The sequence below is a fragment of the Lentzea sp. NPDC004789 genome (genome assembly GCF_053601075.1).
In genome coordinates, this window is record NZ_JBSGBE010000008.1 from 113115 (window position 1) to 170785 (window position 57671).

The window sequence follows — 57671 nt, forward strand, 5'->3', positions numbered from 1 at the left end:
CAGGCCTCGCGGTCGTACGCGCTCAGGAGTGGACGGGGACCTGCTCGTAGATCACCTTCCACTCGTAGGTGCCGGCGAACCCGTTGGCCCACAGGGAGTTCACCCGGGCCGCCTCGGTGGCGTTCGGCGAGGCGACGGTGCACGACGGGCCCGGACCGCCGCCCGACATCAGCTCCGAGCACGGGCCGCTGTAGTGGTCGGGCAGGCCGAGGGCGTGCCCGGTCTCGTGGGCGGTGATGCGGGTGACGTAGTACTGCCGCGCCTGCGTGTAGTCGATGAAGATGGTGCCGCTGCCGTGGCCGTTGGTGGAGGCGTACGAACCGCGCGGGTCGTTGCCCTCGCGGTAGCGCAGGGTGGCCGCACTGCGGTTCTCCACCAGTTTCACGTTGGACACCCGCGCGTTCCAGTTCGCCGCGCCCTGCCGGATGGCGCTCGCGAACGTGGGTGCGCTGCTGGTGTCGTAGTAGACGGTGACCGCCGCCGCGGTGGGCGGAGCTTCACTGGCCGACGCCTGGCCGGTCAGGGGTGTGACGACGGTCGTGGCCGCGGCGAGCGCGGCGGACAGGACGACTTTCCTGAACATCGGGGTTCTCCTCGCTTGCAGGGTGCGAAGAATGGAACGGCAGGGTTCCGCCATCCAACGTAAGGAAGGTCATCGCGCCCACTCACCCGCCATTGGCGTGAAGCGGTCCGGCGCTCTTCACGGTTGACGTTGCGCGCCATTTGGATGAATGAGACAAAGGGTGCGGAAAGGGGCGAATGGCCGTCACGGTGCGTCAGGGCCGCTCCCCCGCACCCCGTGCCGACACTGGCGCGCCGGGGACTCGAATGGCGGTACTTGCTCGACATTCCTTGAATCGCCTGATCACGAACGCTAGTACGGTGGTATGGCCGTGGAGTTCCAGGTTCTCGGCGACATCGAGGTGAGGGTCGACGGGAAAAGCCTCGCGATGGGGCATGCGCGCCAGCTCTGCGTTCTCGCGGCGTTGGTTCACGACATCGGCAACGCCGTCTCCGTCGACCAGATGCTGAGTCGCGTCTGGGGTGCGGGCCGGCCGAAGGACGGCCGCAAGGCGCTCTACAGCTATCTCGCCCGCCTGCGCCGAAAACTGGACGCAGCAGAAGGAATCACGATCGTTCGCGAGCACGGAAGCTACGTGCTCACCGGTGAGGAAGAGATGGTCGACCTTCATCGCTTCCGCCGGTTGCTCGCAGCTGCACGGGCGGCGGACGACGAGCGAGCGGCGGAGCTGTTCAGGCGCGCTTTTGCGTTGTGGCGGGGAAAACCGTTCGGTGCGCTGAGCACGGCGTGGATCGACGACCTGCGCGCACAGCTGGAAGCCGAGCGGTTCGCCGCGGCGCTGGACCGCAACGACGTGGAGCTGAGGCTCGGTCACCATCGCGAAGTGTTGCCGGAGATGCTGGCCGAGTCGGCCGTTCACGCGCTGGACGAGCGGCTGACCGGCCAGGTCATGGTCGCGCTGCACCGCTGTGGACGGTCCGCGGACGCCGATCGGCACTACCGGCGAATCCTGCGTCGTCTCGCGGTAGAACTCGGCGTCGACCCGAGTCCGCGGTTGCGGGAGCTGTACGAGCGCGGGCCGGACGAGGGAATCACCGCCCTGGATGCGGCGACCGTGCCGAGACAACTGCCCGCACACACGCTTCACTTCGTGGGGCGCGAACGTGAGCTGGCCGCGCTGGACAACGCACTGCGTTTCCAGCGTTCACGACCGGAACAGGCCGTTGTCGTGGCCATCAGCGGTCCTGCCGGAGTCGGGAAGACGACGCTCGCACTGCACTGGGCCCAACGCGTTCAGGACGCCTTTCCCGACGGCCAGCTGTACGTGAACCTCCGCGGCTTCGACCAGCTGGGAACCGCTGTGCCGTCGTCCGGCGCATTGAGGGGTTTCCTCTTCGCGCTGGGGGTGGCGCCCCATCGAATGTCCACCGACCTCGACACGCAGACCGCGATGTACCGCGATCTCCTCGGCGGCAGGCGAATGCTCATCGTGCTGGACAACGCGCGAGACGTCGGCCAAATCCAGCCCTTGTTGCCGGCGAACGGAAAATCCACGGTGCTCGTCACCAGCAGAACTCGGTTGTCCGGTCTGGTAGCGGGAGAAGGCGCGCATGTGGTGACCGTGCGGCCACTCCCCGGACACGACGCCCGCGAGCTCCTCAGTCGTCATCTCGGACGCGACCGCGTCGACGCCGAACCCGAAGTGGTCGACGAGCTCATCGCACGGTCAGGAGCGCTGCCGCTCGCGCTGGCTGTGCTCGCCGCACGGGCGGCGCTCAGCCCCGACTTCCCCTTGCGCGCCTTGGCCGATGAACTGACCGACGAGCACGTCGGGCTCGACGCGTTCGAAGGAACCGATCCGGAGACCAACGTCCGCGCGGCGATTTCGTGGTCGTACCAGCAGCTGCGACCGGCGGCGGCACGGATGTTCCGGCTGCTGAGCACTCATCCCGGTCCCGACTTCACCACACGTGCGGCCGCGAGCCTGTCCGGGGTGGATCCCGCCACCGCGGCCGGCGCACTCGACGAACTGGTCGGCGTACATCTCGTCGACGAACGGCTACCCGGGCGATTCGCCTTGCACGACCTCGTCCGGGCCTACGCCGCCGAGCAGTCGCACGCGGTGGACGACGAAAATGCCCGTACGGAGGCATTGCGCCGCCTTCTGGACCACTACCTGCACACCGCGTGGCGCGCCGCGTTGATCCTTCGGCCGATGCGGGACCCGATCACGCTGGAAAGGCGTGCGGCGGGGGCCACTCCCGAGGTGCTCGGAGGCTATGCCGAGGCGTGGCGCTGGTTCGAGGCCGAGAGCGCGGTGCTGATCGCGATGATGCAACGCGCGGTCGACGCGGGGTTCGACGAGCTGGTGTGGCGGCTGGCCTGGACCATGGCCGACTACCTCGATCGCAAGGGACGGTGGCACGACTGGACGGAGGTCGGGCACGTCGCGCTCGCGGCGGGACGCCGGCTGCGCGATGGGCGGGCACAGGCGAGTGCGCACCGCGGCCTCGGGCAGGCGCTGCTGCTGTTGCACTCCTTCGAGGAGTCGCGGTCTCACCTGAACGCGGCGCTCCAGCTGGAGACCGATCTCGTCGCACGGGCCGGCGTGCTCCGGGGTCTCGCGCTCCTCTCGGACACACGAGGAGACATCCGGGAGGCACTCGAGCACGGCGAGCAGGCGTTGGCGCTGTCCCGTTCGTGCGACGACCGAGCCGGTGAAGCCGCCGCGCTGAACCAGGTCGGCTGGTACCACTGCAAGCTCGGTCATCACCAACGCGCCCTGCGCTTCTGCGAGGTGGCGCTCGGGCTGCACCGCGAACTCGGCGACTGGACGGCGGAGGCCGTCACCTGGGACAGCCTGGGCTACGTGCACCACCACATGGGTCACCCGTCCCAGGCCGTCCAGTGCTACGTCCACGCTCTCGACCTGTACCGCAAGCTCGGGGACCTGTTCGAGGAAGCGGCCACCCTCGGCCGGTTGGCCGACGTCCACGAGGCGGAAGAGGACTCCGCGGCCGCGAGCAGCGCGCTGCGGCGGGCGGTGGGCATCCTCGAGGGACTGCACCACCCGGACGGCGCCGGCATGCGGGCGAGGCTCCGCGTCCTCGCCGACGCGGGACGGACGTCAGGCCCGTAGCCATCGAGGTTCCGGGCCTGACGACCAGCTCTTCCGGTTACGAGCAACGCTTCCAGGAGAAGATGTAGTCCGTCTTGGCGTGGCCGTCGAGCGAGTCCATCGCCATGAAGCTCGCCTTCTTCGCGTCCGACGTGCCCACGTTGACCCGCAGCTCGGTGTTGATGTTGAGGTTCCTGTTCACGCCGCAGGGCGGGTAGATGATCGGCGAGCCGACGTCCGTGGCCCGCCATTCGTCATCCACCGGCCCCTGCCAGCTGTGGCTGCGGGAGCCCGTGTCCGCCATGCCCTGGAAGTAGAAGCTGGACTTCAGCGAGCTGGTGGCACCGCGTTCGAGGTGGAGGTAGCCGGCGTAGTCGACCTCGGAGATGCCGTAGACGAAGCCGTCCGGCGCGTTCACCCTGATGCTCAGCTGGCAGTTCTTCCGGAAGTCCGTCGGCGCGGCACCGGGGCCGACCTTGGCCGCGTAGCTGCTGAAGACCACGTGGAAGGCGGAGTTGTCCGGTGACACCGTCACCGTGGTCGTGCCCTTGGGGCAGCCGCTTCCGTTGATCGTGTCGATGGTGACCGCGCCGGGCGGCGGGACGTCGGCCTGTGGGAGGACGACGGTGGACATCGCCATGGCCGCGGCGACAATCGCGTGGATCATTGGACACCTTCCGGCTCGTACGCTGGGGGCAGCGGCGGTGAAGAAGTACCCAACCCGATGACGGCGGCCTGATGGGTTTCCTGCCACCTTGCGATTACCTGACAATTCGCCGTCCAGCGTCCGGTTCACCCACACGAAGGGTCCGCGGGCGCTACAACCGCGGCGTTCCGTTGACGCAACACGAGCTGATGCGCTCGCTGCTCCGCACCAGACAGAAGAAGCAGGTCGAGGCGAACCTCGACCTGCTTCTCCCAAAGGTGGTTCACGAGCAGAAGAAGTCGTCCTCCTGAATCGTGAGGACCGCCTGCGAGTCGGCCAGCAGCGTGCCCGCGGACGGGTTGGAGAGCTTCAGCTTCACCGTCTCGTCGCCCTCGCAGAGCCGGTCGCCCTTGATGATCACGCTCTGCGTGGTCGTGGTCTTGCCCAACGGGAGCACGACGAGCTGGTTGGCGAACGCGACGTAGTCCGCCGCCCCGGCGGTGCCGTTGGACGCGCTGAAGTCCACGGTCGGCGGCGTGCCGTTCAGCTTCGGGTTGGACAGCGAGATCGTGACAGCGCACGCATGGGTGCCGCTGTCGCCCTCGAAGCAGGTGGCGTCGTCGATGTTCCACGTCGGTGTGCCGTCGTCGTCCAGGATCGTGCCGGCACCGGTGCTGTCGGTGATCTTGGTGTCTCCGGTGGCCTGCGACAGGACGACCGAGAACGTCTCGTTCGGCTCGTTCACCGCGTCGCGGTTGATCGGGACGGCGATCTTCTTCACGCTGGTGTCGCCGACTCCCCAGAACAAGGTGCCGGAACTCCCGGTGAAGTCGGTCCCGTCCGCCGTACCGGCGACGACGTCGTAGTGGACCGAGCCGGCGGGAGCGCAGTCGAAGTTCCCGCCCACGGTGAAGACGAACGAGGTGTTGCCGGGCCCGGTTCCCTCGTAGCCCCTGGCGTCCCCGATGCTCACGAGCCGCGGGAAGTCGCACATCTTCGTGGCGACGCCGGCGTTCGCCGGCAGGGCGCCGAGCGTGAGGGCCGTCATCGCGAACGCGCCGGCCAGAGCCGTGCGTCTGTGATACCCGTTCAAGGTCGTTTCTCCCCTTGGTCTTCCAGATCGCCTCGATCGGCGATCCCCCTTGACGACCGGCGTTCCAGCCGCTGGTCGAAGCATCGGGGAGCCCTGTTGCCCGAACGTGGAACGGCCGTACAGGCGACGTATAACGGCTGGTCGCGCCACTACCGTGAGCACGGAGGGAGGCGGTGGTGGAGTTCAACGTCCTGGGACCGGTGGAGGTCGTGGACCACGGCCTGCTCCTCCCGTTGCGGCCGGGCAAGCAGGTGGCGCTGCTGTCGATGCTGTTGTGCGCCGGGGGTGCGCCGGTGTCGGCGGACCGGCTGCTGAACGCGCTCTGGAGCGGGCGGCCGCCCAGGACGGCGGCGGAGAACCTGCGCGGGTACGTCCACCAGTTGCGCCGCGCGTTGGGTGACGCGGGGCGGATCGTGCGCCGGGCGGCGGGGTACGCCCTGGTCGTCCACCCGCTCGAACTCGACTCCGCCAGGTTCGAGGCCGCGGCGGAACGCGGCCGCGCCGCGATGTCCGGCAGCGACCCCGAATCAGCGGCGCGGCTCTGGCGGCAGGCGCTCGAACTGTGGCGGGGCGCGCCGTTCGAGGAGGTGGACGTCGACGTCGTGCGCGAGGAGGCCGCACGGCTGGAGGAGCGCCGGCAGGCGGTGCTGGACGCGCGGATCGAGGCGGACCTGGCACTCGGCCGCCACCACGACGTGATCGCCGAGCTCACCACGCTGGTCGCGCGCCACCCGTTGCGGGAACGGCTGCGGGAACACCTCGTCCTCGCCCTGTACCGGGCGGGCCGGCAGAGCGAGGCGCTGGCGGTGGGCCGGGACGGCCGCCGGCTGCTGGCCGAGGAGCTCGGCCTGGAGCCGGGGCCGGGACTGCGCAGGCTGGAGCAGGCCGTGCTCGCGGGCGACCCCGCGCTGGACGTGCCGGTGACCACGCCGGACGGAGTCGACGTCACGACAGGGGACATGGACCGCGCGGTACCGCGTCAACTGCCCGCGCACACCCCTCATTTCGTAGGCCGCACAACGGAGTTGGACCGTCTGACGGCTCTGCTCGACGTGCACGGGGACGCGGCGATCTCGACGATCAGCGGCACCGCGGGCATCGGCAAGACCTCGCTCGCGGTGCACTGGGCGCGGCGGGTCGCCCGCCGGTTTCCCGGCGGCCAGCTGTACGTCAACCTGCGCGGCTTCGACCCCGGCGGTCTGCCGGTGGATCCGGGCGAGGCGCTGGCGGGGTTCCTCGACGCGCTCGGGGTGCCGCCGGGGCAGCTGCCGCCCACGACCGAGGCGAGGTCCGCGCGGTACCGCAGCCTCGTCGCCGATCGGGAAGTGCTGGTGCTGCTGGACAACGCCCACGACGTCGAGCAGGTGCTGCCACTGCTGCCCGGCGGCGGCAGCAGCTTCACCGTGATCACCAGCCGCAACCGCCTCGCCGGCCTGACCACCCGGCACGGCGCCCGGCCGCTCACCTTGGACGTGCTCGGCCGCGGTGAGGCGGAGGCACTGCTCGCGAGCCATCTCGGCCGTGACCGCCTCGACGCGGAACCGGAGGCGGTGCGCGAGCTCATCGGCTACTGCGCACGGCTGCCGCTGGCGTTGTCGATCGTCGCGGCACGGGCGATGGCGCGTCCCGCCTTCTCCCTGGGAGTGCTGGTCGAGGAACTGCGCGACGAACGCAGGCGGCTCGACGCCCTCGACGCGGGTGATCCGACCACCGACATGCGGGCCGTGTTCTCGTGGTCCCACCGCCAGATCGGCGCGCAGGCGGCCGAGCTGTTCGTGTTGCTGGGACTGCATCCGGGCGCGGACATCGGGGTGCCCGCCGTCGCCGCCCTCGCCGGTGTCCCGCGCGGGCGCGCGTCCGCGCTGCTGGCGGAGCTGACCAGGGCACACCTGCTGGACGAGCACACTCCCGGCCGATTCACCTTCCACGACCTGCTGCGGGCGTACGCGGCGGATCGGGCCGAGGAGCTGCCGGAGGACCAGCGCCGGCACGCGATGCGACGGCTGTTCGACCACTACGTGCACACCGCCGACCGCGTGTACCACGTGCTCGCGTCCATCCACGCGCCGATCGCGCTGGTAGAGCCCGATCCCGTGGTGCGGCCCGAGCAGCCTGCCGACCAGACCGCCGCGTGGTCCTGGTACGAGACCGAACACCCGGTGCTGCTCGCCGTCATCGACCGCGCGGCCGAAACGGGGTTCGAGCACCACGCCTGGCAGCTGTACCACCTCCTGTGGACGTGCTTCGAACGCCGCGGCCGGTGGCAGGAGTGGGAGGAGGCCGGGCGCGCGGCCCTGCGCGCCGCGTCGGAGGCGGGCGACCGGGACGGTCAGGGGCGCGTGCACCACGCCCGCGGCTGGGCGTGCGCGCTGCTCGCCCGCTACGACGACGCGCACTCGCACCTGCACCGGGCGCTGGACGTGTACGAGCAGCTCGGCGACCCGCTGGAGCAGGCCTGGGTGCGGTACACGATCGCGCGGACCCTGGAACACCAGGACCGCGTTCCCGAGGCCCTGCACCACGCCGAGCAGGCGCTGGAGGTCTTCCGCCGCCACGACCACGGGCCGGGTCTGGTGAGATCGCTGAACCTGGTCGGGTGGCTGTCGGTGAAGAGCGGCGACCACGAACGAGCCCTGGATCTCTGCGGCCGCGCGCTGGAGGGCTACCTCGGTCTGGGCGACCAGCGCGGCGCCGCGCACACCTGGGACAGCCTCGCGTTCGCCTACCACCACCTGGGCCGCTACCGCGAGGCGATCGACTGCTACGGCAAGGCCATCGGCCTGTACCGGGACCTGCGCGACGAGTTCTACTCGGCCAGCACGCTCGCCCGCCTGGCCGACACCCACCACGCCGCGGGAGAGCTGGAAACGGCCCAGAGGCTGTGGCGGCAGGCGCTGGCGATGTTCGACGACCTGCGCCACCCGGAGGCCGAGCAGGTGCGGGCGAATCTCACCGGGGAAACCTCCACCCGCTCGGCCACGACCGTCACTTCGCGAACTCCGCGATGAGCTCCCGCAAGGTGTCCGGAGCCTCCAGCTGCGGGAGGTGACCGGCGTTGTCGATCAGCACGAACGAGGCGTCGGGCAGCGCGTCGGCGTACGCGACGCCGTGTTCGGGCGGCACGATCCCGTCGGCTTTGCCCCAGACCACCAGGGCGGGTGTCGTCGCCGACGGCAGGCGGCCCAGCAGCGTGGGGTCCGCCATCGTGGTGCCTCCGTAGAGGCGCAGGGTCTCCCGGTTGGCCGCCATCATCGCCTGCCGTTGCGGTGGGAGGCTCGCGACGTCGATCCGGAACGCGTCCGGGTCGGCGTAGCTCAGGTCGGCCACCTGGTCCATGGTGAGGCTGAAGAAGTCGGCGATCGGGGCCTGCGGGAGATCGAGGCCCACCGCGTCGACCAGCACGACGCGGGCGACCCGCGGGCTCGCGAGCAGTGCGATCTCCGCCGCGATCCAGCCGCCGATCGAGTTGCCGACCACGGTGACGTCAGTCAGGCCGAGCTCGTCGAGCAGGGCGGTGTAGACGCGGGCGAGTCCGCCGATCGTCGTCAGGCCGTCCGGTCTCGGGGTGCCCTCGAAGCCGGGGTGGACCGGCACGAGGACCTGCGTGTCGCCGCCGGTCGCGAGTCGCTCGGCGAAGCCGAGCACCGACTGCGGGCCGGCGCCGCCGTGCAGGAGCAACATCGGCCTGCCGGAGCCGTGGGCGGTCAGGTCGACCGAGCCGTGCTCGCCGAGGTCGACGCGTTGTGCGGTGGACGTCATGGTGCGCTCCAAGTGGGGATCAGGCGTGGTCGGCGACGGGCTCGGTGGCGTAGGCGCGCATCGCCTCGGCGATCGCCGCCGGTGTCATCGGGCGGCCCGCGGCGATCATGTCGCGCAGGTCGCGGAAGTACCGCACGTACCGGTCCGGGGTGAAGGTGTTCACCATGACGGCGGGTTCGTCGGCCTGGTTGGCGAAGGTGTGCGGCGCGCCGGGCGGCACCATGACCAGCGTCCCGGCGGGGGCCTCGTGCGTCTGCTCCCCCACGGTGAACGTCACCCGCCCCGACACCACGTAGAACCCCTCGTCGTGCTGGGCGTGCCGGTGCTGCGGCGGGCCTTCGGTGTGCGGCGCGATCGTGATCTCCACGATCCCGATCCGGTGCTCGGTGGCGCTGCCGTCCTCGAGGATCCGCACCCGTGTCGTCCCGATGACCACTGTCTCGCCGTTGTCCGGTCCCACGACCGAAACGTCTGCCATGTGCGACTCCCTCTCTGCGGTGGCCGAACGTACTCGCGAGAGTTCACTCGCGCAAGTACACTCTCACGAGTACGAGACCCGGCCTGGTGGGAGAATCCGGCCACGGCAGACGAATCGGAGGACGATGCGCACGACAGAACGGCGCGAGCGGGTGAGCCGCACCGAGCAGAAGCTCCGGACCCGCACGGCGATCGTCGACGCGTGCCGGGAGCTGATCACCTCAGGCCGCCCGGTGACGATGCCCGAGGTCGCGGAGAGGGCCGGCGTCTCGGAAGCGACCGCGTACCGCCACTTCTCCGAGATCGTGGAGCTCGTCACCGTCGCGCTCGGCGACCTGTGGCCGACACCGGCCGAGGCGCTCGCGCCGGTCGCCGACAGCGACGACCCGCTGGCGCGGCTGGAGTTCGCGACCGAGTTCCTGCTCCGGCGGGTCGCCGCCTACGAGGGCGCCGTTCGTGCCGTCATCGCCGCGACCGTGACGAACCCCGCCGACGCGCGCCGCCGGCCGGGCTTCCGCTTCGGCCTGATCGACGAGGCGTTCGACCCGGTGCTCACCGCGACCACCCCCGCCGCGAAAGCCCGGCTGGCACAGCTGAAGCAGGACCTCGCCGCCGTCGTCAGCGCCGACGCCCTGTTCTCGCTCACCGACCTGTGCGGCCTCGACACCGACAGCGCCATCGCGAGCCTCCAGCGCACCGCCCGCACCATCGCGCGGGCGGCGCTGCCCGGCCTCACGGCCTGAGATCACCGATGCTCAGGACTGCGGCTGGAGTTGCCATTGCTGGTTGGCGCCACCGGTGGCGGTCCACTGCACGACCTGCGCACCGTCGCTTGTGGACTGTCCGTACACGTCTGCGGCCAGACCGTTGCCGACGTTGACGATGGTGAAGTACCCGTCGGCCGCGGGCCGCAGGGACCACTGCTGGTTGGTGCCGCCGTTCGCGCTCCACTGCTGCAGCTGCAGGCCGACGGTGGAGGACGAACCGTTGACGTCGAGCACCTTGCCGGTCGCGTCGTAGCGCAGGGTGAAGGCCCCGTTCTGGCCGGCGCTGAGGGTCCAGGTCGCGTTTCCGGTCTGCTGCACGGCTTTGGCACCGTCGGCGGTGGAGTTGCCGGCGATGGCCAGCGGCTTGCCGCTGTTGCGGTTGACGACGCGGTACTTGCCCGGCGCGGGGCCCTGACCGCCGCCGCCCAGGGTGAAGTACTCGGCCGTGTCGGTGAACGTGGTGGTGCCGGACTTGGCGGTGGACAGGACGAGGTACACCCGTGAGCCGCCCTCGGCGGGAGTCGTGAAGGACACGGGCTGGCTCACACGCGAACCCAGCGGGACGGTGAGGGTCGTGCTGCCGGAGGCGATCACCGCACCGGCCGGGCCGTCCAGCCGGGCGCTCCAGGCGAAGTCCACGGCGGTGCCGGTGAAGTCGTCGTTGAAGACCGTGACGGTGCGGTCGACCCTGGTGTTGCGGGCGAAGCTCGGAACAGCCGACGGCAGCGGGAAGCTGCCGCTCGCGTCGGACGCACCGGACGCCGACCAGTAGGGCAGGTCGATCGCCGCGACCGGGTTGAACCCGGCCTGGACGCGCTGGATCTGGGCGTTGCTCCACGGGTCCGGCAGGTTGTCCGCGCCGTAGACGGGACGGCCGCCCTCCTCCGGCGTGAAGTCCGTGGTGCGCACACCGGGGATGACGCTCGCCCAGGCGGACAACAGCGTGTAGGGCCGCAGATCGCTGGTGTCCTTGCCGCGCTTGGCCGCGGTCGCGGTGGCGAACCACGTGAAGCCCTGCTTGCTGCTGCACGCCGGCCAGATGTACTCGCCCTCGCCGTCCGGCCGACCGGCCACGGACCAGGTCTGCTCGCCGTAGCGGCCGGTGCCGTCGAGGTAGTGCGGGAGGAGGTTGAAGTTGGCCTGCGTCATGCCGGGATACCGGTTCGGCGACGCGCCGGGAGCCACCTCCAGGGTGACCGGCCTGGTGCCGTCGGTGCCGTTCACCGCCGCGTACAGGTCCTTCTGGAACTGCTCGGAGTCGGTGTCGGCGAGGTTCGGCTCGTTCATCTGGCTCCAGCGGATGACCGCCGGGTGGTTGCGGTCGCGCAATGTCAGCGCACGGGCGTGAGCCACCATGTTGGCGCGACCGGCGTTGAAGTCCTGCGCGTTGCCGGCGCCGCGGATGGCGGTCTCGTCGATGATCATCAGACCCAGCTCGTCCGCCGTGTCGAGCATGTACGGACTGGCCGGCTCCTGGTGGATCCGGACGGCGTTGAAGTTGAGCCGCAGGTAGTTGTCGACCGCCTGCGGCCAGCCGCCGTTGCCGGTCGACGGCGGGAGGAAGCCGGGCAACGTGTCGTAGGCGTCGCCCTTGCCGCCGTTGTCGACGCGGTCGTAGTCGGCGCCCTGCAGGTTGTCGCCGCGGACGTTCAGCCGCACCCCGTTGAGGCGGTAGTACTCGCCGTTCTGGGTGCTCTCCCGGAACCCGAACCGGTAGGTGGCGTCGCTGGTGCGGCCGTCGTCGGTGGACGCGTGCACCGACAGCCGGTGCAGCTGCGCGCGATACCCCTGGCGGTACGGCACGTTCGGCCACCAGTACGAGGCGGCGCCGAGAGACCACGCGATCGGGCCGACCGTGACCGTCGCGGTGGACCGGGCCGCGACGGTGACCGTGCGGCTGGGCAGGGCGGGATAGCTGAAACTCGTGCCGTTGTCCGACGCGAGCGTGCCGCCGAGGGTGACGACGCGGGCACTGCCGGAGGTGTTGGTGACCGACACGTCGTAGGTGAGGCTCTGGTCGGTCACCGACGTGCGGACGAACGCGTCGCTGACGTACACGGCCGGGTACACGCGCAGGAACGCCGAACGGAAGATCCCCTGCGGCACCGCCTCGGACCAGTTGGCGGCGTCGGGCACCAGGTACTTGCCCGCCGATGTCTTCAACGCGTTGCGGCCCTTCACGTTCACGCTGATCGTGTGCGTGGTGCCGGGCGCCGCGACGGCGGTGATGTCGAAGTTCGACGGGGTGTACGCGGTCGTCTGGGTCGCGACCACCCGCCCGTCGACCGACAGGGTCGCCTGGTGGTTCACCGCGCCGAACTCGATCCACGCCGACTGCGGCTGCCCCGAGTCCGGCACCGTGACGGTGCGCGAGTACGTCGCCTCGGACACGTCGGTGAAGCCCTGCTTGTACCAGCCGCCACCGGGCACGGTGATCGTCGTGGCCGCCCGGCCCGCGGGCGTGAAGTTCCACCTGCCGGCCAGATCGACCGACGCGATCGCGGCGTTGCCCGCGGCCACGCCGTTGACGTCCGGAACCGCGGTGGTGGAACCGGCCGCCGGGACCGGGGTCGTGACCCCGGCCGCGGCGAGGACGGCCGCTACCACGGCCGACACCCACGCTCGTGCCATGCTGGATCTCCTTGTCCTGGCAAGAGTTCTCATGGCGGCGGCGGGCCGACGAACAGTCCACAACGGACGCATATGGCGCTGGGCGACGTCTCCGGAACGTAGAACTCGGCGTCTGCGCTGGTCAACAGCTGCGGCACATTGGCAGGTACACGTCAGCCCAGGTGGCTCGGCAAGGCGGGCCACGGGGTGTGCGAGCGGCGCAGCCGATCACCCCGTCCTCGTCGACGGAGAAGAACCGCACGGTCATCAGCCACGCGGCGCCGGGCGGTCCCCGAGGAACTCCGCCGGCCGGAACTCGACGAACGCGGCCGGGCCGAGCCCGAGCGAGTCGGCGCGCGCCTGCAACCGCCGTGGCTCGGCCAGCCCGGCCCAGCGCCCGGTCTCGATGCGCTTCTCCATCGTGAGCACTGCCGCGACCAGCTCGGCGGTCGTGAACGCGCAGTGCCCCGCGTGCTTGGTGTACGCCTGCCTCAGCAACGCCGCGGCGCCGCCGTCGCGGACGTCTTCCGCGTACTCCTCCTCGTGCTGCACCGGGACGAGGCCGTCGTCGGTGGTGTGCAGCGTGAGGATCGGCATGGCCGGTCGTCCGGTCAGCGTGGACGTCCTGAGCATCCAGGCGTGCGCCGCGGGGTCGGCCGTCACATTCGCCGTGCGCGTCAACAGGTCCAGGTCCGCGCGCAGGTCCGCGCCGGCGAGCCCGTACAGGCGCGCCACCTGGCCGAGACGTCCCGACTCGGCCAGCTGCCGCCAGTAGTTCACGCCCTTGTTCCACGTCGGGTTGCCGCCCGCGCTCCGCTCCATGTCGTAGCGGCCGAGCACGATGAACGGCAGGATCGCGCGCAGGTTCTGGTACTGACCCGCGACCTGGGCGTCGACGTCGCCAGGAGCCGGCTTCGGCTGCCCGGGCACCCACGCCGGTTCCTGGTACAGGGCCGTGATCAGCGCGAGCCGCGCGCGGCCGGCCGGGCTGGTGCTCGCCTGGTCCACCGCGGCGATCATCCGGTTCGACGTGGCCGCGGCCTCGGCGGCATCGGTGAACCGGACGAGCTTGACCTGCTCGCCCGCCAGGAGCAGCTGGGCGATCGCGTGCGACCCGTCCAGCTGGTAGTTGTGCAGGTCGATCCCGCCGCCCATGAGGCCGCAGGTCGCGACGGCGCCGTCGAGCCACCGGCCGCCGCGTTCGGCGAGCTGGCCGGTGATCATGCCGCCGAACGACGTGCCGAGCGCGATGGCACGGCGCGGCTTGCCGATGATCCCGGTGACGGCCCGGAGCGTGTCGAGACCGTCCTGGGCCGCGGTGTCGGCCACCCAGCCCGGCCGGGAGTACGACGAGCCGGCCAGCGCGTAACCGCGTGCCAGCAGGGCGTCCGCAGTGGCCTGGTCGGGACTGTCGACCGGCGGGTTGACCGGTGTGGGGTTGTAACCGTGGCTGTAGAGCAGCAGCGTGCCGTTCCAGTTCCCCGGCACGTCGGCGATCCAGGTCGCGCCGTCCGGCAGCACCCCGTCGTACCGGGTCGCCGGTGCGGCCTGGGCCGCCGCGGGCGCGAGGTTCATCGCGGTCAACGAGGTGATCACTGCGACGAGCAGTCGTCGAACAGCCTTCACAGTCGTCCGTCCCTTGCGTCGAGGGGATGGCGCGCGGCCTGCTCGACGTTAGGCATATCCGTGACGACCGTCAATAGAACGGCAACCTTGCCAGGTGGCGGTCGCGTCCATGTTCACGTTCACAAGAATGGCTGAAGAATCGGAGATCGATTGGCCTAGTCAGACCGATCCAGATTGTTAGCGTTAACAGCCAACATTGACCATGGGTATCGCCGGCAGTAGCTTGGCCGAAATTCAACCGGGAGACGCCTCCTCCCCTTCGACCAGGAGCCTCGTTGACGCACCCTGCTGACAACACGCTCTCCCGGCGCAAGTTCGGTCTGCTGGCGGCGACCGGCATCGCGGCGTCGGCCCTGCCGGGCCCGGTCGCCGCAGCCCCGCCACGTGACCGCTACACCCCCACCTGGCCGTCGGTCGACCGCCACCCGGCCGCACCGGAGTGGTTCCAGGACGCCAAGTTCGGCGTCTACTGGCACTGGGGCGCGTTCACGACGCCGGAGTACGGCAGCGAGTGGTACGGCCGGGACATGTACCGGTCGGACAGCCGCGAGAACAACCACCACAAGGAGCTCTACGGCGACCCCGCCGAGTGGGGCTACGAGCGTTTCATCGACGGAGGCGTCGACCGCGCGGGCAACCACGTCCAGTTCGCGCCCCGGCTCGTGTCGCACGGCGGCAGGTTCGACCCGGACGAATGGGCGAGGATCGTCAAGGAGTCCGGCGCGAAGTTCGCGGGCCCGGTCGCGGAGCACCACGACGGGTTCTCGATGTGGCACAGCGAGGTCAACGAGTGGAACTCCGCGGAGAGGGGACCGCGGCTCGATCTGCTGAACCTGTTCGCCGAGGCGGTTCGCGCCCAGGGCCTCAAACTGCTGGTGTCGATGCACCACGCGTTCAACTACAACGGCTTCTACGACTACGCCCCGCGCCAGACGGACCCGAGCCTGCGCAAGCTCTACGGGCAGCTGCCCCGTGCCGAGGAGGACGCGCTGTGGCTGGCCAAGCTGAAGGAGGTCGTCGACCGGGCCGAGCCCGACATCCTGTGGCAGGACTTCTCCCTGAACTCGCCGGGCTACTGCCTGAACGACGGTCCCTGCGCGGTCGGCGAACAGCAACGGCTGGAGTTCCTGGCCTACTACTACAACCGGGCCGAGAAGTGGGGCAAGGACGTCGTAGCCACCTACAAGCACTTCGACAAGGGGTTCACCAACTCCGGTCAGGTCGAGGACTACGAACGCGGCGGACCGGCGGACATCGTCACGCCGTACTGGCTCACCGACGACGCGATCAGCAGCTCCAGCTGGAGCTACACCAAGGGCATCGGCTACTACTCCAGCACCCAGATGATCCACTCGCTGATCGACCGGGTCAGCAAGGGCGGCAACATGCTGCTCAACATCTCCCCCACCCTCGAAGGCACCATTCCCGACCAACAGCGCGCGGTCCTCGCCGACATCGGCACGTACCTGCGGCGCTTCGGCGAGTCGATCTACGCCACCCGCGCGTGGAACGTCTGCGGCGAGGGGCCGACCAAGATGGGCGGCGGCTCCTTCGTGGCCCCCAAGGTCGGCACCGCCAAGGACATCCGGTTCACCAGGGACAAGGCCGGGCGGGTCCTCTACGCCACGGTGCTGGCGTGGCCAGGCGCGACGCTGAACATCACGACGCTGTCGAGCGGGCGGGCCGACCTCTCCGGCCTGCGGCGCGTGCAGCTGCTCGGTGACGCCGCGTCGCTCACCTACCGCCAGGACGACACGGGGTTGCACGTCGTGCTGCCGGAGACGAAACCGTTCGACTCGCACGCCTACGTTGTGAAGCTCGCCTTCGCCGGCCGGATCCCCGTGGTGGCACCGGAATCGGGGGCCGCCGTGTTCACGGACCGCGACTACCGCGGCGCCACCGCCAACCTCTCCGTGGGCACCTACACCGCGGCGCAACTCCAGCAGAGGGGTCTCGCACCGCGCAGCATCTCCTCGGTCCTGCCCGCGGCGGGCTGCGAACTGCTCGGCCACCCGGCCGACAACCTGACCGGTGCCCCGGTGAGCGTCACGGACCCGACCCCGGACCTCTGCAGCCGCAAGGCCGACAACGCGATCGTCTCCGTGCGCGTGCGGCTCGACCCCGCCCGGTGGTTCCACATCGTCAACGTGACCAACGGACTGGCCGTCGACGGCGGCGGCGCGGTCGCCCCCGGCAGCCCGCTGAAGATCTGGACGCCGGACGGCAGCACGAACCTCCAGTTCCGGATCGAGGACGCGGACAGCGGATTCGTCAAGCTCACCAACAACACCAACGGCCTCGTCGTCGACGGCACGGGAGCCACGCAGCAGGGCGGCAACCCGGTGCAGTCCGTCTACACCGGAGCGCCGGGGCAGCAGTGGTCGATCACCAGCACCGGCGGCAACACCTTCGTGATCGCCAACCGGGTCACGCGCCTGGTCCTCGACAGCGGCGGCAACGTCGGCTCGGGATCCCCGCTCAAGGTCTGGACCGACGACGGCAGCCCGAACCTGCGCTGGCAGTTCTTCCTCGCCTGATCACCCCCGTGCCGGTGCCGCACCCTCGGTCGCGGCACCGGCGCCGGGCGGTCAGAGCGGTGGCACGGTGCCCTGCCGCCCCAGCCACTCCAGCGCTTCCCGCACGGCCTCCAGGGAGCTGTACCGCGGCCGGTAGCCGAGCAGCCGGTCGGCCTTCGCGGTGCTGCTGTTCGGGCTGTGCGCGATGTGGTCCCAGGTCAGCCGCTCGGCCTCGGCCGGCACCGTGGACCGCCAACGCTCCCAGGGCAGGTAGGTCAGGTTCGCCTCCCTGCCGTACCAGCCGGCCACCGCCTCGGCGTAGCCACGCAGGGTCAGCGCGGCCGGTGACACGACGTGGAAGCTCTCCCCCACCGCCGCCGACCGGTGTGCCATCGCCGCGGTGAACGACTGCGCGACGTCGTCGGCGTGCACGTGGTGCAGGGTCTCCATACCCAGGTTCGGCAACGCGACCTCCTCGCCCTCCGCGAGTCGCCGGAACACGTCGACGTCGAGGTTGCCGGCGGGGTTGATCGGCACCCAGCCGGGGCCGCTGATGTGGCCGGGGTGCAACACCGTGGCCGGGAAGCCGTGGCGCTGCGCCTGATCGAGCAACCACGCCTCGATGGCCGCCTTCTTGACGCCGTAGTCGCCGAACGGCCGGCGTGGTGCGTCCTCCGTGGTCGGCACCACGGCGCTCGGGCCGTGCACCCAGACCGTGCCGCAGTGCAGGAAGTGCCGCACCCGCCCGGCCAGTGCCTCCACGAGCTGCCTGGCGCTGCCGAGCTCGAAGCAGATCAGGTCGATCACGACGTCCGGCTCGAGGTCCCGGACGCGGCCGGCGAACGTGCCGTCGCGTTCCTCCTCGACCCTGTCCGCGATCACCGTCGTCACCGCCGACCACGCCCCGTCCGTCCGGTACGGCGCCGACTTCCCTCTGGTCAGGACCGTGACCTCGTGCCCGGAGGCGACCAGCCGGGGGACCAGGTAACCGCCGATGTGCCCGGTGCCGCCCAGCACCACCACATGAGTCATGAGCCGATGATGCTCATCCGGCGTCGGCTCGTCCACCCCTTCCGGTCCACATCGGACGGTGTACTGGAGCGCCGGGATTCCGCAGCTCCGTCAGCAGTGCTGGAAGACGTGGTTCGAGTTGTCCGGCCCGACCAGTTTCCGGTCGCGCAACGTCGTCGTCCTCGGTGTCGCCGGGTCCGCGCAGACCTCGGCGAACGTGCCGTGCAGGTTGTCGGTGTACTCGATGGCCAGCACGTGCACGCCGTAGACGCCGGTGTACGTCGCGCACTCCGAGAAGGCGTGGCACTCCTCCGTCACGGCGAAGTCGAAGCCGACCTCGTCGTGGGCGCGCCGGCTGACCTCCGCCGAGTTCTTCTGGCCGATCGCCAGGCCGCGGTCGTGCGCCCGTGCGCTGAGCAACGCCGCGTAGGCCAGGTTGTTCTCGACGGTCAGCCGGGCGCCGGAGCGCGAGTAGGAGTCGAGGTTGTCGATCTCGACGGAGCCGAAACCGCGGTCGGCGCAGCGAGTGATCGACTCGCCGGTGACGCGGGCCAGTTCGTCCCGGTTGGACAGTGTCGAGGTGTCCAGCAGGAGCTCGTCCGGCCAGTCCCGGTCGACCACCGGCTCGCCGCCGGAGTCCTTCAGCACCAGGTGCTCGCGCTGCGTCAGCCACAGCTCGCGGTCCTGCGGCTGGGTCTGGAAACCGTTGACGTAGCAGACGTTGTGGACGCCGGGGGCAGGCGAGGCCGTGCTGTCGCGGGCGACCAGGGTGACTCCCGCGGGCGGCGGGTAGGCGGTGCCGAGCTGGTAGTCCAGCACCGCTGGCGAGGGCGGCAGCGTCACCGCGGCGCGTTCCACCGTCCGCTTCGCGGGAGCGGCCTCGTCGTCCGCTCCTCCTGAGCACGCGGCGAGCAGGAACAGCGCTGCCAGCGGCAGGGCGCGCACACTCATGGGACTCCTCGATCGCGGAACGGCGGCAGCGAAACCTACCGTCCGGCGCCCACCCAGCTGTACTCGTGCTCCGGCCGACCGGTGGCGCCGTACCGCAACCTCATCATCGCTCCGCCGTCGCGCACCAGCGAGGTGAGGTACCGCTGCGCCGTGGCCCGCGCGATGCCGAGCTCGGTGGCGAGCTCCGCCGCGGACGCCGGCGAGCCGTACGCGCGCAACCCGTCGGCGACCAGCTGAGCCGTGGCCGCGGACATGCCCTTCGGGGTGTTGCGGCGGTCGCGTTCGTGCAGCAGGCGCACCGCGCGGTCGATGTCGGCCTGGCTCGCGGTGCGGCCGGCCGGGGAGAGCTGGGCGTGGTAGCGCGCGTAGGCGGTGAGGCGGTCGGCCAGGTCGTCCCCGTCGAACGGTTTGACCAGGTAGTTCAGTGCTCCGGCGGCGAACGCCGCGCGGACCGTGGCGGCGTCGGACACGGCGGTGAGCATGATCGTGTCCGTGGCGATCTCCCGCAGCAGCAACAGACCCGACTCGCCGGGCAGGTAGTTGTCCAGCAGCACGAGGTCCACCGGCGTGTCGGCGAGCCGGGCGCGGGCCTCGGCGGCGTTGTGCGCGAGGCCCGCCACGGCGAAGCCGGGGACGCGCCGGACGAAGTCGGCGTGCAGGTTCGCCACTCTGATGTCGTCCTCCACGATGAGGACGCGGATCGTCACGTCAGTTCCTCCTCGACCAGTACCTCCGCGCGGTCCGCGGGTTCGAGCACCTGCGGCAGGTGAGCCAGGAACAGCGCTCCCCCGCCGCTGCTGTGCGCCAGCTCGACGTCACCGCCGAGACTGCGGGCCGCCTGGCGGGTGAGCGCGAGGCCGAGACCGCGCCCCTCACCCTCCTTCGTGGACACGCCTTCGGTGAAGATGCTGTCCCGCAGGTGTTCCGGCACTCCCTCGCCGGAGTCGGTCACCGCCACGTGCAGGGTCGTGTCCTCGGCGAGCAGGTCCACCTCGACCGTCGCCGGGCGGCGCGTGCCGTGGCTCGCGGCGTGCAGCGCGTTGTCCACCAGGTTGCCCACCACCGTGGTCACCTCGACGGGTGCGACCACTTTGGACGGAACCCAGCTCGACGGTCCCAGCACCAGCCGCACGCCCTGCTCGGCCGCCGCCGACGTCTTGGCGGACAGGAACGCCTGCAGGTACGGGTCGTTGATCTCCTCGCTGGACCCGAGCATGGTGATCGGCCCGGACGACATCGCCGTCACGTACTCGAGCGCCTCGTCGTAGTGCCGCGTCTGCAGGAGTCCGGACAGCGTGTGCATGCGGTTCGCGAACTCGTGGCGCTGCGCCCGCAACGCGTCGGTCAGGCCGCGCGTGGCACCCAGCTCGCTGGTCAGCGCCTCCAGGTCCGTCCGGTCGCGCAACGTCAGCACGCCGCCCAGGTCGTAGCCGTCCTTGCGCACCTCGCGGTAGTTCGCCACGAGGACGTGGTCACCGGCGACGGTGATCAGGTTGTCGACGCGCTCCCGCGACTCCAGCGCCTCGCGCAACCGCGCCGGCAGGTCCAGTTCGGCGACGGGCGTGCCGACCGGGGCGGTGAGCCGCAGCAGTCGCCTCGCCTCGGTGTTGCACACGGACACGCGCCCGTTCGCGTCCACCGCGAGCACGCCCTCGCCGATGCCGTGCAACACCGCCTGGTGCTCCTGCATCAGCTCGGCGAGCTCGTGCGGTTCGACGCCGAGCGTCTGGCGCTTCAGCCTGCGCGCGAGCAGAACGGCACCCGCGACACCGAGCAGGAGCGCGCCGCCCGCGAACAACGCCGTGGTGCCGAGCTGGCGCCACCGCGCGTTGTCGATCTCGGACGCGTTGATGCCGACGCTGACCTCGCCGACGATCGTGCCGGTGTGGTCGCGCAACGGCACCTTGCCGCGGGCCGAGAGGCCGAGCGTGCCGCGCTCGATGTTGGAGATCTTGTTGCCCGCCAGCGCCTCGCTGGGGTCGGTGCTCACGTGCTCGCCGATCAGGTCGGGGTTCGGGTGGGCGAGCCGGATGCCGTGCTCGTCGGTCACGACGACGAACAGGGCCTCGGTCGCCTTCCGGGCGCGCTCCGCCTGGTCCTGCACCAGCGGCTGCTGGTCGCCCGCCACGGCGTCGCCGAGGCCGGGATCCGACGCCACCGCCTCCGCCACGGCGAGCGCCCGGTCCTGGTACTGACGGGACAGCTCGAGGCTCTCGGTCCACACGCCGAGCAGGGCGCCCACGACGAGCACCAGCGCCAGCAGGCCGATCTGCAGGATCAGCAGCTGTCGGACGAGCGGCATCTTCGCCCTGGTCATGCGCCAGACGGTAACTCCGCGCGGGCCCAGAGCAAAAAGCGCAAAACGCGAATTACGTTCGTTGCGCGTACTGCGCGACAAAGCATCGAGGAGTGACGCAGCCCACCTACCGTTCACCGCCAAGCAACACCGGCGAAACCCCAGGGAGCTGGCACGCATGGCGGAACTGATCGAGCTGCGCGGGGCGACGAAACGCTTCCCCACCGGATCGGGTGGGGTGCACACGGCGGTTCGCGACCTCACGATGACCGTGGACCGCGGCGAGTTCGTCGCCGTCGTCGGCCCGACCGGGTGCGGCAAGTCCACGACACTGTCGCTCGTCTCCGGACTCGAACCTCCGTCGGAGGGCGAGGTCCTGGTCGGCGGGCAGCACGTCACCGGCATCCCGGAGGGTGTCGGGTACATGTTCCAGAACGACGCCGTGCTGCCGTGGCGGTCGGTGCTGGACAACGTCGCGGCCGGGCCCCGCTACCGCGGTGAGCCGAAGGCGGCCGCCCGCGCGAAGGCACGTGACTGGGTGCAGCGGGTCGGCCTCGGCGGGTTCGAGGACTACTACCCGCACCAGCTCTCCGGCGGCATGCGCAAGCGCGTCGCGATGGCGCAGACGCTCGTCAACGAGCCGTCGATCCTGCTGATGGACGAGCCGTTCAGCGCGCTGGACGTGCAGACGCGGGCGTTGATGCAGGACGAGCTGCTGCGGCTGTGGTCGGGCACCGGCGCGGGCGTCGTGTTCGTGACGCACGACCTGGAGGAGGCCATCGCGCTCGCCGACAAGGTCGTCGTGATGACCAGCAGCCCGGCGACGGTCAAGGCGACCTTCACCGTGCCGCTCGACCGGCCGCGCACGGTCGAGGAGGTCCGGCTGACGTCGCAGTTCCTGGAGATCTACCGGGAGATCTGGGACTCGCTGCGCGAAGAGGTCGAGAAGGCGCGCGAGCAGGGAGCCACCCGTGTCGCATGAAACCACGCAGGTACTGGAGGAACCGGCCGTGACGTCCACTGTGAACCCCGTGGCGAAGTCCACTCCGGACAGCACGTCCCCGGTGGACGCGCGCACCGCGCACCGCAGGCGCAAGGCCAAGGTCTGGTCGATCAGGCTCCTGCTCGTCGTCGCGTGGCTGGTCAGCTGGGAGCTCACCGCGACCTACCTGATCGACCCGTTCTTCTACTCCAAGCCCTCCGCGGTCGCGGCGAAGCTGGCCGACTGGTTCACCGTCGGCACCAGCCAGGGCAGCATCTGGGAGCAGATCGTCGTCACGCTGCAGGAAGCGGTCGCGGGCTTCGTGCTCGGCGCGCTCGCCGGTGTCGTGCTCGGCATCCTGCTCGGCCGCAGCCGCCTGCTGGCCGACATCTGCGCGCCGTTCATCAAGGCGGCCAACGCCGTGCCGCGCATCGTGCTCGCGTCGCTGTTCGTGATCTGGTTCGGGCTCGGCATGTCGTCGAAGATCGCCACGGCGTTCGTGCTGGTGTTCTTCGCGGTGTTCTTCAACGCCTTCCAGGGCGCGCGAGAGGTCGACCGCAACCTCATCAACAACGCCCGCATCCTCGGGGCGAGCCGGGTGCAGGTGCTCGGCACGATCGTCGTGCCGTCCGCCACGTCGTGGATCCTCGCCTCGCTGCACTCGGCGTTCGGCTTCGCCCTCATCGGCGCGGTCGTCGGTGAGTTCACCGGAGCCGACCGCGGTCTGGGCCTGCTGATCAACCACGCCCAGGGCACGTTCGACGCGGCGGGCATCTACGCGGGCATGATCGTGATCACGGTGATCGCCCTGCTCGCCGAGTGGCTGCTGACCCTCGCCGAGAACCGGCTGCTCAAGTGGCGCCCGCCGGCGGCCAGCGCGGAAGTCCAGCTCTGACCCTCCCGATCCCCTCTCCCCCGGAGTGAACGTCATGAAGATCCGCGCCACCCTCGCCGTGCTCGCCATCGGCGCACTGAGCCTCACCGCGTGCCGCACCCAGGCCTCGTCCGGCGTCAGCACCGACAACCCCGAGTTCAAGATCATGGTCGGCGGCATCGAGAAGGTCATCTACCTGCCCGCGAAGCTGACCGAGCAGCTCGGCTACTTCACCGAGGCCGGGGTGAAGGTCCAGCTGCTCACCGAGCCCGCCGGTGCCACGGCCGAGAACTCCCTCGTCTCCGGCGACGTCCACGGCGTGGTCGGTTTCTACGACCACACGATCGACCTGCAGGCCAAGGGCAAGTGCATCACCAGCGTCGTGCAGTTCGCGGACGTGCCCGGTGAGGTGGAGGTCGTCGCGACCGCCAAGGCCGACGCCGTCAAGAGCCCCGCCGACTTCAAGGGCCGCAAGCTGGGCTTCACCAGCCCCGGTTCGTCGACCGACTTCCTCACCCAGTACCTGGCGACCAAGAACGGTGTGTCCACTTCGGACTACACCGGTGTGAAGGCGGGAGCGGGCCAGACGTTCGTCGCCGCCGTCGACAACGGCGCGATCGACGCGGGCATGACCACCGACCCGACCGTGGCCACGCTCGTCAGCACGGGCAAGGCCAAGGTGCTGCTGGACATGCGGACCGTGGAGGGCACGAAGGCCGCGCTCGGCGGCCTGTACCCGGCCAGCTCGCTGTACATGGACTGCAACTTCGTGCAGCAGCACAAGGAGGCCGTCCGCAAGCTCGCCGGCGCGTTCGTGAAGACCCTGGCGTTCATCAACTCCCACAGCGCCGCGGAGATCGCCGAGAAGATGCCCGCCGACTTCGCGGGCGGCAACAAGGACCTCTACGTCAAGTCGATCAACGACTCGAAGGGCATGTTCAACTCCGACGGCAAGATGAAGGCCGACGGCGCCAAGAACGTGCTGGAGGTGCTCAGCCAGTTCTCCCCGGCGGTGAAGCCCAAGAAGGACCAGATCGACCTGGGCAAGACCTACACCACCGAGTTCGTCACCAATCCCTGACGACCTCCGACGACGCCGTGGCACCTTGAGTGCCACGGCGTGGTCAGCGAGGACGACCGGACCGGCGCTGCTCCAGACCTCCCAGGATGAGGGCGAGCCCCGCCTCGAACGCGGACTCGTGATCGATCGCCGGGAGCTCGGCGGGCGACTCGGCGCCGAGGTCCGCCTGCTCCTCCAGGACGCTGCCGACCGTGAAGCGCCCGGCGGCCAGCATCGCCATGCCCGCGTCGTGCTCCGGCACACCGGAGGCCACGAGGAAGTCCAGCTTGTGGCGGATCCGGTCGAGGTCGGCGACGGGAGCCGTGCCCGCGTGCAGGCGCGCACCGTCCCTGCGCGCCAGCAGTGTGCGCCGGAAGCTGCGCGTGTTCTCCGCGAACCACTCCCGCCAGTCGTCACCGGCCTCCGGCAGCGCCTGCGCGGCGTGAGGCCTCATCGCCGCCTCCGCCATCGCGGCCAGCAGGTCGTTCTTGGTGCGGAAGTGCCAGTAGAGCGACGGCTGCTCGACACCCAGCCGCTTCGCCAGCCGTCTCGTGCTCACGGCGTCGAGCCCGACCTCGTCGAGCAGGTCCAGCGCCTCGGCGATGACGGTCTCGCGGTTCATCTTGGTCACCTTGACAACCTATCGGTGATAGAGAAATCTGAACAGGAACCATTCACCGATAGATTTTGGAGCCGGGATGACCACCGGATCGTCGGCGCGGCCGCTGCGCGTTCTCATCGCGGGAGGCGGGATCGCGGGACAGGCACTGGCCTTCTGGCTCACCAGAGGCGGGCACGAGGTGACCGTCGCCGAGCGCTTCCCCGTCCTGCGGGCCACCGGCGCCCAGGTCGACCTGCGCGGGCAGGGCATCGAGGCCGTGCGGCGGATGGGACTGCTCGACGCCGTCCGGGACGCGCTCGTGGACGAGGCCGGCGTCGCCTTCGTCGACGCGCACGGCAGGGCCAAAGCGACGATCATGGCCAACACCTCGGGCAAGGGCCGCCAGACCCTGACGTCGGAATACGAGATCATGCGCGGTGACCTGGTGCGCATCCTCCACGACGCGACGAAGGACGGCGCCGAGCACGTCTTCGGCAAGGGCGTGGACGGGTTCGACCAGGACCACCACCGGGTCGTCGCACACTTCTCCGACGGCTCGTCGGGCGAGTTCGACCTGCTGATCGGCGCGGACGGCCAGGGATCGCGCATCAGGAAGTCGCTGCTGCCACGGGGTTTCGACCCGTACCGGCGCCTCGGCATCCACCTGGCCTACTGGTTCGTCCCGCGCATCGCGTCGGACAGCAACATCCGGGACACCTTCATGGTGCCGGGCGGCCGCCAGATCATGCGCCGCAGCCACAACCCGGACGAGACCCAGGTGTACTTCGTGCTGCGGGAGCGGTCCGCCGAAGCCTCCGCGATCCACCGCGCTCCCGTCGAGCAGCAGCAGAGGTTCTGGGCCGAGCGGTTCCGCGACGCCGGCTGGCAGACCGAGCGCTTCGTCGAAGGCATGAGGGACAGCCCGTTCTTCCACTCCCAGGAGGTCGTCCAGGTGCACACGGACACCTGGTCGAAGGGCCGCGTGGTGCTGGCCGGAGACGCCGCGCACTGCGCTTCGCCCTACAGCGGCATGGGCGTCTCCGGCGGTCTCGTCGGTGCCTACGTGCTGGCGGGCGAGATCAACCGCCACCCCGGCGACCTGCCGGCCGCGTTCGCGGGCTACGACAGGACGTTGCGGCCGTTCGTCGACGAGATCCAGGGCGAGGTCAACCCCAGCCTGCTGCGCCTGGGCCTGCCGACGTCCCGGCTCGCGATCAACGCGTTCCAGGCGGCGACCGCGCTCGCCTGTTCTCTGCACGTGCCGGACCTCGCCGCACGCTTCGCGAAGGACGACCGCGGTGGCGGCTGGCGGTTGCCGGAGGCACCGGACCAGGCCCGGTGCCCCCTCTGAGCGCTCACCGCCGGACGGAACGGCGCCCGAGCGCGGCCTCGACCCCGGCCGCCTTCTGCGCGGTGTTCCGGGCCATCACTCCCCCTGGTGGCGGACCGGCGAGGACAGGCGCACGCGTACTGCGGACTCGGCATCACCCACTACCGGCAGAACCACCTCGACCAGGCGATCAACTGCTTCCGCCACGCGCTCAAGCACTACCGGCCGAGCCGGTGTCGTCGTCAGCGCCGCGCCGGCCGCCAGACGACAACACCGGCCCTGTGCACGACATCGCCGCAGTCACATCCCGGGACCCCGGAACCTGTACCCCCAGTGTTGACCGGCAACAGGTTCCGGTTCACCCTGTTCGAGCCGCGCTCAGTGCGGCAGGACGAGCCGGTCGGCGATGTCGTACAGATCGGCCTGCGGTACCCGGCCGGCGATGACGACCGGGCCTCCGCCGACCGCGTCGAGGACCCACAGCCGTCGGTAGCCGTTCTCGTCGGTGTAGCGCGTCGCGTGGCCCTGCACGGGATGTCCCGGTGCGCCGGACGGCTGCCCGACGACAGCGCTGTTGACGAGGATCGGCGGCTGAACGGTGCACGTGCCCAGCTGGTAGCTCGTGCTGGTCTCCGGCCCCACCGGGGACCGGTCCAGGGCCGGTTGGACGTTGAAGGCGCAGATGCGCATCCCGTTGGGCAGGTCGCGCAGGGCGAACGCCGGGGTGACGGTCGTCGTGCCCGGGAAGTGGATGTTCTCCGCGATCCGGCGGCCGGCGTCGACGAGTTGCTGCGCGGGCGCCTGGCTGCCGGGCGCGGCGGACACGTTCACGTACATCGAACCGCCCTCGGGGTGCGCCACGTACAGCTCGTAACCGCCCGGCCCGGTGGACACCGAGCTCTCGACCCCGTGCTGCCCGTTGATCGTCACGGACTGGCCAGGACCCGACTTGAACGTCGCCTGGTCCACCGGCACCATCCGGAACTGCTGGACGTCGACCTCCAGGACCTGGCCGCCGGCCGTGACGGTCAGCATGTACTCACCGCCGTACAGGGGCGCGTCCGGGTTGGCCGCGCTGGACCCCACGTTGACCCGTTGCGCCCGGTAGGCGACCTCGCCCGGCGGGAGCCAGCCGAGGGAGTAGGGCATCCGAAGGCCCGCCGCGGCCTGTTCCGCGGTCGTCTGGGGCTGGCCCTGAGCCCCGTTGGCGGTGTCGGTGAGCTGGGACTGCTCCGCGGGGCCCGGCCGGTTCAGCACCACGGCGGTGACCGCGCCGAGGGTCAGCACGGTCGCCCCGGCGGCGACCGCGAACGGCCGGCTGAGCCCGCGCCTGCGGTCGATGCGCCGGCGCGCCGCGGCGAGCACCGCTTCGCTGTCGGGCGCGTCGTCCTCGCGCGCCGTGAAGGTGTCCTTGATCAGGTTCTCGATGTTCATCACGTCTCCCTGGCCTGGACCATCTGCTCGATGGCCAGGCCGTTTCGCAGTGCCGCCAACGCCTTGTGGGCGTGCGCCCGGACGGTGGCCTGGGCGCAGCCGAGCAGCTCCGCGATCTCCGGATCGGGCAGCTGCTCGTAGTACCGCAGCACCATCACCGCCCGCTGGCGCTTGGGCAGCCGCGCCAGGCGCTGCCACATGTCGTCGCGCGCGGCGTGGTCCGAGGCGAAGTCGTCCGCCCGTGCCTCGTCGGGGACGTCCCCCGACGCGATCACACGCGCAGACCAGCTATGTCGCCAGGACAGGTAGCCGTTGGTCACCATCCGCAGCACATATCGGTCGGGATGATCCGCGCCGCTGATCCGGGACCAGTGCCGGTACACCTTGACCAGCACGTCCTGCACCAGATCAGCCGCCTGCTCCCGCTCGCCGGTGAGCATCGTCGCGTACCGCAGCAACCGCGGCAGTTGCGCTCGGGCGAAGTCGTCGTAGTCAGCCATCACCCTTGAAGACTCGCCTCGGCGGCGCTCCGTTTACCGGCTTCGCGAATAAACAGGTTGATCCGCTCAACGAGTCATAGAGGTACTGGGGGCATACCAGCCGACCTCACGAGGGGCGATCTGTGCACAAACGTCGTTTCATCCACGCGGCGGTCTTCGCCGTGATGGCCGCCGGTGTGGCCGTCTCACCGGCAGCCGCGCAACCACCCGCACCCGCGCCGGCCGAGGCGCCCAGCACGGTCACGCTCATCACCGGCGACAAGGTGACCGTGACCAGGAAGGACGGTTCCTGGGACGCGAAGATCCAGCCGGCCGCCCGGCTCGGGCCGGTTCGGTTCATCAAGTCGGTCAGCGCCAAGGGCGTCACGGTGATCCCGTCGGTCGCCGAGCCGCTGATCCGGGCGGGCAGACTGGATCGCAGGCTGTTCGACGTGACCGGCCTGATCGACCTCGGCTACGACGACGCCCACACGGCCGAGATCCCGCTGCTGGTCGAGTCCAAGGGCGCCAGGACGCTCGGCAAGATCACCCGTGAACTGCCGTCGGTGCGGCTCTCCGCCGTGGCCACGCCGAAGGACAAGGCCGCGGAGCTGTTCGACAGGACCGACGCGGGCAAGATCTGGCTCAACGGCAAGGTTCAGCCGTCGCTGGACGTGAGCGTGCCGCAGGTCGGCGCGCCGGCCGCCTGGCAGGCCGGGTACACCGGCGCGGGCGCGACCGTCGCGGTCCTCGACACCGGTTACGACCCGAAACACCCCGACCTGGCCGGGATCGTGAAGGGCGAGAAGGACTTCACCGGCGAAGGCATCGTCGACAAGGTCGGGCACGGCACGCACGTGGCCTCGACCGTCGCCGGCCGGGACGCCAGGTACACCGGCGTCGCCAAGGGCGCGGACCTGCTGATCGGCAAGGTCTGCAAGACCGGCGGCTGTCCGTTCGACGCGATCCTCGCGGGCATGCAGTGGGCCGCCGACAGCGGCGCCAAGGTCGTGAACATGAGCCTCGGTGGCGGGTCCGGCGACGGCGTCAGCGACCCGCTGGAGATCGCGATCAACCGGCTCTCCGCCGAGAAGGGCACCTTGTTCGTGGTCGCGGCCGGCAACGACGGCCAGAGCAGGCCGGTCGCGAGCCCGGCGTCCGCGGACGCCGCGCTGGCCGTGGCCAGCGTGAACAAGCAGGACAGGTACAGCAGGTTCTCGCAGCCCGGGCCGCGGTTCAAGGACTACGCGGTGAAACCGGACATCGCCGCGCCCGGTGAGGACATCGTGGCCGCACGGGCCGAGGGCACGCTCGCCGACCGCGTCGTCGACGAGCACCACGCGCGGCTGAGCGGCACCTCCATGGCGACGCCGCACGTGGCCGGTGCCGCGGCGATCCTGGCCGCGCAGCACCCGGACTGGACCGGCCAGCGGATCAAGGCCGCGCTGATGAGCAGCGCGACGCCGATCGACGCGACGATCTACCAGCAGGGTGCCGGCCGGCTCGACGTGGGCCGGGCGTCCAGGCAGACGATCATTCCCAGCACGGGGAGCCTGAGCCTCGGTTTCGTGCGGTGGCCGTACAGCCAGTCCGTGCTGACCAAGCAGATCACGTACACCAACACCGGCAGCGCACCGGTTTCGCTGCAGCTGAGCTTGGACGTCCCGGCGTTCCGCACGAACGTCGACCACGTCACGGTGCCCGCCAACGGCGAGGCCGCGGTGACGGTCACCTTCGACCACTCCGCCGCGCCGACCGGCGTCTACGGCGGCAGGCTCGTCGCCAGGAGCAGCGCCGGTGACACGGTGATCCAGACGCCGGTCGGCGCGTACAAGGAGCCCGAGAGCTACGACCTGACGGCGAAGCTGATCGACCAGAACGGCGCCGCGCCCGCCGACGGCCTGCTCGCGAGCGCGATGTGGGTTCCGCTGGGCACCGGCCAGGACGACTTCGACCTGATCGGCAACAACAGCACCGTGCGGCTGCCCGCGGGCCGGTACGCCGTGCTGGGCACGATCCAGACCGCGGTGCCCGGCCAGCCCCTGCCGACGAGCACCAGGGTGGCCGACCCGGAGGTCGACCTGCACAAGGACACCGTGGTCACGCTGGACGCCAGGAACAGCAAGAAGGTCAGCGTGCAGACCGACGAGAAGGAGGCCCGCCCGATCTCCTGGACGAACGGGATGGTCATCGACACCGGTGCGCGCGGCGTCGGCTACTACAGCATGTCGGACAACAACGACTACACGGCGCCGACCGCCAAGCACACCAAGGAGTTCCGGTACTTCGACCGCATGAAGCTCGAACGGCCCCAGGTCCGGCTGACCGTCGACGAGCCCGAGTCGTTCGACGTTCCCGTGGAGTGGGTGCCGGGCTCGCCGCACACGACCGACACCCGCAGACTGTCCGTTGTGGACGTTGGGCACGCCGCTCCCGGCGAGATCGCCGCGGCCGATCTCAAGGGCAAACTGGCGGTGTTCACCCTGGGCGACGGTGAGAGCCTCGAGTTCAGCCCGCGGGTGCGGGCGATCGCTGAGGCGGGCGCGAACTCCGTGCTGTTCCGCTTCTCCGGCAGCCCCGTGCGGCTGACGGAGACGCCGCCACTGCCGTTGACGGCCACGTTCAGCCCCGAGGGCGCTCGGCTGGCGAAGTTGCCGAACGCCTCCGTGACGCTGACCGGCCTGCCGGAGAGCCCGTACCGGTACGAGCTGGTGTTCCCCAGCTACGGGGACGTTCCGGCGAACGTGACCTACCGGCCGCGCAACGGCGACCTGGCCACGGTGAAGACGACCTACCGGGCCCCGGTGGACGGCCTGGGCTACGCGTCGATGTTCGCCACCGACGGCAAGTACGACCTGGAGGGCGCGCTGGAGTCGACGCCGACTCCGCTTCCCCGCGAGCGGACCGAGTACTACTCCCCCGTCACCTGGGCGAACTCCGTGAGCATGGCGGCAGGCGGTGCCGCGCAGGACTACGAGGCCGCCAAGCGGACCTTCAAGGCCGGCGAAAAGGCCACCGTGAACTGGGGCAAGGCCGTGATCGGGCCGGGTGTCACCGGGTCGGTGGGCTTCTTCTCGTCCGAGCCGCACCTGGCGTACCGCACGGGCGAGACGATCAACGCCCGCCTGCCGCTGTTCTCCGACTCGGCCGGCCACTCCGGGTTCCCCGATTCCAACGACACCGGCAACACCGTGCTCCACCTCGACGGCAAGGAGATCGCCCGCACCGGCCAGCCCGGCAGCGGACAGTTCACCGTGCCCGCGGGCGCGGCGAACTACCGGCTCACCGCCGAGGCGAGCCGGAGCAACCCGGGCTGGCCGCTGTCCACAAAGGTCAGTGCGGAATGGGGCTTCCGGTCCGGGCACACGACCGCCGCCACCCCGCTGCCGTTGCTCTCCATCGGTTTCGACCCCGAACTCGACCTGACGAACCACGCGCCCCGCAACGTGCTGTTCCCGGTACCGCTGCGCGTCGACCGGCAGCCGGGCGCACCGGGCGGCAAGGCCGAGCCGAGGCAGGTCGAGATGTCCTGCGACGACGGGCGGACCTGGCAGCGGGTGCCGGTGCTGAACGTGAACGGCACCTGGTCGGCGTTCGTCCGGAACCCGGCGTCCGGGTTCGTGTCGCTGCGCGCGAACGCTGCGGACCAGGGCGGCAACACGGTGACCGAGACGATCATCAGGGCCTACCGGGTGAGCTGACCCGCAGTCGCCGGCTGCGCGGCGGTCGCCGCGCAGCCGGCTCATAGCAACGGCTGCGAGACGCTTGGACGGTGGCCGAAGGTGGGGATCACGCCAGGGATCGGCGCGCACAGGAGCTGGGGGATCGGCTGGAACAGCTCAAGGTGACCAGTGGCCTCAGTTACGACCGCATCGGCCGCATCGGCCGCAAGGTTCACCTGAGGAAGTCCGCGGTGCACTGGTACTGCAGCACCTGCAACACGAGTTCGAGCGCGTGCGTCCCGTTCGTCACCGCGAGCGCGTGGTCCGCCCCGTGGTAGGCCGCGAACTCCGCCTCGAACGTCCTGACCCCGCTGCCACCCATGCGCCACCACTGCCCCTGCTCCAGTGCACGGATCAGGTTAGTGCGCTCCTCGTCGTCGACCCGCGGCCAGGCAGGGAACTGCGCGGCCGACCGGGAAGCTCCCGTCGTCACTGCTCCTAGGTGACATCGCGGCGTGGAAGATCGCCGCCCGCCATCGAATATATGCAGGTAGATGCCCCCTATCCCCTGTGACCACCCTCGCACGCCCTCACCTCCGAGACAGGGGCATCCGAGACAGAGGGCAGACGCCCCGTGCGTGGCGGGAAGGCATCCGCGGCGGCCTCGTCACGACTCGGGCCGGTGAATCGCTAGCCTTTCGCAGCGACCGCTCCGAGGGGATGGCGATGATCGACGCTGGTGATGTCGTGCGGCTCGGCGAAGCGCACGACGGGTGGTCGGCGCGGCTCGACGAGATCGACCCGCGTGCCCATGCGGACGCCGTGCGGGCGGGTGCGGCCGAGTTGGGCGTGTGGGCGCACGGCGGACACGTCCCGATGCAGCCGTTCGTGTTGCCCGGCCCGGCGATGACGGCGCTGCACGACATCGGCGCCGGCCTGCAGGACCTGCTGATCCGCCACGCGCTCGACGCCTGCGGCGGGGACCTCGTCGAACTCGCCGGCATCGCCGGGCTCACCGACTCCGAGCGGTGGTTCCTGCCGTCGGCCCGCCCGCTGCCGGAGGCGCTCGGTTGCCGGCGTGCGGACGTCTTCGTCGAAGCGGGACGGCCGCGGTTCCTGGAGCTGAACTTCGGCACGTGCCTCAACGGCACGACCGCGGCCCCGGTGCTCGCCTCGACGTTGCTCGGCACGGAGACCGGGCGGGCCGAGCGGCGGACGCGGAACCTGCGGACCGACTCGTTCTTCGCGGCACGGCTGCGGTGGCTGCGCGACAACGGTGCGGATGGGCACCGGGTGGCGCTGCTCGGCTTCGCCGCGTCGGGCGACGAGGGTTCGTTGCGGGCGTTCGAGGAGGAGGCCGCCTACTTCGCGACGCACGGTGTCGCCTGCGACTTCGTGCCGGTGGAGGAGGCCGAGGTGATCCGGGGCTCCCTCGTCTGGCGCGGCAAGGCCTACGGAGCGGCGATCCGGTACTTCATGGCGTCCCCGAAGGCGCTGGCCGGGTACGCCGACTTCTTCGTGGCACTCGAACAGGCCACCGGCACGATCCTGTTCGGGGCGTACGTCTCACAGTTGTTCACCAGCAAGACGTTGCTCGCGGACCTCGTGTGCGACCCGCGGCTGTCCGATGCGGAGCGCGCCCTGGTCGACCACGTCCCGTGGACCGCCCGCCTGCGGCCCGGCGCGGTCCGGCGCGGTGGGGGAACCGCCGATCCCGTCGAGTGGGCGGAGGGCAACCGCACCCGTGCGGTCGTCAAACCCGCCAACCTGTACGGCTCGCGCGGTGTCGTGCTAGGTCCGTCGGTGACCGACGACGAGTGGCTCACGGCAGTGCGTGACGCCGTCACCGAGGGCGGCTACGTCGTGCAGGAACTGGTGGTCCCCGACCCGTGGCGGACGCGCTACTGGGATTCCGTCGCCGATGCCCCGGTGGAGGTCACCTCACCTGTGCTGCTCGGACCGTTCGTCGTCGGCGGCCGGTCCGGCGGGTGCTTCGCCCAGCAGCCGATCACCGGCACCGCGGAAGACCTGCTGCGCCCCGGAAACGGCCTGTCGTTCGGGGTCGCGGTGTCCGCAGGGTGACCGGACGCGGATCTCGGCCCGCTCGGGACCTTCGTCTCTCAGCACGCGATCCGCGCCACCCGCATGCCGGGCACCGTGCGCACCAGCACCTCGACCACCTTGCGCTCGGCCCCGGTCGCCGGCGTCATGCCGGCCGGCAACAGGTCGGCACCGGACACGATCCCCACCAGCCCGCCCTCGTCGTCCACCACGGGCAGGGCCGAGAACCCGTGATCACCCAGCAGCGCACTCGCCGCGCGGACCGTCGTGGCCGGATTGACCACGACCGCCGGGCTGGTCATCACATCCGCAGCGTTCACACCGCTGAGCCTCGGTCGTCGGCGCCCGCTCGGGCAGTGCGGTTGGCCATCAGGTCGCGGTGACGCAGGTCCCGGCGCCACCGATCCCTCGCGCGGAAACGGTATTGCGCCCACCAAGGTGAGGACCTTCGTCCCTGCGCCCGCCACCGCCGTCGTCGCACCGTTGAGACATGAGCACCAAGCTGACGACCGGCACCTGGACGACCTGGTTCACCCTGGTGACGGCCGGCGAGTTCGCCGGTTTCCTGGCCCCCGCCGTCACCGGCGCGCTGACGTCGTCCGCGCCGCGGCTCGTTCTCGCGGGCGTCATCGAGGGCGCGGTGCTCGGTGCGGCGCAGTGGCTCGTCCTGCGCCGCAGCATCCCGGGGCTCAAGCCCTGGCACTGGATCGGCGTGACGGCCTTGGCCGCGGGGTTCGCCTGGGCCGTCGCGATGCTCACCGTCCACTACGGCGAACCACTTCGCACCTTGCCGCTCGCGGTGCTGCTCCCGCTCGCGGCCGTGGCCGGTCTGGCGGTCCTGCTGTCCACGGGCATCGGGCAGTGGCTGGTGCTCCGCCACCACGTCGACGATGCGTCCACGTGGGTGTGGGCCAACGCGGTGGCCTGGTGCGGTGGCCTGATCGTGTTCACCGTCTTCACCACTCCCCTGTGGCAACCCGGCCAGCCGACCGCGCTCGTCGTCCTCATCGGAGCCGTCGGTGGCCTGCTCATGGCCGCCACGATGGCCGCGATCACCGGTTCCGCTCTCGTCCGGCTCCTGCGCGGGCATTGACGTGACCCCCGGCGCACTCGTTCGACGACAAGGAGCCGCGTTGATCGACCGGACGACTTCCGACGACGTGATGTCGCTGGACTCAGGCATGCAGGTCGGCGCGGTGATCGTGCTCGAACGGAACCCCGGCGACGTCGAATCCCTGCTCGCCGACCGCATTCGCACCGTTCCGCGGCTGCGCCGCCGGTTGGTCAGGACGCCCTTCGGCTGCGGCCGTCCCGTCTGGGTCGACGACGCCGAGTTCGACCTCACCGAGCACGTGCACCGGGTGGCCTGTCCTGCTCCTGGCGACGAGGCAGCGCTGCTGGACCTGGCCTCCACCCTGGTGACTCGTCCGCTGCCGCTCTCGTCACCGCTCTGGTCCGCGACGCTGGTCACCGGGCTGGAGTCGAACAGGGCGGCGCTGATCGTGGTGTTCCACCACGTGTTGTCCGACGGCATCGGCGGCCTCGCCGTGCTGGCCAACCTGGTCGACGGCGCGGCGCACACCGAGACCGAGCCGTTTCCCGCTCCCCCGCCGACTCGCCGTGAACTGGCCGGGGACGCCTGGCTGAGGCTGCCACGGCACCTCTCGTTCCCCAGGCCGCGGTGGCCGTCACTCGGTGCCCGCTGCTCCCTGAACCGACCCACCGGCCCGCGGCGGCGGCAGACCGCGGCACGAACCAGCGTCTCCCGGCTGCGCACCGCCGCGCATCGCTGCGGAGGCACGGTCAACGACGCCTTGCTCACCGCCGTCCTGGGCGCGTTGGGCACCGTGCTGGCCAGACGCGGTGACCACGTCGAGGAGCTGATCGTCTCGATCCCCGTGTCGACGCGCCGCTCGACCACGGCCGCCAACCTCGGCAACAGCACCGGCGTCCTGCCCGTCGCGCTGCCGATCGGGGGTGATCGCCGGTCACGACTGACCCGGATCGCCGCCATCACCAAGTCCCGCAAGAGATCGGCCACATCGGCCACGCCGATCTTCCGCGCGTTGAAGGTGTTCGGGGTGGCGGACTGGTTCATGAACCACCAGCGCATGGTGCACACCGTCGTCACCAACGTGCACGGCCCCGATCACCCCATGCGCCTGGGCGGCGCGGCGGTCGTCGGCCTCATCCCGTTGTCCGCCACCACCGGCAACGTCACCGTGGCCTTCGCGGCCCTGTCCTACGCCGACACGCTCACCGTCACGGTGGTCGCCGACCCCGATCACGTACCCGACCTGCCCGAGCTGACCCAGGCCCTGCAGGAGGAGCTCGACCTGCTCGGAGCTCACAGCAGACGCATTCCGACTGAATCAAAGCCCTATTAAGTGGCGCTACTCACATTCGCCCCTTGGCAAGGAGGAATCGTTAACACAAAGCCGCCCCTTAATCGAACTGCAAAATGTGAATTCGACTGCGCCGAGGCCGACAAGCCTCACTTCGGGCAATTGACAGGTGTTTGCGCGGCGATAACCTGATCCATCCAGGACGGTCGGCGAACGATCAGGTGGGGACCAGTCGTCGCCGGACAGCACACTCGGGGGGCCGGTGGAGTTCAGGCTGTTGGGTTCGATCGAGGCTGAGGCGTCGGGCCGGTCGATTCCGCTGGGACCACCGCGGCAGCGAGGCATTCTCGCGGTGCTCGCGGCCGACGCCGGGCGGCTCGTGCTGATGGACACCCTCGTCGACCGGGTCTGGGGCGACGCGCCGCCGGCCCAGGTGCGCGACTCGCTGTACACCTACGTCGCCCGGCTGCGGCGCGTCCTCGCCGGCTCCGGCGGTTCGGCCGTCCTGGTCCGCCGCACGCGCGGGTACGTGCTCGACGTCGCACCGGAAACCGTTGACCTGCACCGGTTCCGGGACCTGGTGGGCCGGGCGCGCCAGCCTCACCTGGACGTGCACCAGCGGATCGAGCTGCTGCGGTCCGCACTGGCGCAGTGGGGTGGCACCCCGCTCGCGGCGATGTCGGGCGAGTGGGCCGACGCGGTCCGGCAGGCGTGGCAGGGGCAGCGCATCGACGCGGCCGTGGAGTGGGCCGAGGCCGAGCTCTCGGTCTCCGGCCCGACCGCGGTGATCGACACGCTGACCGGGATGCTCATCCAGCACCCGCTGCACGAACCGCTGGCCGGCGCGTTGATGAGGGCGATGCACGCGGCGGGTCGCACCGGCGAGGCCTTCGACATCTACGCGAGGCTCCGCGCCGAGCTCGCCGAGCAGCTGGGCGTCGATCCGTCGGCGCGGCTGCAGCAGGCGCACGGGGAGCTGCTGCGGGCGGAGGTGGGCCTGCCCACCGCCGTGAGAGTCGTGCCGACGCAGTTGCCCGCCGACGTGGACCCGTTCCTCGGCAGGGACTCCGAGCTGTCGCAGTTGCGCGACCGGCTCGCCGAGGTGCGCGCCGGCGCGCCCGGCCCGGTCGTCTCGGTGGTCACCGGCGCCGCCGGTACCGGCAAGACGACCCTGGCCGTCCACTTCGGACACCAGACGCGCGACCGGTTCCCCGACGGGCAGCTGTACGTCGACCTGCGTGGTCGCGACCCCGGGTCGTCGGTGAGCACCGGTGACGCGCTCGGGTCGATCCTGCGGGCGCTGGGCGTGACCAGCCGCGGTATCCCGTCCAATTTGGACGAACGGGCCGGCCTCTACCGCACCCTGCTCGGCCGGCGCCGCGCGCTCGTCGTGCTGGACGACGCGTCGTCGGTGGAGCAGGTCCGCCCGCTGCTGCCGGGCACCGCGTCCTGCCTGGTGCTGGTGACCAGCCGGGACGACCTGCCCGGTCTGGAGGGCCGCCGCGTCGAACTCGGCCCGCTGCCCGCGTCCCGGCAGGAGGAGCCCGACCCCGCCGGGCTCGCCGACCCGCCGCTGTACGAGCGGGGCGAGCAGCTGGCGGCGTTGCGCAGGCTGGCCGCGGCGGCCGCGGCCGGTCGGGGCTCGACGGCGCTGATCCGCGGCACGGCCGGATCTGGCAAGACGGCACTGCTCGACGCCTGGGCCGGCACGCTGCCGGTCGGGCGGATGCGGGTGGTGCGGGCGACGGCGGGAGCGGCGGAGCAGGGCTGCGCGTTCGCGGTCGCCCGGCAGCTGTTGGAGCCCCTCGCCGGAGCGGCGGAGGTGGCGCGAGCGACGACGACAGCCGGCACCGAGCCCTCGCACGAGACGATGCACGACCTGCACCGGCTTGTGGTGAGGGCGTGCGAGGACGGGCCGCTGGCGCTGGTCGTCGACGACGCGCAGTGGGCCGACGCCCTGTCGTCGCAGTGGCTCGACCACCTGGCGAGGAGGATCGGCGGCCTGCCGGTCCTGGCGGTGGTCGCCACGCGAGCGGACGGCGTTGCGGCGGAGCGGCCCCTCGGCCACGTCATTTCGTTGCCCAGGCTCTCGCCCGCCGCGATGACCAGCTGGGTGCGCCGGGAACGGCCCGGCGCGGACGCGGAGTTCTGCGGGGCGTGCGCCGCCGCCGCAGAGGGAAACCCGGCGTTGCTGGCCGAGCTCCTGCAGGCGCTGTGCGAACACGGCGTCGACCCGGTGGCCGGCCAGGTACCGCTGGTGGCGGAGTTCGCGGACCGGCTGCGGGCCCTCGCCGCCGTCCGCCGGCTGTCCACGCAGGACGAAGCCACCCGCCGCCTCGCGCGGGCGCTGGCGGTGCTGGGCGACGACGCCGACTGGCCGCTGGCGGCCGCGCTGAGCGGGCTGGGCGACGCCGAAAGCCGGGACCACGCCGACCGGCTGGCGCGGATCGGTGTGCTCGCACCCAGTGGCGCGGCGCGGTTGCGTCATCCGTCGATCGGCGCCGCGCTCGCCGAAACCGACATGGCCCCGGCCGAGCTGGCCGCCTGGCACGCCCGTGCGGCGGAACTGCTGTACGCCGAAAGCGCGCCACCTGAGCAGGTGGCGGCACATCTCCTCCTCTCCGACCCCGGCCCCGGCCACTGGCGGGTCGAGGTCCTGCGCGAGGCCGCGCAGGTGGCCCGCGGCCGGGGACTCCCCGGAACTGGCGCGTCCTACCTACGGCGTGCTCTGCGGGAACCGGCCTCGGCCAAGCAGCGCGACGACCTGATCCTGGAGCTGAGCGCGGACGAGCTGCTGTCCGACCCGGACACGGCGGCACGGCGGCTGGCGCTGGCCCTGCGAGGACCGGCGGACCCACTGGCACTGGGCCGGACCGCGAGCCTGCTCGCGGACGCCCTGCTCGCGGCCCGACGGCACGAGCAGGCGCTGGACACGCTCGAACACGCGGTGGCCGACCTGGCCCCGCTGGCGGGCACCGACGGGCTCGTCCGGGAGCTGTGGTGGCGACTGCAGGCGCAGCTCGTGCACATCGGCTACGAACGACCGGCGACCATTCCCGCGGCCCGGGTCTGGGTCGACCGGCTGCGTGCCCTGCGCATCGCGGGCGACACCCCCGGCGAGCGAACCGCGCTGCTGGCGCTGGCGAAGCCCGCGATGTTCGGCGAGGGTGACGCCACGTCGGTGAACGACCTGCTCGACCGCGGGCTGCGCGGCGAGCTGGCCGCGGACGTGCGGGCCATCCCCGCACTGGCCATCGCCGGTATCGGGTACATGCTCACCGACCGGCTCGACGACGCGGCTCTGCGGTACGGCCAGCTGCGCGACCTGGCCGGGCGCTGGGGCGCGACCGGGGCGTCCGCGCTGGCACTGGCGGGGCTCGCCCACGAGACCTGGCGGAGGGGCGAGCGGATCGCCCTCACCCAGCAGTTCGACGACGCGCTGTGCGCCGACCTGAGGGCTCGGCTGTCACTGGTGACCGTCGCGACCGAATCGCTGATCGAGCTCGGTGATCCGGACGCGGCCGCCGAGGTCCTCGCCCGGTACGCCACGGGGCCCGCCGACGACTCGGTGCACTGGGCACCGGTGTTGATCAGCGCGAGCCGGGTGCAGGTGGAACGAGGAGACCCCGGTGGCGCACTGGCACTCCTGCTGACGTACGGCCGGTACGAACACCATTCCGGGCTCGGCACCCCGGCCACGAGCCCGTGGCGGTTCCGGGCCGCGCGGATCAGCGCCGACCTCGGACAGCGGGAACAGGCACGACGGCTCGCCACCGAAGGGCTGGAGGCGGCGTACCGGTGGGGCACCGCCACCGTGATCGGCGCGGGTCTGCGCTGTCTCGGCGCCGTCACCGGCGGGGCCGAGGGACGCGCGCTGCTGGCCGAGGCGGTGACGGTGCTGAAATCCGCGCCCTCACGGCTGGAACTGGCCTGGGCCACCTACGAATGGGGGCTCGCGACCCGGCGGGCGGGCGAGCACGGCACCGGCCTGCAGATCCTCGACGACGCCCGGAAACTGGCCGAGGGCAGCGGCGCCCTGCTGCTGGCGGGACGGGTGCGCGCCGAGCTCACGGCCGCGGGGGTGACCACGCGCCACCTTCCCGCCTAGTCCGTTTGCCTTGTGCGACAGCGGTTTGTCCTGTTCCAGTTCGTTCGACGACGTACCGGTCGATCAAGCTCAGTCGTTTCCCGCAGGCCTTTCCCGGTGCACTTGTTCTCACTTCGCAGGGGGACATCGACGGTAGAGGTGGAACGTCATGGTCTTCACGAGACCTGTGGTGCCGTTCGAACGGTGGTACTTGGGATTTCCGCGTTCGTTCGCGCCGATGATGAGTTTCTGCGTCGAGGGCGCCGGCGCGGTCGATCTCCCAGCTCTGCGGACGGCGGTCGCCGCCGCGTCGTCCGCGTGCCCCGGCGCCCGGTTGCGCCGGCGTGGTGAGTCCTGGGTGGACAGTGGGGTGACGCCTCCGGTCCGGGTCGTCTCCGACATCTCGCTGAAGCTGCGGCTGCCGCGCGGGCACCACTGCGACGTGCTGCTGGCCGGCGGGACCACCGTGGTGTTCCGCGCCTCCCACGCCGTCATGGACGCGCGTGGCCTCAAGATGTGGGCCACCGAGGTGTTCCGGGCGTTGCGCGGCGACGAACTCGTCGGTGCCGCTTCGGTTTCGACCGCGCTGGACATCGACGAGCCGCTGCTGCGGCAGGCCGACGCGTCCGGCCAGGAGTTCGGCCTTCAGCCCGTGGTGCCCATGGGTTCCGGCCCCGTCACGTGGCACCGCAGGACGATCGACGGCACGCAGCCCGCCGTCGTCGCCAAGGTGGCGTCCGAGATCGCGCGCCTGTCCGGCCTGCCGGTGACGCCGATCAGCATCCCGGTGGACCTGCGCGCGTTCCACCCCGGGCTGGACTCGACCTCCAACCTCGCTCTCACGGTGTCGCTGGACGTTCCCGCCGGCCAGTCGTGGGAAGCCACCCACCAGCAGTTGCTGACGGTTCTCGCCGAACGCAAGGGCAAGGTGCACGCGCCGGGCGAGGACATCCTGCGCGCGCCGCTTCCTCTCCTGCGCATGATGGTCCGCTCGTACCACCGCCGTGCGCGCCGCGAGGGTACGTTCTCCCGCGTCGCCGCGATCAACAACCTCGGCCGCGTCGACCCGGAGGCGTTCAGCACCAACGGGTTCGCCGCCACCGGCGTGTTCCTGCTGGCGCCGCCGGAGCCGGGCGGACCGCCCACCGTCAACATCGTCGAGTTCGGCGGCCGCACCGAGCTGACCATCGCCTGGTGGTCGGACGAGGGTGTGGCGACGCTCCTCGACACGCTCGCGTCGTCGTTGGCGCTGCCCCCGCACGTGCTGGACGGCGGCCCCGCCACCGGCACCGTGAGCGTGGTGGAGCAGTTCGCCGCGCAGGTGCGGGCCGCACCGGCCGCGGTCGCGATCAGCGGGCCGGGCGGATCACTCACCTACGCCGAGCTGGACCGGCGTGCGCGCGGCGTGGCGATGGCGTTGCGAGAACGCGGTGCGGGGCCCGGTTCCGTGGTGGGACTCCTGTCCGACCGCACGGCCGACGCGATCGTGGCGGCGTGGGGCGTGCTGCTGGCGGGCGCCGCCTACCTGCCGATGGACGCCAAACATCCGGACAGCAGGCTGCAGTCGCTGCTCTCGGACGCCGGGTCACCGGTGTGCCTGGTGCAGCGCGCGCACTCCGCGCGGGCGTGCCTGCCCGACGGCTGCGCGGGCGTGGTGCTGGAGGACCTCGCCGCGTCGGCGTCCGATGCCGTCTTCGACCTGCCGTCGTTCGACGATCTCGCCTACGTCGTCTACACGTCGGGCTCGACCGGCAAGCCCAAGGGCGTGGAGATCTCCCACGGTGCCCTGAGCAACTACGCGAGCTGGGCCTGCCGCGAACACGGGGTCACCGCGTCGACCAGGCTGCCGCTGCTGTGCTCGTTGTCGTTCGACGTCGCCGAGATCACCCTGATCCTGCCGCTGCTGGCCGGCGGCACCATCCTGCTGATGGGCGACGAGCTCAACCACGTTGCGCTGCAAGAGGTCTTCGACGCCGGAGCCACCGCGCTGGCGCTCACGCCCTCACACCTCGACCTGATCACCAGGCTGGAGCTCAACCCGCGTTCGGTCGGCACGCTGATGGTGATCGGCGAACAGTTCACCCGTGCCGTGGCCGTCCGGGCCCGGGAGATGTTCGGGCCGGAGTGCCGGATCATCAACCTGTACGGGCCCGCCGAGGCCACCATCGGGGTGTCCCACCACTTCTACGCCGACGACCCCGGCGCGTCGGTGCCGATCGGCGTCCCGCTCGACGGGGTCACGTTCCACGTGCTCTCCGCGGACCGCGCGTACGTCCCCGTGGGAGAGAGCGGCGAGCTGTACATCGGAGGAGTGCAGCTGGCGCGAGGTTATCGCGGGCGGCCGGACCTGACGCGGCAGCGGTTCGTGCACCTGGCCTCGGGAGAGCGGGTCTACCGCACCGGTGACATCGTGCGGCAACTGCCGTCCGGGGCCCTGGAGTACCTCGGTCGCATCGACGACCAGGTGAAGGTGCACGGCCACCGCATCGAGCCCGCCGAGATCGCTCTCACGCTCGAGTCGCACCCGTCCGTCAGCACCGCGGTCGTGGTGGCCCGATCGCGGCCGGGGCAGCGCGACAAGGTGCTGGTCGGCTATGTGATCGGGACCGCCTCCGCGGACGAGCTCACGTCGTTCCTCGGCGAGCGCCTCCCCACCTACATGGTGCCGTCGGTGATCATGCAGGTCCCCGACATCCCCCACTCGGTCAACGGCAAGGTCGCCGTGTCGGCCCTGCCCGACCCCTTCTCCTCCGGCGGTCCGGCCGTCGCCGCGGGACCGCTGGACGACGACCAGGCCGCGGTGGCCCGGATCTTCGCCTCCGTGCTCGGGGTGGACACCGAGGCCGTCTCGGGGACCAGCGACTTCCACGTGCTCGGCGGCGACTCGGTGTCGTTGATCGCGATGGTCGCCGTGGTGGCCCGCGAGCTGGTCGGGCCGGTGGGCGAGAAGGCGTTCACGCTCAGGATGCCCGACGTGATCAGGCGACCGACCGTGGAGCGGGTGGCCGAGCTGGTGGCGGAGTCCCGGCCGGTGTGACGGAGCGACGCCGGCAGGTGAGGGCCGAAGGGCACGGCCGTCCCCACCTCCGGCGAACCGCTCACTCCTTTGTGGACACCGATTCAGCTCGTGCGCGAGGTCCACTGCTGGTTGGTCTGACCGTTGCAGCTCCACAGGATCAGCTTCGTGCCGTTCGCGGTCCCTCGGCCGTTCGCGTCCAGGCAGAGGTTCGACGACACGTTCGTGATCGTGCTGTCCGCGTTGACGTTCCACTGCTGACTGGTCCGGCCGTCGCAGTCCCAGACGACCACCGCTGTTCCGCTGGTGGTGCCCCCGTTGGCCGCGTCGAGGCACTTGCCGCCGACACCGGTCAGCTGCTTGCCCGCGGTACGGGTCCAGAACTGGTTCGCCTGACCGTTGCAGTCCCACAGCTGCACCTGGGTGCCGTTGGTGGTGCTGCTGTTCGGCACGTCGACGCAACGGCTGGACTGCGTGCCCACGATCTGCCCGCCCGCGGGGGTGCCGTCGGTACCGGTGAGCGTGAGCAGGACGGCCTCGCCCGACGGCACCGAGGTGGTGTAGCCGGAGGCGAAGCTGCCGCGGTCGGCCGCGGCCCACACGTCGCGCACGGCGACCGAACCGGTCAGGCCCACCGACGACCACCGGACCGTGATCGACGCGGCCGAGCCGGTGCGGTTGAGCAGCACGACGGCCCGGCGACCGTTGCCGGACAACACCTTCTGGTAGACCTGCAGGCCGGAGGAGTCCTCGGCGACCTTCGTGCCCTGCCGCCCCAGCGGGTCCTGGTCGACCGCGATCATCTCCCGGTTGGTCAGCACGGCACGGGTGCCGGCGGTCATCTCGCTGAGCTTGTTGCCCGCCAGCAGTGGCGCGCCCGAGATCGCCCACAGGCTCAGGTGGGTGCGGTTCTGCGCGTCGGAGAACCCGGGCAGACCGGCCACGAGCATGTCGGGATCGTTGTAGTGGCCTGGACTCTGGGCGTTCGGGTGCTGCGCGGAGTCGAAGTTCGCGAGCACCCGCGACATCGCCGGCCGCTCGCCCCAGTAGATGATGTCGTTGCTGGTCCGCCACAGGTTGGAGATGCCAGGCGCCCAGTTCCACGGCTGCTGGCCGCCCCACTCGCAGACGGAGAACACCATCGGACGCCCGGTCTGGGCCGTGGCACGCGCGATGGCGTCGCTGATCGCGGTGTAGGTGCTGGCGGCGTTGAGCCCCTCCTTGGAACCGCCGCACCAGTCGACCTTCACGTAGTCGAAGCCCCAGCGGGAGAACTGGAGGAAGTCCTGGTCGTAGTGACCTTCACTGCCGGTGTTGGGATAGGCGGGGTGACCGGTCGGGTAGTAGTAGCCGCAACCGTTGCGGCCGGCGTCGGTGTAGATGCCCGCCTTCAGGCCCTTGCCGTGGATGTAGTCGACGATGGCGGACATCCCGCCCGGCCACTGCGCGGTGTCGACGGTGATGGCGCCCGAGGAGTCACGGGCGCCCTTCCACCAGCCCTCGTCGATGTTGACGTACTCGTAGCCCGCGTCCTTCATGCCCGAGGCCACGAGGGCGTCGGTCTGCTGCCGGATGACGGACTGGTCGATCGCCCCGGCGAAACCGTTCCACGAGTTCCAGCCCATCGGTGGCTTCGTGATCGGTGCCGCGCCGGAGGCGGCGAGAGCCGTGTGCACTGGCACGACAGCGGTGCCGGCGGCCACCAGGAGCATCGCGCAGATGAGTGAGCGCAATCGCCTTGTCCACATGGAAAACCCCATCATCGTCGATGGCGAGCAAACCCGCGGCGGCGAATGTGAACGCTAACACGCCTGTGACGTGGAGCACAACGAACGGTGTGAGGTCAGCTTGGATTTCCGTTGTTAGCGCAAACAGTTGCAGCGCACGGCATCGGGTGATCAGCCCGCCATCGGCGAGTGCGTCTCCGGCCGCACGCGCAGCGGCAGGAGGTTGTCCATGGCGGTCGCGTGCAGCGTGCGCGCGACCGTCGCACTGGCCACCACGCTGATCGGCACTCCCCGGTCGAGTCCGAGCTCGCGGATCCTGGCGAGCGCGGTGATGCCGGACGAACCGAAGAACACGACCTCCGACAGATCGACCACGACCTCTTCCGCGCCCGAATCCACCGCCATCGCGCAGCGCCTTTCGAGCTCGTCGCTGTTCGACATGTCCACCGCGGGGCCCGTCCTGACCTCGACGACGCCCCGCGCCGGGCGGTCCGCCGCGCCGAGGTCGAGCAGGTTCAGCAGTGCCCCCGCTCCGCCGTCGCGGAACGCGCGCCTCTGCCGGTCCGCCCCACAGCCGTGCCGGTCCAGCAGCCGCACACCTCGTTGCACCACCGGCAGATCGCCGTTGGCCGCGAGCACCGGCTCCAGCTCACCCAGCAGCCGGCCGAGTTGCTGCCGCAGCGGCAGCAGCCGCCCGGACAGCACGTCCAGAGCGTGCCCGCCGAGGCCGTCCCTGGCCGCTCGCCAGCACGCCTGGCGAAGGATCTCGACGGGAACCGGCACGGCGTCCTCACCACGTTCCACCGCGGCCACGGCCTTGGTGACCAGAGCGCGCACGAGGGCCGCCAGCAGCACCGCGTCGTCGACGCTCGCGGCGACGTCGGCGACGCGCACCTCCACCGTCGGCCAGTGCGCGGAAGGCCGGACGTCCCAGTAGATCATCGCCGGGTCCAGGGCGGTCCCTGCGTCACGCAACGCGGCGTACACGTCCTGATAGTGCTGCCACGACGTGAAGTACGGCGGCGGACCGGACACCGGCCAGCGCGACCACACGATCGAACGCCAGCTCGCGAAACCGGTGTCCACGCCGCGGGAGAACGGCGAGTTGGCGGTGATCGCGCCCAGCACGGGCAGCCACGGCCGCAGGTGGTTGCACACCTGCACCGCGGTCTCCCGGTCGGGCACGGCGACGTGCACGTGGCATCCGCAGATCAGCTGCTGCACCGCCAGTGCCCCGAACTCGCGGGCCATTCGCCGGTACCGCAGATCGTCCGTGATCTCGCCGGTCGCGTCGCCCAACGGCGGCGCACCGACGGCGATCGCCCGGCAGCCCGCCTCGCGAGCGGCTCGCGCGACCGTCCGCCGCAGGCCGAGCAGCTCACGCCGCACCTGCTCGGCGTCCCCGCAGACCGAGGTCTTGGTTTCGACCTGCGTGCCCGTGAGCTCGTGGTCCAGTTCGAGCCCGAAGCCGTCACGTGCGACCGCGACGACCTCGGCCGCGCGGTTGACCGCGACCCCGGTCACCGGGTCCGCCAGGAAGAACTCCTCCTCAACGCCGACAGTCCGTGCCACGTCTCACCGCCTTCAGCGACCGCCACCCGAAGTGGCGCCGGCGCACTGCTTCACCGGTGGATGTCCCGGCCGAATACCCGCGCTCACCAGCACGAAAACGCGCCGGCCGCGACCGTCCGCTTCGGACTGTGTTTCCAGCAGGCCCGGTACGGGTACTCGCGACATCCACAGCCGCGACCGGTGACTCCGAGTTGAGCAAGCAGCTCGCAACGTGCTTGGCGAACCTTCCTCAGCTGGAGTGATCTTGAAGATTGCGATGGTGTCCGCCCGTGCGAGTTCTCTCGACGAAGCACGGGATCAACACGTCGCCGGGCTCTCCTCGGCCTTGAGCCGGGACGGGCACGACGTGACGGTGTACCTCCGCGCCGACGCCCCGGACGTGGCCGGCCGCGAGCGCACTGATAGCGGCTACGAAGTGGTTCACGTACCCGCCGGGCCGACGACTCCTCTCGCGGACTCGTCGCGCCACTCCGGTGAGCTCATCTCGTTCCTGTCGGAGGAATGGGCGGCCTCCCCGCCGGACGTGGTGCACGGGCACGGGTGGATGTCCGGCATGGTCAGCGTGCTCGGCGGGCGGCGGATCCCCGTCCCGGTGGTGCAGACGTTCCACTCGCTGGCGGCGGTCGAGCGGCGGCACCGCGTGAGCGACACCGGACCGGAAGAGCGCGCCCGGATCGAGGTGCTGGTCGGGAAGGAGGCCGCGCACGTCGCGGCGGCCGGCTCCGATGAGATGGCCGAGCTCATCAGGGCGGGAGTGGACCGGACGAAGATCTCCGTCGTCGGCACCGGCGTCGACGTCGACCGGTTCACCCCCGAGGGGCCGCAGGCGGGACGCAACCAGCTCTTCCGCGTGGTCACCACGGCACCGTTGCCGCCGTACCGGGAGATCGAGGCCGTCATCACGGCGTTCTCGGGTCTCGACGACGCCGAGCTGGTGATCGCCGGCCGTCCCGGGAGCGGACGACTGCACGATCCCGAGATCGCGAAGCTGCGGGACCACGCCGAGCGCCTCGGTGTCGCGGACAGGATCGCGTTCGTCGGCGCGGTGGCCCACTCGGCGATGCCCGATCTGGTGCGATCGGCCGATGCCGTCGTCTGCGCCCCGTCGTACGAACCGTCCGGGGCGGTCGCGCTCCAGGCGATGGCGTGCGGTGTGCCGGTCGTCGCGACCGTCGTCGGCGCACTGGCCGACGTCGTCGTCAACGGCGTGACAGGCCTGCTCGTGCCGCCGGGGAAACCGGCGAGGCTGTCACGGGCACTGCGCTCGCTGCTGCCGGACGACACGCTGCGCAGCGAGTTCGCGATGGCGGCGCGGGACCGCGTCACCGCGAGGTACTCCTGGAGCCGCGTCGCCGAAGACGTCCTGCGGGTCTACCTGCGGGCCGGTGCGGATCCGTCCGGACGGTCCGACGCCGGCCGGTGCCGGGTGGACTCCGCGGGGTAGTCCCGATCCCGGCGTGCTCACGTTCGGTTCGACTCGGTTCGCGTGGGTACCACCTCCCTACCGACAACCACGGGAGGCAGCGATGGCAACCGGTGAGACCGGCTTCGACGACGTCACCTACGACCTGATCTCCGTGCAGTACCACGCTCTCAAGGCAGGACACGACTACGGCCAGTACGTCCGCGACGCGGACAACGCCGGTCGCCAGGACATCGCCGACTTCTTCCGCCGCGTCATGGACGAGGACTCGGCGCGCGCCAAGCAGTGTCACGAGTTCATCGCGCAACTGTCGGGGTCGAGCGAATCAGGACCCGCGGTCAGCTAGTGGCGCGCGACCGCGAATCCCGCCGAGCACGAGGACCACTCCGGTGATCACCGCCGGCGCGGCTGCCAAGCCGCGCCGGCGGCCTTGCCACCCGAGCCGGGCTCAGCGCCGCCGGGAGATGGCCACGCCGATGAGGCAGATCGCGCCACCCACGAGCCCGTACACCGTCGGGATCTCGGCGAGCAGCAGCCACGACAGCAGCACCGACACCGCCGGCACGGCGTAGGTCGTCGCGGACAGCCGGCCCGCGTCCATGCGGCGCAACGCGTAGGCCCACGCGGTGAAGCCGATCGCGGTCGGGAACACGCCCATGTAGACGGCGCCGGCCACGGCTCCGACCGGCGCCACCCGCAGTTCGCCGAGCAGTTGCGGCAGCCACGGGAGCAGGACCGCGGTGGCGACCACGCAGCCGAGCCAGATCGCGGTGAGCCCGTCGACGTGCCGCAACGTGACCTTCTGGATCATCACGCCCGCGGCGTAGAGGCCGGCGGCGGCCAGGCACAGCAGCACGCCGAGCCAGTCGCGTTGCGCGGTGGCGCCCATCGCGATGACGGCCGTCCCAGCCAGCGCGACCAGCGAGCCGACGACGACCGGCCGGGAGAAGCCTTCGCCGAGGAACTTCCCGGCGGCGACGGCGACCAGCAGCGGCGCGAGGTTCACCAGCAACGCCGCCGTGCCCGCGTCGACGTGCCGCTCCCCCGCGTTGAGGGCGACGGTGTACCCCGCGAGCCACAGCACGGCGTACGCCGCGATCAGCAGGAACGCCCGGCGGGACACGCGGACGCGGACCGCGCCCTTGACCACCACCAGCAGGGTCAGCGCGGCTGCCGCGACGCCGAGCCGGAGCAGTGCCAGTGGTGCGGGCGAGAGGTCGTGCCCGACGGCGCGGATAGCCACGAAGGCCGAGGCCCACAGCACCACGGCGAGTCCGACGGCTGCCGCGACCGCGGCTGTGTTCGGCCTGACGATGCCCACCGGCCGGGCGGTTTCCAGTTGATCGGTCACGCATCCATCGTCAGTGCACCGTCTGTACAGCACAAGCGATTAGTCGTGCACATCCATTAAGTGCAACTGTACAGTCGAGCTCGTGCTCGACATCTCCCGGCTCCGCGTCCTGCGGGCGGTCATCGCGACCGGCTCGATCCGCGCCGCCTCCTCCGCGCTCGGCTACACGCCGTCCGCAGTGAGTCAGCAGCTCGCCGCGCTGCACCGCGAGACCGGGCTGCAGCTGTTCGAACGAGCGGGCCGGGGCGTCGAGCCGACCGCCGCCGGCCGCATCCTCGCGACCGAGGCCGAAGCGCTGTTCGAGGCGGTCGGCCGCGTCGAGCGGACGATCGGCGACCTGCGGGCCGGCCGCGTCGGCAGCCTGTCGATCCGCTACTTCGGCTCGGCCGGCGCGGCGTGGCTGGCGCCGACGGTCGCCGTCCTGCGCACGGAGTTCCCCGACCTCCGGCTCGACCTGCGGATGAGCGAGACCACACCGGGCGACGCGGACGTCGACATCTTCGTGGAGGAGGCCGGGGTCGAGCACCACGGGCACGTCGTCGCGCGACGGCTCGCCGAGGACCCGTACGTGGCCGTGGTACGCGCGGACGACCCGCTCGCCGACCTCGCGGAGGTGTCGCTGACGGACCTCGCGGACCGCCATTGGGTGGACAACGACCTGCGTGCCGGGCCGTGCCGCCAGGTGCTCCTGGACGCCTGCGCCCAGGCCGGGTTCTCCCCGAGGTTCGTGGTCGAGACGCACGACTACCAGACCGCCATGTCCTTCGTGGCAACGGGAATCGGGCTCACCGTGGTCCCGTCGCTCGGTGTCGGTGAACTGCCGGAGGACCTCACCGCGGTGGCCGTGACGTCCCCGACCCCCGTCCGTCACATCGGCATCGCGGTGAAGAAGTCGATCGCCGGGCATCCGGCCGCGCAGCGCGCCGTCGAACTGCTCGAAGGTCTGGTCCGAGCAGGCTCAGCCGGGGGCAACGACGTTGAGTGAGCCCATCATTCCGTTGTCCTCGTGTCCGGTGATGTGGCAGTGGAACATCCATTGCCCGGTGAAGTCCGTGTAGCGGACCCGGATCACGACTTTTCCGGCGACGCCGTTGACCGCGTACGGGACGGTGACGCCGTCGAGGTAGTCGGAGGCCGGCTGGGCCATGTCGTTGACGCTGAGGACCTGGAACGGCGCGGTGTGGAGGTGGAAGGGATGGTTCTGGCCGCTGGTGTTGGTGAGCGTCCACTCCTCCACCGTGCCGAGTACGGCCGGTTCGGTGAACGTCGGCGTCATGTCGTACAGCTTGCCGTTGAGGTAGAAGTTGTTGCCGCCGTCGTCGTGCAGGACCACGGCCCGGGACCGGGCGACGGGTTCCGCGGACAGGTCGGGCAGCGATCCGGGCACCGGCCCGGCGATCTGGGGTGAGGCGGTCATGCCCGCCGGCCCCGCGTTCCCGCCGCTCTGCTGGACGTCGACCTTCATCAGGGTGGTGTCGGGGTACTGGTCGGCGGTCGCGCCGCCGTTGGAGTAGGCGAGGGTGCGCAGCGTGGTCGATCCGGGTGCTCCGGCGGTGACCAGGACGTCGAAACGCCGGCCCGGCGGCATCAGCAGGTGGTTCACCTGTACCGGCGCCGCGGAGGGAGTGCCGTCCTGGTTGACGATGGTGAAGCTCGCGCCGTCGAGCTGCAGGTCGTAGAAGATGGCGTAGCCGATGTTGGCGATGCGCCACAGCTGGGTCTCACCGGCCGCCATGGTCAGGGTGGGCTGGTACTGGCCGTTGACCAGCCGCACCGTCGCCGACGCCGGCTCCAGCAACCCGTCCGGGTAGACGATCGAGCTGGACCCGTTGATCTGCGCGTCCTTGAGCGCCAGAGTGTGCGTGGCGATACCGCGGTAGGCGGGCGGCAGTGAGTCGCGGGTGTCCCCGACGATGATGGTGCCCGACAGACCCGCCCCGATCTGGCTCTCGGTCCCGTCGCAGCGGCCGTTCGCCGGACCCGCGGTCATCGTCATCGTCATTCCCGGCATCGACTGGCCGTTCTTCGGGCACATGTCGTGGTCGTGGTACCAGTACGTCCCCAATGGCTGGTTCGCCGGGATGTCGAGCTGATACGTCAGGGTCTGGCCGGGCTTGCCGGACAGGAAGATGTTGTCCGCGTTGCCTTCCGGCGACAGGTGCATCCCGTGGAAGTGCAGGTTCGTCGACGTGCCGAGATCGTTCTTCAGCTGCAGGGTGACCCGCTGGCCGGGCATCACCCGCAGGGTCGGCCCGACGAGGCTGCCGTTGTAGGTCTCCGCGAGCACCTTCTTGCCCGAGATCTCCACCTCCTGCTGAGCCGTCGTCAGCCGAACCGTCATCTCCGGAGGGGTCGAGGTGTTGAGGTCGGGCGGTTCCACCAGCGCGGCGCCGGGAACCATGCCGGCCGCCTGCTCCTCAACGGACGACAGGCCCTTCCCCCCACCTCCGGCCGCCGAACCCGGCCCTCCACCCTCACACCCCGCGAGACAGGCGGTCAGGAGAACAGCCCCGGCAGCGAGGGCTCCGAGGGAAGCGGTCGAGCGTGCGGTCAAAGCCATTCCTCCCGAAGTGCTGGAACAGCGCGCATTCCGCTGCACGGAGCAGCCTATGACCCCGATGCGGGCAGCATGGTTCGAGCCATCCGGTTCAACCCGAATTGGTGAGGTTCGTGACACGCGACCGAGGGGTCGACTCCACTTTGGACGTGATCCGGATCCGGCATCAGCGCGCGCATCCCTGTGCGTAGAGTTCCCCTCGGTTCGGGGCGAGGGACACACGAGACGGGCACGTGCATGAGCATCATGGACAAGATTCGCGGCGAATTCATCGACATCATCGAGTGGACGGACGACAGCCGCGACACCATCGTCTGGCGCTTCCCCCGCTACGACAACGAGATCAAGATGGGCGCCAAGCTCACGGTCCGCGAGTCGCAGGTGGCGGTCTTCGTCAACGAGGGTCAGGTCACCGACGCCTTCCCGCCCGGCATGTACACGCTGCAGACGCAGAACATGCCGATCCTGTCCAAGCTGAAGGGCTGGAAGTACGGCTTCGAGTCGCCGTTCAAGGCCGAGGTGTACTTCGTCAACACCCGGCAGTTCACCGACCTCAAGTGGGGCACGCAGAACCCGGTCATCGTGCGCGACTCCGAGTTCGGCATGGTGCGGTTGCGGGCGTTCGGCGCGTTCGCCATGCGCGTCGTCGAACCGGTGGCGCTGCTGAGCGAGCTCGCGGGCACGGACCCGCAGTTCCGCACCGAGGAGGTCTCCGAGTACCTGCGCCAGATCGTGGTCGGCAGGCTGGGCACCGCGCTCGCGACGGCCGGGGTGCCGATGCTCGACCTCGCCACGCAGCAGGGGCAGATCGGCGACAAGCTGGCCGCCGCGCTGAGCGCGGAGCTCGCCTCGGTCGGCATCGCGATCCCGAAGTTCGTCATCGAGAACATCTCGCTGCCGCCGGAGGTCGAGGCCGCGATCGACAAGCGCAGCCAGATCGGCATCGTCGGCAACATGGACCAGTACACGCAGTTCCAGACGGCGCAGGCCATCGAGGCAGCGGCGCACAACCAGGGCGGCGCGGGCGAGGGTCTCGGCATCGGCCTCGGCATGGCGCTCGGTCAGCGGGCCGCTGGTGGTGTCCAGCAGCAGCAACAACAGCAGCAGGCCTCCCCGCCGCCGCTGCCGCCGGGCGAGCAGTGGTTCATCGGAGCGAACGGCCAGCAGCTCGGGCCGTTCGACCGCGGCCAGCTCGCGCAGCAGGTCTCCGGCGGCGCCCTGCGTCAGGACACGTTGGTGTGGAAGGCCGGCATGCCGCAGTGGACGCCGGCGGCCCAGGTGCCCGAGATGGCGCAGCTGTTCGCCGCGACCCCGCCGCCGCTCCCGCCGCAGGCCTGAGCCCACCGGGCCGAAGGGGAACGACGATGACCGACCCACGTCTGCAGCAACCTGGTGTCGCCGCTCAGACCTATCCGTGCGGCGGCTGTGGCGCGCGCCTTGAGTTCGCACCGGGCTCGACGGCGATGCGCTGCCCCTATTGCGGGTTCCAGCAGGAGATCCACGCCGGTGACCGGCAGATCCGCGAGATCGCGTTCGGCGACCTCGCGGTGCTGCCGCGCAAACCCGTCGGCAGCATCGGCACCTATGTCTTCCAGTGCCAGCGTTGTGCCGCACGCACCGAGACGAACGAGACGGCAAGCCTCTGCCAGTTCTGCGGTTCACCGCTGGTGATCGACAGCGCGGCCTCCGGGCAGATCGTGCCGGAGGCGGTGCTGCCGTTCCTCCTCGACCGCGGCGCGGTCCGCGAGGTGATGCGCAAGTGGACGTCGTCCCGCTGGTTCGCGCCGTCGGCGTTGAAGAAGGTCGGCGAGATGGAGACGACGAAGAGCACGTACGTGCCGCATTGGACCTTCGACTCGCAGACCGTCTCGCAGTACCGAGGTCAGCGCGGTGAGCACTACTGGGTCACGGAGTCCTACACCGACGGCGACGGCAAGACCCAGACCCGGGAGGTGCGCCGGACGGCCTGGCATCCCGCCCAGGGCACGGTCAGCCGGGCGTTCGACGACGTGCTCGTGCCCGGCAGCTCCGTGCTGCCGGTGAAGCACGTCGACGAACTGGCGCCGTGGCCGCTTCCGGAAGCGGCGCCGTACCAACCGGAGTTCCTCGCCGGGCACTCCGCGCTGCGCTACGACGTGGAGCCGGAGGCGGGCTTCGACGAGGCGAAGAACAGGATGGCCCCGGTCATCAACGACGACTGCCGCCGCGACATCGGCGGCGACGAGCAGCAGGTCGACTCGGTGGACACCCTGCACCACGACGTCACCTTCAAGCTCATGCTGTTGCCGATCTGGGTGGCGACCTACCTGTACGCGGGCCGCAACTGGCAGATCCTGATCAACGGCCGGACCGGCGAGGTCCACGGGGAACGCCCGTGGAGCAAGGCGAAGATCGCCCTCGCGGTGATCTTGGGCGTCCTGCTGGTCGCCTTGGTCGCGTACTTCCTGTTCCGCAACGGAGGCTCGCACGCCTCGACGCGAGGCGGGCACAAGTAGGCACCGCGATCGCCGCCGCGCTCGAACCGCGCTGATCAACGCGACGGTTCGAGCGCGGCGGGAGACTCCGCCTCGGCGATCAGCAGCCGGGCCGTGCCCGACCCGTCCGCCGGCACCGCCCAGACGTCGGAATGCCCGCCGCCACGCGGGATTCCGTATCCGACGGTCCGCCCGTCGAGCCAGGCGGGCTGGTCGTCGACACTGCGCTCCTCGGCGAGCGGCGTCACGGCACCGCTCGCCAGGTCGAGCACGGAGAGCCGCCAGCCCTTCGCCGGATCACCGTCCACAGCGGACTTGAAGGCGATCCGCTTTCCGTCCGGCGACAAGGAAGGGCACTCGACGTTGTCGCGCACGGTGCGCACGGTCCGTGCCGAGAAGTCGCCCTCCACCAGGTAGCGGTGGTTCCCGGTCGACATCGTCGCGAAGAACCGGTTGTCGTCCTGCGCGAACGTGACGCCCCAGAAGTTGAGGTCGGCGGACTGGTAGGGCTTCCCCTCGACCGTCACGGCGAAGTCCTCCAGCGTTCCCTCCAGAGCTCCGCTCGTGGTGTCCAGCATCCCGGCACGCGTGGAGAACCTCCCGCCGTTGTAGGAGTCCCCGGTGACGAAGACGGTCCAGGCGACCCGGTGCCCGCTGGGCGAGACCCTGGCCCGGTTGGGCAGTCCCACCAGTGGAATCTCCTGCTGCACGGCCAGGCCCGCGTCGAGCACGACGAGCTGGTAGGTGGTCAGCCCGCTCTCCGGTCGCAGGCACAGTCCGGTGCCGCCGGCGGCGTACACCCGGTTGCAGATCACGTTCGACACCGCACGGGCACCGCCGGGGTCGTCGGCCGCCACGGTGGCGACGTGCCCGCGTTCGGCGTCCGCCGTGCTGCGGAACAGCAGACGCGGACCGGTCAGGGTCACGCCGCTCGTCGTCGGGGCCGCGGTGGCGGCCCGGTTGCGCGCCCTGACCAGTCCTGTGTAGACGATGGCGGTCACGGCCAGGACCACCACTCCGACGAGGGCGAGCAGCATCCGGCTCCGGGTGGTCAAGCACGCACCTCCTGGCGCGGGATCAGCAGCAACGCGGTGCCGAGGACGGCCGTGAGCACCGTACCGGCGGCTACGCCGACAGCGGTGTTCGCACCCCAGACCTGCCAGAGGAGTCCGAAGAGGACGGACGACACGAAGTACGACAACGCCTGGCCGGTCTGCACGAGCGAAATGCCGGTGGTGCGCAGCGCTTCCGGCAGGACCGGACCGGCCAGCGCCATCAGCACACCGTCGGTCGCGGCGTAGAAGGCGCCGTAGCAGCCGAGGGTGAGCGCGAACAGCGGCCACCCCGCCACCGGGCTGAGGAGCAGCAGGTACACCGCGGCCAGCCCGCCGTAGCCGCAGAGCATCACCGGCAGCCGGCCGATCCGGTCGGCCAGTGCGCCCAGCGGCGCGGCCAGCAGCAGGTAGACGAGGTTGGTCCCGACCGCCAGCAGCGGGAACCACCCGTTCGCGATGTCCTCCTTGCGCTGCAACAACAAGTACACGAACCCGTCGCCGATCGTGACCACGCCCAGCACGCACGCGGCCAGCAGCAGCCGCCGGACCCGTGCGTCGCGCAGCAACGAGACGACCGCGCGAGGCGACACGCTCCGGGCGGTCGCCGCCGCCGAACGCTTGTCCCGCACGAACAAGCAGAGCAGCAGCACTCCGCAGGCCGCGATGCAGAAGCTCGTCACGAACACCGCGTCGAAACCGTCGGTGCCCGTGGACGATCCCACCGCGGCCAGCACCGCGACCGCGACCAGCGGCCCGGCGAACGCACCGGCGCTGTCCATCGCCCGGTGCACGCCGAACGCCCGCCCGAGCATCGATTCCGGCGCGGACAAGGTGATCAGCGCGTCACGCGGCGCGGTCCGCAGGCCCTTGCCGGTGCGGTCGACCGTCAGCACCGCCCCGATCGCGGCCGCCGACGACCCGGCCGCCACCAGCCCCAGCTTGGCCACCGCCGAGAGCGCGTACCCGATCCCGGCGACGGCCTTCTTCCGCCCGGCGCGGTCGGCGACGTACCCGCCGACCAGTCGCAGCACCGCGGTCGCGCCGGTGTACAGCCCGTCGAACAAGCCGTAGGACAACGGGCTCAGGTGCAGTCCGAGCACCAGGTAGACCGGCAGCACGGCGGTGACCATCTCGGACGAGATGTCGGTGACGAGACTGACCGTTCCCAGTGCCAGGACGTTTCCGCCCAGCGCGCCGAGCGTGCGCCGGGACAGGCCGCCGGGATGCTCCCGGCGGCCGATCGTCGACAGGTACACGGTTACTGCCACACATCCAGGATCGGGGACTTCTGCGCCGCGTTGCCGATGCCGGGCAGGCCGTGCGCCGCCTCGATCGTCCGCAGGACGGTGTAGTGGTTGATCGACTCGCTGTAGCTGCCCGCCTTGACGTGCGCACCGGTGAACGTGGTGAAGATCTGGTTCACCGAGGTCCCGCTGTCCTCGTCGAAGGTGACGATGAGCAGGCTGTTGTGCGTCTTCGCCCACTTCGCGTAGGCGTCGAGGTTCTTCCTGAGCCAGCTGTCGCCCGTGCCGATCGAGCAGTCGTGCATGTCGTTGCACATGTCCGGGGTCACGAAGGCGACGTCCGGGAGTTTCGTGAAGTCGCTGGGGAACGAGGAGAACCTGCGGTTGCTGGACGACGGGACGTTGCTGAAGTCCACCCAGGAGTTGTGCTTGCGCTTGTAGGTGCCGCTCGAACAACCGGTGTAGCCGTCGGACGGCATGGCCTCCGAGTATCCGGCGAACTTCTTCCCGGCGCCGGCCAGCTGGGTCGCGAGGTTCTCCTTGGCACCGAGGTTCATCGGGCAGGCGTCGTCGTCGACCCCTTGGGTGGAACCGGAGAACAGCGCGATGTAGTTGGGCTGGCTCGGATGCGTGATGGCGAACGACTTGGTGAACTTCGCGCTCTGCGCCGCGAGCTCGTTGAAGTACGAGGCGCTGGAGCTTCCGCTGATGGACGAGTACTTCTTGTTCTCGAACATCACCAGCACGATGTGGTCGAAGGCGGGCACGGACGCCGCCACCGGCTTGACCGCGCTGGACGTGTCGGCGTGGGAACCGACGACGGTCGCGGCTATGCCGGCCACCGCCATCGTCGCGACCGCGATCCGCTTGGCGAGCATGGAACCTCCAGGGACTCGGGGCGGCGGCGGTGAACGTGTTGCTCGCATCTAACCCCACGACGTGCA

41 protein-coding genes and 1 pseudogene are annotated in these 57671 nt (G+C 70.7%); 19 read left to right on the forward strand and 23 right to left on the reverse strand.

Annotation, left to right across the window (positions count from 1 at the left end):
* Nucleotides 1-22: 22 nt before the first annotated feature.
* Nucleotides 23-583, reverse strand: coding sequence for a snapalysin family zinc-dependent metalloprotease (locus tag ACWEIJ_RS20310; protein ID WP_449838731.1), 561 nt, complete (start codon nt 581-583; stop codon nt 23-25).
* Between the two features lie 310 nt (nt 584-893).
* Between ACWEIJ_RS20310 and ACWEIJ_RS20315 the strand changes: the two genes are divergently transcribed.
* The gene (locus tag ACWEIJ_RS20315) at nt 894-3662 is read left to right on the forward strand and encodes an AfsR/SARP family transcriptional regulator (protein ID WP_449838732.1); all 2769 of its coding nucleotides are present in this window, start codon (nt 894-896) and stop codon (nt 3660-3662) included.
* Between the two features lie 37 nt (nt 3663-3699).
* Here ACWEIJ_RS20315 and ACWEIJ_RS20320 read toward each other — a convergent pair whose 3' ends face one another.
* The gene (locus ACWEIJ_RS20320) at nt 3700-4308 is read right to left on the reverse strand and encodes a DUF4360 domain-containing protein (RefSeq protein ID WP_449838733.1); all 609 of its coding nucleotides are present in this window, start codon (nt 4306-4308) and stop codon (nt 3700-3702) included.
* A 262-nt stretch (nt 4309-4570) separates the two neighbouring features.
* Nucleotides 4571-5380: a Calx-beta domain-containing protein gene (locus ACWEIJ_RS20325; RefSeq protein ID WP_449838734.1), complete on the reverse strand. Its 810-nt coding sequence runs from the start codon at nt 5378-5380 to the stop codon at nt 4571-4573.
* Between the two features lie 176 nt (nt 5381-5556).
* Between ACWEIJ_RS20325 and ACWEIJ_RS20330 the strand changes: the two genes are divergently transcribed.
* Nucleotides 5557-8388, forward strand: a complete 2832-nt coding sequence (locus ACWEIJ_RS20330; protein ID WP_449838735.1) for an AfsR/SARP family transcriptional regulator — start codon at nt 5557-5559, stop codon at nt 8386-8388.
* Here ACWEIJ_RS20330 and ACWEIJ_RS20335 read toward each other — a convergent pair.
* Nucleotides 8366-9139: an alpha/beta fold hydrolase gene (locus ACWEIJ_RS20335; protein WP_449838736.1), complete on the reverse strand. Its 774-nt coding sequence runs from the start codon at nt 9137-9139 to the stop codon at nt 8366-8368. The genes ACWEIJ_RS20330 and ACWEIJ_RS20335 overlap by 23 nt on opposite strands.
* A 19-nt stretch (nt 9140-9158) precedes the next feature.
* Nucleotides 9159-9617 (reverse strand): cupin domain-containing protein, encoded by a 459-nt coding sequence (locus ACWEIJ_RS20340; RefSeq protein ID WP_449838737.1) that lies wholly within the window; start codon nt 9615-9617, stop codon nt 9159-9161.
* Nucleotides 9618-9741: 124 nt separating this feature from the next.
* Between ACWEIJ_RS20340 and ACWEIJ_RS20345 the strand changes: the two genes are divergently transcribed.
* Nucleotides 9742-10359, forward strand: coding sequence for a TetR/AcrR family transcriptional regulator (locus tag ACWEIJ_RS20345; RefSeq protein WP_449838738.1), 618 nt, complete (start codon nt 9742-9744; stop codon nt 10357-10359).
* A gap of 12 nt (nt 10360-10371) precedes the next feature.
* Here ACWEIJ_RS20345 and ACWEIJ_RS20350 read toward each other — a convergent pair whose 3' ends face one another.
* Nucleotides 10372-13014 (reverse strand): RICIN domain-containing protein, encoded by a 2643-nt coding sequence (locus ACWEIJ_RS20350; RefSeq protein ID WP_449838739.1) that lies wholly within the window; start codon nt 13012-13014, stop codon nt 10372-10374.
* Nucleotides 13015-13260: 246 nt separating this feature from the next.
* Complete coding sequence (locus ACWEIJ_RS20355; RefSeq protein WP_449838740.1) at nt 13261-14619, reverse strand: alpha/beta hydrolase; 1359 nt, start codon at nt 14617-14619, stop codon at nt 13261-13263.
* A gap of 275 nt (nt 14620-14894) precedes the next feature.
* Here ACWEIJ_RS20355 and ACWEIJ_RS20360 point away from each other — a divergent pair, with 275 nt between their 5' ends.
* On the forward strand, nt 14895-17156 hold the full coding sequence (locus ACWEIJ_RS20360; protein WP_449838741.1) for an alpha-L-fucosidase: 2262 nt from the start codon (nt 14895-14897) through the stop codon (nt 17154-17156).
* A gap of 51 nt (nt 17157-17207) precedes the next feature.
* On the opposite strand, the gene ACWEIJ_RS20365 is transcribed toward ACWEIJ_RS20360, so the two are convergent.
* From ACWEIJ_RS20365 to ACWEIJ_RS20380, 4 genes are all read right to left on the reverse strand, one after another.
* Nucleotides 17208-18167 (reverse strand): NAD-dependent epimerase/dehydratase family protein, encoded by a 960-nt coding sequence (locus ACWEIJ_RS20365; protein ID WP_449838742.1) that lies wholly within the window; start codon nt 18165-18167, stop codon nt 17208-17210.
* A gap of 90 nt (nt 18168-18257) precedes the next feature.
* Nucleotides 18258-19097 (reverse strand): endo alpha-1,4 polygalactosaminidase, encoded by an 840-nt coding sequence (locus ACWEIJ_RS20370; protein WP_449838743.1) that lies wholly within the window; start codon nt 19095-19097, stop codon nt 18258-18260.
* Nucleotides 19098-19132: 35 nt separating this feature from the next.
* Nucleotides 19133-19804 carry a response regulator gene (locus ACWEIJ_RS20375; protein ID WP_449838744.1) on the reverse strand — a complete coding sequence of 224 codons (672 nt, stop codon included), beginning with the start codon at nt 19802-19804 and terminating at the stop codon, nt 19133-19135.
* The gene (locus ACWEIJ_RS20380; protein WP_449838745.1) at nt 19801-21414 is read right to left on the reverse strand and encodes an ATP-binding protein; all 1614 of its coding nucleotides are present in this window, start codon (nt 21412-21414) and stop codon (nt 19801-19803) included. The genes ACWEIJ_RS20375 and ACWEIJ_RS20380 overlap by 4 nt, the downstream gene beginning before the upstream one ends.
* Before the next feature lie 157 nt (nt 21415-21571).
* On the opposite strand from ACWEIJ_RS20380, the gene ACWEIJ_RS20385 reads away from it, so the two are divergent.
* The 3 genes from ACWEIJ_RS20385 to ACWEIJ_RS20395 are packed head-to-tail and all read left to right on the forward strand — an operon-like array spanning nt 21572 to nt 24330.
* Nucleotides 21572-22375 (forward strand): ABC transporter ATP-binding protein, encoded by an 804-nt coding sequence (locus tag ACWEIJ_RS20385; protein ID WP_449838746.1) that lies wholly within the window; start codon nt 21572-21574, stop codon nt 22373-22375.
* A complete protein-coding gene (locus ACWEIJ_RS20390; RefSeq protein WP_449838747.1) occupies nt 22365-23270 on the forward strand; it encodes an ABC transporter permease in 906 nt (301 codons plus the stop codon). The genes ACWEIJ_RS20385 and ACWEIJ_RS20390 overlap by 11 nt, the downstream gene beginning before the upstream one ends.
* A 34-nt stretch (nt 23271-23304) precedes the next feature.
* Entirely contained in the window at nt 23305-24330 is a 1026-nt protein-coding gene (locus tag ACWEIJ_RS20395) for an ABC transporter substrate-binding protein (protein WP_449838748.1), read from the forward strand.
* Between the two features lie 43 nt (nt 24331-24373).
* On the opposite strand, the gene ACWEIJ_RS20400 is transcribed toward ACWEIJ_RS20395, so the two are convergent.
* Nucleotides 24374-24931 (reverse strand): TetR/AcrR family transcriptional regulator C-terminal domain-containing protein, encoded by a 558-nt coding sequence (locus tag ACWEIJ_RS20400; RefSeq protein WP_449838930.1) that lies wholly within the window; start codon nt 24929-24931, stop codon nt 24374-24376.
* Between the two features lie 76 nt (nt 24932-25007).
* Between ACWEIJ_RS20400 and ACWEIJ_RS20405 the strand changes: the two genes are divergently transcribed.
* A complete protein-coding gene (locus ACWEIJ_RS20405; protein ID WP_449838749.1) occupies nt 25008-26261 on the forward strand; it encodes an FAD-dependent monooxygenase in 1254 nt (417 codons plus the stop codon).
* Between the two features lie 357 nt (nt 26262-26618).
* Here ACWEIJ_RS20405 and ACWEIJ_RS20410 read toward each other — a convergent pair whose 3' ends face one another.
* A complete protein-coding gene (locus ACWEIJ_RS20410) occupies nt 26619-27674 on the reverse strand; it encodes a hypothetical protein (protein ID WP_449838750.1) in 1056 nt (351 codons plus the stop codon).
* Complete coding sequence (locus tag ACWEIJ_RS20415; protein ID WP_449838751.1) at nt 27674-28174, reverse strand: SigE family RNA polymerase sigma factor; 501 nt, start codon at nt 28172-28174, stop codon at nt 27674-27676. Before ACWEIJ_RS20415 ends, ACWEIJ_RS20410 begins: the two co-directional genes overlap by 1 nt.
* Before the next feature lie 122 nt (nt 28175-28296).
* On the opposite strand from ACWEIJ_RS20415, the gene ACWEIJ_RS20420 reads away from it, so the two are divergent.
* Nucleotides 28297-31854: a S8 family serine peptidase gene (locus ACWEIJ_RS20420; RefSeq protein WP_449838752.1), complete on the forward strand. Its 3558-nt coding sequence runs from the start codon at nt 28297-28299 to the stop codon at nt 31852-31854.
* A 226-nt stretch (nt 31855-32080) separates the two neighbouring features.
* On the opposite strand, the pseudogene ACWEIJ_RS20425 reads toward ACWEIJ_RS20420, so the two are convergent.
* Nucleotides 32081-32308: pseudogene (locus tag ACWEIJ_RS20425) on the reverse strand (DegT/DnrJ/EryC1/StrS family aminotransferase); the annotation flags it as partial.
* Nucleotides 32309-32541: 233 nt separating this feature from the next.
* On the opposite strand from ACWEIJ_RS20425, the gene ACWEIJ_RS20430 reads away from it, so the two are divergent.
* Nucleotides 32542-33897, forward strand: a complete 1356-nt coding sequence (locus tag ACWEIJ_RS20430; RefSeq protein ID WP_449838753.1) for a hypothetical protein — start codon at nt 32542-32544, stop codon at nt 33895-33897.
* 38 nt (nt 33898-33935) lie between these two features.
* Here the strand turns inward: ACWEIJ_RS20430 and ACWEIJ_RS20435 are convergent, their stop codons facing one another.
* Nucleotides 33936-34196, reverse strand: a complete 261-nt coding sequence (locus tag ACWEIJ_RS20435; protein ID WP_449838754.1) for a CBS domain-containing protein — start codon at nt 34194-34196, stop codon at nt 33936-33938.
* Between the two features lie 170 nt (nt 34197-34366).
* Between ACWEIJ_RS20435 and ACWEIJ_RS20440 the strand changes: the two genes are divergently transcribed.
* The 4 genes from ACWEIJ_RS20440 to ACWEIJ_RS20455 all read left to right on the forward strand — a co-directional run bounded on the left by ACWEIJ_RS20440 (nt 34367) and on the right by ACWEIJ_RS20455 (nt 43345).
* Nucleotides 34367-34969: a hypothetical protein gene (locus ACWEIJ_RS20440; RefSeq protein ID WP_449838755.1), complete on the forward strand. Its 603-nt coding sequence runs from the start codon at nt 34367-34369 to the stop codon at nt 34967-34969.
* Nucleotides 34970-35009: 40 nt separating this feature from the next.
* Nucleotides 35010-36263, forward strand: coding sequence for a wax ester/triacylglycerol synthase domain-containing protein (locus ACWEIJ_RS20445; RefSeq protein ID WP_449838756.1), 1254 nt, complete (start codon nt 35010-35012; stop codon nt 36261-36263).
* 220 nt (nt 36264-36483) lie between these two features.
* Entirely contained in the window at nt 36484-40329 is a 3846-nt protein-coding gene (locus ACWEIJ_RS20450) for a BTAD domain-containing putative transcriptional regulator (RefSeq protein ID WP_449838757.1), read from the forward strand.
* A gap of 217 nt (nt 40330-40546) precedes the next feature.
* Nucleotides 40547-43345 (forward strand): non-ribosomal peptide synthetase, encoded by a 2799-nt coding sequence (locus tag ACWEIJ_RS20455; protein ID WP_449838758.1) that lies wholly within the window; start codon nt 40547-40549, stop codon nt 43343-43345.
* Nucleotides 43346-43428: 83 nt separating this feature from the next.
* On the opposite strand, the gene ACWEIJ_RS20460 is transcribed toward ACWEIJ_RS20455, so the two are convergent.
* Nucleotides 43429-45057, reverse strand: a complete 1629-nt coding sequence (locus ACWEIJ_RS20460) for a glycoside hydrolase family 27 protein (RefSeq protein WP_449838759.1) — start codon at nt 45055-45057, stop codon at nt 43429-43431.
* Nucleotides 45058-45222: 165 nt separating this feature from the next.
* A complete protein-coding gene (locus ACWEIJ_RS20465; protein WP_449838760.1) occupies nt 45223-46623 on the reverse strand; it encodes a glutamate--cysteine ligase in 1401 nt (466 codons plus the stop codon).
* Between the two features lie 244 nt (nt 46624-46867).
* Here ACWEIJ_RS20465 and ACWEIJ_RS20470 point away from each other — a divergent pair, with 244 nt between their 5' ends.
* A complete protein-coding gene (locus tag ACWEIJ_RS20470; protein ID WP_449838761.1) occupies nt 46868-48067 on the forward strand; it encodes a glycosyltransferase in 1200 nt (399 codons plus the stop codon).
* Between the two features lie 82 nt (nt 48068-48149).
* Entirely contained in the window at nt 48150-48392 is a 243-nt protein-coding gene (locus tag ACWEIJ_RS20475; protein WP_449838762.1) for an acyl carrier protein, read from the forward strand.
* Nucleotides 48393-48494: 102 nt separating this feature from the next.
* Here ACWEIJ_RS20475 and ACWEIJ_RS20480 read toward each other — a convergent pair whose 3' ends face one another.
* On the reverse strand, nt 48495-49397 hold the full coding sequence (locus tag ACWEIJ_RS20480; RefSeq protein WP_449838763.1) for a DMT family transporter: 903 nt from the start codon (nt 49395-49397) through the stop codon (nt 48495-48497).
* 82 nt (nt 49398-49479) lie between these two features.
* Between ACWEIJ_RS20480 and ACWEIJ_RS20485 the strand changes: the two genes are divergently transcribed.
* Nucleotides 49480-50382: a LysR family transcriptional regulator gene (locus ACWEIJ_RS20485; protein WP_449838764.1), complete on the forward strand. Its 903-nt coding sequence runs from the start codon at nt 49480-49482 to the stop codon at nt 50380-50382.
* Here ACWEIJ_RS20485 and ACWEIJ_RS20490 read toward each other — a convergent pair.
* A complete protein-coding gene (locus ACWEIJ_RS20490) occupies nt 50356-51798 on the reverse strand; it encodes a multicopper oxidase family protein (protein WP_449838765.1) in 1443 nt (480 codons plus the stop codon). The two genes, ACWEIJ_RS20485 and ACWEIJ_RS20490, sit on opposite strands and share 27 nt — an antisense overlap.
* 402 nt (nt 51799-52200) lie before the next feature.
* On the opposite strand from ACWEIJ_RS20490, the gene ACWEIJ_RS20495 reads away from it, so the two are divergent.
* Together ACWEIJ_RS20495 and ACWEIJ_RS20500 are read left to right on the forward strand one after the other, a co-directional pair.
* Nucleotides 52201-53292 carry an SPFH domain-containing protein gene (locus ACWEIJ_RS20495; RefSeq protein ID WP_449838766.1) on the forward strand — a complete coding sequence of 364 codons (1092 nt, stop codon included), beginning with the start codon at nt 52201-52203 and terminating at the stop codon, nt 53290-53292.
* 26 nt (nt 53293-53318) lie between these two features.
* The gene (locus ACWEIJ_RS20500) at nt 53319-54449 is read left to right on the forward strand and encodes a hypothetical protein (RefSeq protein ID WP_449838767.1); all 1131 of its coding nucleotides are present in this window, start codon (nt 53319-53321) and stop codon (nt 54447-54449) included.
* Nucleotides 54450-54484: 35 nt separating this feature from the next.
* Here ACWEIJ_RS20500 and ACWEIJ_RS20505 read toward each other — a convergent pair whose 3' ends face one another.
* From ACWEIJ_RS20505 to ACWEIJ_RS20515, 3 genes are read right to left on the reverse strand one after another with little or no spacing between them, the layout of a single operon-like run.
* Complete coding sequence (locus tag ACWEIJ_RS20505; protein ID WP_449838768.1) at nt 54485-55483, reverse strand: TolB family protein; 999 nt, start codon at nt 55481-55483, stop codon at nt 54485-54487.
* The gene (locus ACWEIJ_RS20510; protein WP_449838931.1) at nt 55480-56739 is read right to left on the reverse strand and encodes an MFS transporter; all 1260 of its coding nucleotides are present in this window, start codon (nt 56737-56739) and stop codon (nt 55480-55482) included. Before ACWEIJ_RS20510 ends, ACWEIJ_RS20505 begins: the two co-directional genes overlap by 4 nt.
* 2 nt (nt 56740-56741) lie before the next feature.
* Nucleotides 56742-57605, reverse strand: a complete 864-nt coding sequence (locus tag ACWEIJ_RS20515) for an alkaline phosphatase family protein (RefSeq protein WP_449838769.1) — start codon at nt 57603-57605, stop codon at nt 56742-56744.
* Nucleotides 57606-57671: the final 66 nt, after the last annotated feature.

Excerpts from the sequence above, each read along its gene's own strand:
- ACWEIJ_RS20310 (WP_449838731.1), bottom strand. The coding sequence starts at position 583 with ATGTTCAGGAAAGTCGTCCTGTCCGCCGCGCTCGCCGCGGCCACGACC.
- ACWEIJ_RS20320 (WP_449838733.1), bottom strand. The coding sequence starts at position 4,308 with ATGATCCACGCGATTGTCGCCGCGGCCATGGCGATGTCCACCGTCGTC.
- ACWEIJ_RS20335 (WP_449838736.1), bottom strand. The coding sequence starts at position 9,139 with ATGACGTCCACCGCACAACGCGTCGACCTCGGCGAGCACGGCTCGGTC.
- ACWEIJ_RS20340 (WP_449838737.1), bottom strand. The coding sequence starts at position 9,617 with ATGGCAGACGTTTCGGTCGTGGGACCGGACAACGGCGAGACAGTGGTC.
- ACWEIJ_RS20345 (WP_449838738.1), top strand. The coding sequence starts at position 9,742 with ATGCGCACGACAGAACGGCGCGAGCGGGTGAGCCGCACCGAGCAGAAG.
- ACWEIJ_RS20350 (WP_449838739.1), bottom strand. The coding sequence starts at position 13,014 with ATGGCACGAGCGTGGGTGTCGGCCGTGGTAGCGGCCGTCCTCGCCGCG.
- ACWEIJ_RS20365 (WP_449838742.1), bottom strand. The coding sequence starts at position 18,167 with ATGACTCATGTGGTGGTGCTGGGCGGCACCGGGCACATCGGCGGTTAC.
- ACWEIJ_RS20370 (WP_449838743.1), bottom strand. The coding sequence starts at position 19,097 with ATGAGTGTGCGCGCCCTGCCGCTGGCAGCGCTGTTCCTGCTCGCCGCG.
- ACWEIJ_RS20380 (WP_449838745.1), bottom strand. The coding sequence starts at position 21,414 with ATGACCAGGGCGAAGATGCCGCTCGTCCGACAGCTGCTGATCCTGCAG.
- ACWEIJ_RS20385 (WP_449838746.1), top strand. The coding sequence starts at position 21,572 with ATGGCGGAACTGATCGAGCTGCGCGGGGCGACGAAACGCTTCCCCACC.
- ACWEIJ_RS20395 (WP_449838748.1), top strand. The coding sequence starts at position 23,305 with ATGAAGATCCGCGCCACCCTCGCCGTGCTCGCCATCGGCGCACTGAGC.
- ACWEIJ_RS20400 (WP_449838930.1), bottom strand. The coding sequence starts at position 24,931 with ATGAACCGCGAGACCGTCATCGCCGAGGCGCTGGACCTGCTCGACGAG.
- ACWEIJ_RS20405 (WP_449838749.1), top strand. The coding sequence starts at position 25,008 with ATGACCACCGGATCGTCGGCGCGGCCGCTGCGCGTTCTCATCGCGGGA.
- ACWEIJ_RS20410 (WP_449838750.1), bottom strand. The coding sequence starts at position 27,674 with ATGAACATCGAGAACCTGATCAAGGACACCTTCACGGCGCGCGAGGAC.
- ACWEIJ_RS20415 (WP_449838751.1), bottom strand. The coding sequence starts at position 28,174 with ATGGCTGACTACGACGACTTCGCCCGAGCGCAACTGCCGCGGTTGCTG.
- ACWEIJ_RS20430 (WP_449838753.1), top strand. The coding sequence starts at position 32,542 with ATGATCGACGCTGGTGATGTCGTGCGGCTCGGCGAAGCGCACGACGGG.
- ACWEIJ_RS20440 (WP_449838755.1), top strand. The coding sequence starts at position 34,367 with ATGAGCACCAAGCTGACGACCGGCACCTGGACGACCTGGTTCACCCTG.
- ACWEIJ_RS20455 (WP_449838758.1), top strand. The coding sequence starts at position 40,547 with ATGATGAGTTTCTGCGTCGAGGGCGCCGGCGCGGTCGATCTCCCAGCT.
- ACWEIJ_RS20475 (WP_449838762.1), top strand. The coding sequence starts at position 48,150 with ATGGCAACCGGTGAGACCGGCTTCGACGACGTCACCTACGACCTGATC.
- ACWEIJ_RS20490 (WP_449838765.1), bottom strand. The coding sequence starts at position 51,798 with ATGGTTCCCGGCGCCGCGCTGGTGGAACCGCCCGACCTCAACACCTCG.
- ACWEIJ_RS20495 (WP_449838766.1), top strand. The coding sequence starts at position 52,201 with ATGGACAAGATTCGCGGCGAATTCATCGACATCATCGAGTGGACGGAC.
- ACWEIJ_RS20500 (WP_449838767.1), top strand. The coding sequence starts at position 53,319 with ATGACCGACCCACGTCTGCAGCAACCTGGTGTCGCCGCTCAGACCTAT.
- ACWEIJ_RS20515 (WP_449838769.1), bottom strand. The coding sequence starts at position 57,605 with ATGCTCGCCAAGCGGATCGCGGTCGCGACGATGGCGGTGGCCGGCATA.